The sequence below is a fragment of the Cupriavidus mimosae genome (assembly GCF_023952485.1).
Taxonomy (GTDB): Bacteria; Pseudomonadota; Gammaproteobacteria; order Burkholderiales; family Burkholderiaceae; genus Cupriavidus; species Cupriavidus taiwanensis_C.
Genome location: NZ_JALHRY010000002.1, coordinates 393,158 through 449,390, shown reverse-complemented (window position 1 = coordinate 449,390; position 56,233 = coordinate 393,158). Strand labels below are relative to the sequence as shown.

Below are 56,233 nucleotides of genomic sequence, written 5' to 3'. Positions count from 1 at the left end.
CGCCGCCGGCGGTAGCCGGTCCAGCAGGCCGGGCGGATCGCCGGCGCGCGCCGACTGGACCTCGGCCAGCCATGCCGGCGGTTGCACCGACGCGCCGGCCCAGCCGCCGGAGAGCGTTGCGGGCGCGCCGTAGGGGCGTGCCGCCGGGCCGGTGGCCTCGCGCACCATGCCCAGGTAGGCCTGGCGCGGCTGGGCGATGCCCAGCTCGGTCTGCCGGGCCGCGGAATAGTTGATCCACTGGCCCGGACCGCCGGCGCCAGGCCGCGCTGCGGCCGCCGGCGTCGCGGCGCCCGGCGGCAGCGTGATTTCGCCGTCGGCATCGGTATGCAGGCTGTCGCCGTTGGCGCCGGCCTGGCGAGCCAGGCAGCGCTGCACCGCGTGGTAGACAAACTGGTGCACGGCGCGCGATTCGCGGAAGCGCACCTCGATCTTGGACGGATGCACGTTGACGTCGACCATCTCCGGCGGCAGGTCCAGGCACAGCACGTACGACGGGAAGCGGTCGCCGTGCAGCACGTCCTGGTAGGCGCTGCGCACCGCATGGTTGAGCAGCTTGTCGCGCACGAAGCGGCCGTTGACAAAGAAGTACTGCTGGTCCGGCCGCCCGCGCGAAGCGGTGGGCAGTCCGGCAAAGCCGTACAGGCTCAGGGAGTCGGCGTGCTCGTCCAGCGCCAGCCGGGCGCGGGCGAAGTCGGTGCCCAGCACCTGCGCCGTGCGCGCGGCAACGTCGCCGGCATTCCAGTGCTCCAGCGGCTTGCCGTTGTGGTGGACCGAGATGGTCACGTCCGGCCGCGCCAGCGCCACGCGCCGGACCATCTCCAGGCAGTGGCCCAGCTCGGTTTGTTCGGTCTTGAGGAACTTTCTGCGCGCCGGCGTGTTGAAGTAGAGGTGCTGCACGTCGACGGTGGTGCCTATACCGCCGGACGCGGGTTGCAGCGCGCCGGAGTCGGCGCTGACCTGGGTAGCGTGGGCATCGGCCGCGGTGCGGCTGGTCAGCGACATCTGCGACACCGACGCGATCGAGGCCAGCGCCTCGCCGCGGAAGCCGAGGGTCAGCACCGATTCGAGTTCGTCGAGCGAGGCGATCTTGCTGGTGGCGTGCCGCATCAGTGCCACCGGCAGCTCGGCGGCAGGAATGCCGCAGCCGTTGTCGGTGATGACGATGCGCCGCACGCCGCCTTCCTCCAGGCGGATGCCGAGCTGCGTGGCGCCGGCATCGAGCGCGTTTTCCAGCAGTTCCTTGACCACGGACGCCGGCCGTTCGACCACTTCGCCGGCGGCGATCTGGCTGATGAGCTGGTCCGGCAGCGGCCGGATCGGGCGCGGCTGCTGGGTGGTGCGCAAGGCAGTGCTGGAAGGGGAGGCTGGCATCCGGCGATTATACGTGGACGTTCCCCCACGCAGACGGGTTGCCGAGGTGGGGGAAAGGCGCCGCCGCTCTTGTATGATTCAGGCGATGGCGGCGCGGATCCGAGATCGGCGCCGCATGGGAATAAACCGTCAAACCACCACACGGGGAACGACTTGGATCTCGCTTTGCAGCTCATCGACATGCTGGTGCATGTCGACAAATACCTCGGCACGGTCATCGACCAGTACGGCCACTGGGTCTATGCCATCCTGTTCCTGATCGTTTTTGCCGAGACCGGGCTGGTGGTGGTGCCGTTCCTGCCGGGCGACTCGCTGCTGTTTATCGCCGGCGCCTTCTGCGCGACCGGCGCCATGAACGAATGGGTGCTGATAGGCCTGCTGCTGGTGGCGGCAATTTCCGGCAATACCGTCAACTACATGGTGGGCAACTGGATCGGGCCCAAGGTATTCGACCACCAGTGGCGCTTCCTGGACCAGGATGCCTTGCGCCGCACTCATGACTTCTATGAGCGGCACGGCGGCAAGACCCTGGTGATGGCGCGCTTCGTGCCGATCGTGCGCACCTTCGCGCCGTTCGTCGCCGGGGTGTCGCAAATGACCTTCGCACGCTTCCAGATGTTCAACGTGATCGGCGCCGTGGCATGGGTGGTCGGCCTGGTGTTTGCCGGCTACTTCTTCGGCAATCTGCCGTTCATCCGCCAGTACCTGAACCTGATCGTACTGGCCGGCATCGGCGCGGCCGTGGTGCCGCTGGTGCTGGGCGGGCTGTGGAAGCTGGTGCGCGGCAACCGCCGCCGGCCTACGCGCGTCGAGCGCTGAGCCGCCCCGGTTGAGCAGCCTCAGCTGAGGCTGCGGCTCATCATCCGCAGCGCGGGCATGCGCTCGCGGATCTGGCCGATATCGGCGGCGTCGGGGCGGGCCTGGACATAGGCTTCCAGGTCGGCCAGCGCGGGGCGGAAGCACTCCAGGTTGGCATAGGCCAGGCCCCGGTCGCGCACTTCTTCGATGGATCCCGGCAGCAGGATCACCAGCCGGTTCTGCACCGCCAGCAGCCGCTGCCAGCGCGATTCCTGCAGATAGATCGCCTTCAGGTTACGCAGCATGCGCGCGATGATCTCGCGGTGGCTGGCCGCGCGCAGGAACAGGCCCAGCGGCACCTGGCTGGCATCGCTGATGCCCTCGCGCTCCAGGTAGGGGTCCAGCATTTCCTGCAACTGTTCCTTCGACAGGGTTTCGCCGGTGAGGGGGTCAAGTATCACCTCACCGGCGGGGATCGTCATGCGCAGCAGGAAATGGTTGGGAAACGACACCCCCTTGAGCGGCAGGCCGATCTGCTGGCCCAGTTCCATATGCAGCACCGCGAGCGAGATCGGGATGCCGCGGCGCTGGCGCAGCACCACGTTCAGGTAGGAGTTGTCGGGGTCGTAGTAGTCGTTCGCGTTGGCGCCGAAGCCGAGATCGCGGTAGAAGAAATGGTTCAGCAGCCGCAGCCGCTGGATCGCGGGGGTGCCTTCGGCAATCCGGCGCTTCAGCCGCAGGGCCAGCACGTCAAGCGCCGCCAGCTCGCCTTGCAGGTCCAGGTCGGGATAGGCGTCCTGCGCGATGGAGAGCGCGGTTTCGGTCAGCGGGATGCCGTTTTCGTCGGCCACGAGGCTGGCGAAATAATCCAGGACTTTGGTGGATGTCATGTCGGTTTCCCGGTGCAGCCGCCGGCACCGCGCGCAGCGTGGGTCACCAATGCCAGGCGCTCAGCCGGCAATGGCAGTTGCCGCTGACCCATCAGCCGGCCCGGCGCCTGAAGGCAGAGTAGCGCAGTCCCATGAGCCACAGTGTACCGAAGTAGACCACCGCTGCAAGTACCAGGCACGAAGCCAGCAGCGCGATGCGCAGCAGCGGCGTCGCGCCCAGGCCGATCCAGTCGAAGTTGCGCGCGAACCAGAGCAGCATGCCCGACAGCAGCAGCACCGAAGCGCTCAGCTGCGCCAGGAACAGCCACCAGCCCGGCGCCGGGCGGTACAGGCCGCGCCGGCGCAAGCCGTAGAACAGCAGCAGCGCGTTGAGCGTGGCCCCGGCGCTGATCGACAGCGCCAGCCCGGCATGGCCGATCCACGGCACGAACGCCACGTTGCAGGCCTGCGTGATCACCAGCACCAGCAGCGCGATCTTGACCGGCGTGCGGATATCCTGCCGCGCATAGAAGCCCGGCGCGAGGATCTTGATCGAAATCAGCCCCATCAGGCCCACGCCGTACGAGACCAGCGCCTGGCGCGTCATCTCGACTGCATGGGCGTCGAACTTGCCATAGTTGAACAGCACCGCGGTCAGCGGCGCGCCGAACACGAACAGCCCGACCGCGCACGGCACGGCCAGCAGGAAGGTCAGGCGCAGGCCCCAGTCGAGCAGGCTCGAGTACTCGGCATGGTCGCCCGAGGCGTTGGCCCTTGACAGGCTTGGCAGCAGGATCGTCCCCAGCGCGACACCCAGCAGCGCGGTCGGGAATTCCATCAGCCGGTCGGCATAGGTCAGGTACGAAACACTGCCCGCCGCCAGCCGCGAGGCGATATTGGTATTGATGATCTGGCTGACCTGCGCCACCGACACCGCCAGCAGCGCCGGACCCATCTGGCGCAGGATGCGGCGCACGCCCGGATCCGACCACGCCGCGCGCAGGTTGAAGCGGATGCGCGGCATCACCCCCAGGCGCCGCAGCGCCGGCACCTGGATCGCCAGCTGCAGCACGCCGCCGACCAGCACGCCCCAGGCCTGCGCGTAGATCGGCTGCTCCATGTGCGGGCCGACGAACAGCGCCGCCACGATCAGGCACAGGTTGAGCAGCACCGGCGTAAAGGCCGGCACCGCGAACTTGCGCCAGGTATTGAGGATGCCCGACGCCAGCGCCACCAGCGAGATCAGCCCGATATACGGGAACATCACCCGCGTCATGAACACGGCCGCGGTATAGGTATCAGCCTGCCCGCGAAAACCCGTGGCGACCACCGTCATCACCAGCGGCGCGCCGATCACGCCCAGCAGCGACACGGCCATCAGCACCCAGGTCATCACGGTGGCGACGGCGTCGATCAAAGCCTTGGTCGGAGCGTCGCCGCGCTTGGTATGGTATTCGCCCAGGATCGGCACGAAGGCCTGCGAGAACGCGCCTTCGCCGAAGATGCGGCGCAACAGGTTGGGGATGCGGAAGGCCACGTTGAACGCGTCGGTCATGTCCGACGCGCCGAAGGCGCGGGCGATCAGGATCTCGCGCACCAGGCCGGTGATGCGCGAGAGCATCGTCAGGCTGCTGATGGTGGCGAGCGCTTTGAGCAGGTTCAAGATGCGGACGGGTGCGGGAACGGTGGGACGGTGCTGTCGGCACCGCGACTTGTTGAGACGCGGGTTCGGGCAGTAAAGTTGCCGGCGCGCCACGTGGCCCGGCACAATGTGGCGCTTATTATACGGATCACGCCCCAAGGCCCCGGCCTGCGCCGGCAAAGTCCCGGCGGTCTTGTCACATGCACCGGCATCTGTGTATAATCGCCGATTCACAAGGACAGTTGCGTTCCGGATTCGTGTGTCAGTGCATCCCGGGTCGCTCGATATGACTTAATTGTTGTGTCCCCCGCGGCACGCATCTGAATTCAGGATATTTTTTACATGGCAAATTCCGCACAAGCCCGCAAGCGCGCCCGCCAGGCCGTTGCCCAGAACGCTCACAACTCCAGCCTGCGTTCGCGTCTGCGCACCGCCGTCAAGGCCGTCCGCAAGGCCATCGACGCCGGCGACAAGGCCGCTGCCGCCGAGGTCTTCAAGAACTCGCAAATCGTGATCGACAGCATCGCCGACAAGAAGATCGTGCACAAGAACAAGGCTGCACGCCACAAGTCGCGCCTGTCGGCCGCCATCAAGGCCATGGCTGCCTGATAGCTGCCCGGGCCGCTTGTGCGGCCCAGCAGAGGCGGGTGTCCCCGGGCACGCCGCCAATAAAAAAGCTCGTCATCCGACGAGCTTTTTTGCTTTCCGGCGCCGCGCCGGCGCGCTTATTCGAGCGAGCAGGCTTCCACCAGCTGCAGGTTGTTGTCGCGGGCGAAGTTCAGCACGAAGTCCAGCGCCTTGGGCTCAATGTCGCGCAGGCGCACGTCCACCACCACGCATTTGACATTGCCGGCAAAGATCGGCCGCACGTACGGCGAGTAGGTCAGGCGCGGGTCGCCGCTGTCGCCTTCGGGTCGGAACTGCGCCATCACGCCGCACAGTCGTTCAGCCCAGTCGCTCGGGCGGAAGGTCTTGCCTTCCTTGGTAATGCCTTGGATAAAGTATTCGCGAACGTTGGGGTTCATGAGGCTGGACACTGCGGGTGAGGCGGATGACTCGACAGTAAGCCCGCTGGACGGGGGCGCCCGTTTGACGCGGCCGGGGCGCGATTGGTTCGCGCTGGTTCCAGCCGGAAGGCGGGGCGTCGGTGTCCTGCAGGGGCACTTTTGATGCCGGCGGCGGGCACTGGCATGGGTATGCCGGGCCCCGCGTGAATCAGCCAGTATTATATCTTATATAAGAGTTGCGCATAAGGACGAAATCCTGTCAGGAAGCTGTCAGCGCAACCGTGCGGCAGGCCGCGGCCGGGTTGATCCGGGCTCGCCAAAGCAGAAATAATCCCTTATGATCCTTGCAGTTAAATTGCGTATGCGACGCGAAAGGCGGCTCCGCGACGCGCTTCGATCATGAACAGTTTGCAAGAACAGTTCGTGACGGCGTGTCCCCACCGAGCCGCCTTCTTTGTTTTATGAGCTCAACCCCGATCAAGCATTACCTCCAGTTCAGCGACTTCACTCCCGACGAGTACGAGTACCTGCTGGACCGCGCGCGGATCCTGAAGGCCAAGTTCAAGAACTACGAGACCTGGCACCCGCTGCACGACCGCACGCTGGCCATGATCTTCGAGAAGAATTCCACGCGTACGCGCCTGTCGTTCGAAGCCGGCATCCACCAGTTGGGCGGCCACGCGGTGTTCCTGAACACGCGCGACTCGCAGCTGGGCCGCGGCGAGCCGATCGAGGATGCGGCACAGGTGATCTCGCGCATGGTCGACATCATCATGATCCGCACCTTCGGCCAGGACATCATCGACCGCTTCGCCGCGCATTCGCGCGTGCCGGTGATCAACGGCCTGACCAACGAATACCACCCGTGCCAGGTGCTGGCCGACGTCTTCACCTATATCGAGCAGCGGGGCAGCATCCGCGGCAAGACGGTGGCGTGGATCGGCGACGCCAATAACATGGCGTACACCTGGATCCAGGCCGCCGAGCGCCTGGGCTTCACCTTCCACTTCTCGGCACCGCCGGGCTACCAGCTGGACCCGGCCATGGTTCCGGCGTCCGCGTCCGGGCTGGTCAAGGTCTTCGACGACCCGCTCGCGGCCTGCCAGGGTGCCAGCCTGGTTACCACCGACGTGTGGACCAGCATGGGCTTCGAGGCCGAGAACGACGCCCGCAAGCGCGCCTTCAAGGACTGGATGGTCACTACCGCGATGATGGACCGCGCCGAGCCCGATGCGCTCTTCATGCATTGCCTGCCGGCGCACCGCGGCGAGGAAGTCGAGGCCGCCGTGATCGACGGCCCCAAGAGCGTGGTCTGGGACGAGGCGGAAAACCGCCTGCATGTGCAGAAGGCGCTGATGGAATACCTGCTCTGCGGCCGCTACTGAGCGCGCCCGGGGTGAACAGGAGAGGGGCCGTTGCGGCCCCTCTTTTTACGTCTTTCGCAAGACACCCAAGGAGATGGAAGTGAGCCAGTTCGACAACGTATCGGTCGTCAAGAAAGCCAACCTGTATTTCGACGGCAAGTGCGTGAGCCACACCGTGCTGTTCCCGGACGGCACCCGCAAGACGCTGGGCGTGATTTTCCCGGCATCGCTGACCTTCAACACCGGGGCGCCGGAAATCATGGAAATCAACGCCGGCAGCTGCCGCGTGCGCCTGGCCGGTTCGGAAGACTGGCAGACCTACGGCGCCGGCCAGCAGTTCAACGTGCCGGGCAACAGCAGCTTCGACATCGAAGTGCAGGAGACGCTGGACTACGTCTGTCACTTCGAGTAACAGGCGGCGGTCCAGCCGGACTGGCCCGCGGTGTTACAGCACCACCGGCTCGGGCTCGATGCGCACGCCGTAGCGCGCCTGCACGGTATCGGCGATGCGGTTGGCCAACTCCAGCAGCATCGCGCCGGTGCCGCCGCCGTGGTGCACCAGCACCAGTGCCTGCTTGCCATAGACACCCACCGGGCCGTCGCTCAGGCCCTTGAAGCCGCAGCGGTCGATCAGCCAGCCGGCCGCCAGCTTGTATGTGCCGTCTGGCTGCGCATAGCTGACCAGGTCAGGATGCGCCTGCAGCAAGGCGTCGCGCTGCGTGGCGCTGACCAGCGGATTCTTGAAGAAGCTGCCGGCATTGCCCAGCTGCGCGGGGTCGGGCAGCTTGCGCGAGCGGATCGCGACCACGGCGTCGCGGATGGTGGCCGCGTCCGGCGTGGCCCGGCCATTCAGTTCACGCGCCAGTTCGCCGTACGACAGCACCGGCTGCCATCCCTTCGGCAGGCGCAGCGTTACCGCGGTAATGATGTAGCGCCCGGCGCCGGCACGCTTGAACAGGCTGTCGCGGTAGCCGAACTCGCACGCTTGCAGGTCCAGCCAGACGAAGGTGCCGGTGTGCCGGTCATAGGCACGCACGCCGGCAAAGCGCTCGCGCAACTCCACCCCGTAGGCGCCGATGTTCTGGATCGGCGCCGCGCCGGCGGTGCCGGGGATCAGCGCCAGGTTTTCCAGCCCCGGCATGCCGTCGGCGATGGTGCGGTTGACCAGCGCGTGCCAGTTTTCGCCCGCGCCGGCGGTCACCAGCCACGCTTCGCCGCCCGCGCTGGTGGCTTCGACCTGGTAGCCCGGGATTTCCATCAACAGCACCAGTGCGTCGAGATCGCCGGTCAGCACGACATTGCTGCCGCCACCCAGTACCACCAGCGGCAAGCCCGCGGCGCGCGGGTCGGCCAGCGCCGTGATCAGGTCGGCCTCGCTGCGCACGGGCACGGCAAAGCGCGCGCGCGCATCGAATCCGAATGTATTGTGGCGACGCAGGGGATAGAATTCGTGGAAATCTGCCATGCAAGGGAAAGGTGACGCGGCCGCCGCTGGTGTGCGCGACCCGGAACTGCGAGGTAGGCTGGATTATACGGAAGGCGCCGTGCGCGGCTGGCTTCCGGGCATACGGATCACAAGGAGAATGCAATGCCGTCGTTTGACGTAGTGTGCGAAGCGAATATGGTCGAGGTGAAGAACGCCGTCGAGCAGGCCAACAAGGAAATCTCGACGCGCTTCGATTTCAAGGGCTCCGATGCCCGGGTAGAGCACAAGGAAAACGAGCTGACCGCCTTTGCCGACGATGATTTCAAGCTGGACCAGGTCAAGGACGTGCTGATCAGCAAGATGGCCAAGCGCAATGTCGACGTGCGCTTCCTGGATTACGGCAAGACCGAGAAAATCAGCGGCGACAAGGTAAAGCAGGTGATCACCATCAAGAAGGGCGTGACCGGCGACCTTTCCAAGAAGATCGTGCGCATGATCAAGGACAGCAAGATCAAGGTCCAGGCCAGCATCCAGGGCGACACGGTGCGGGTGTCGGGCACCAAGCGCGACGACCTGCAGAACGTGATCGCCATGCTGCGCAAGGATGTGTCCGAGGCACCGCTGGACTTCAACAACTTCCGCGACTGAGCAGCACCCGCGCCGGCTTCCGTGCCGGCGCCGCGCGCGGCCGCCCCTCAGCGCGGCTGCGGCAACCCCCCGATCTTCGCGCCGGCCTTGATGCCCTTCTGCGTGAACCAGCCCTGGTTCATTTCCAGCGCATAGCGGACCGCCGCCTTCGGGCAATGGTTGTTTTCGGTGCGCGGCGCCATGTCTTCGATATTGACGATGGTGCCGTCGTCGGCGAGGAACGCAATCGACAGCGGCAGCTCGGTATTGCGCATCCAGAAGCAGTGGCCCGCCTTCTGCTCGAACACGAACAGCATGCCGGCATTGGGCGCCATCGATTTCCGGTACATCAGACCTTGCTCGCGCGCGGCGGGCGTTGCGGCGACTTCAGCCTGGATCGCATACATGCCCGCGGTCAGCGGCGCCATCGGCAGCGCGCCTTGGGCGTTGGCAATGCCGCCCGCCAGTGTAGCGATCGCGAAGCAGCAGCTTGAGGTCAGGGTCTTCGACAACAGGGGCATGATGGTCAGTCCGGGAAGGCTCGGCGTCGGGCAGCCGCAAGCATAACGCAGGTTGCACGCGTGGCACGCCGCGCGCGGTGCAACCGCCACCAAACAAAAAAGGCAGGCGCCCTGGGGGCGGCCTGCCTTTCTTTCTGATGCCGGCGCACGGCCTGGCAGTGGCGTCAGCCCTGGTTACGCGGCCGGGGCTGCGGCAGCAGCGGTTTCCTTCTTCTTGCTGTGCTTCTTGTGGGTGGCCTTCTTCTTGGCGGTTTTCTTCGGGGCTTCCTTGGTGGCCGCGGCCGCGGGCGTGGCCGGCTCGGCAGGCGTAGTGGCCTGGGCGAAGGCGCCGGTGGCAAACAGGCCGACAACCAGTGCAGCGATCAGTTTTTTCATGGCGTATTACCTCGAAGGATAAGAACAGTCGGGAAAGTGGTGACGCGTGGTTGGACGTGTCCCCGACAAGAACGAGGCCGCTGTTGCCAGCGTTGACGGGCGATTTGTTAGCTTTTGTAACGCAAGCGCCGCTTGACGTCGTTCGCCTGTCTGGTCTTTGAGACATGAGTGCGCGGGGCTGGCGCCGCGCGTCCCGTGGTTGTCGACAGCGCAATGCCCGACTCCGCGAGTGGCACTTCGCGGCTTTGGCCGGGCGCAAGGCCGAGCGCGCGCAGGTCGAGCGCGCCGATTGCCACCCGGATCAGCCGCAGCGTCGGAAAGCCAACCGCCGCCGTCATGCGCCGGACCTGCCGGTTCTTGCCTTCCCGGATCTTCAGCTCCAGCCACGCGGTCGGGATGGCGGCGCGAAAGCGCACCGGCGGATGGCGCGGCCATAGCCAGTCGGGGGCTTCGATGGCGCGTACCGTCGCTGGTTGGGTCACGAAGTCGCCAAGATCGACCCCGGCGCGCAGGCGGGCGAGGGCGTCCGCGTCGGGAATGCCTTCGACCTGCGCCAGATAGGTTTTTTCGAGCTTGTGGCGCGGGTCGGCGATGCGCGCCTGCAGCGCGCCATCGTCAGTCAGCAGCAGCAAGCCCTCGCTGTCGGCATCGAGCCGGCCCGCCGGATAGACGCCAGGCACCGACACGCACGACGCCAGCGTTGGCCGCGTCGGGTGTTCCGAGAACTGGCTCATGGTGCCAAACGGCTTATTCAGGGCGATCAGGGTCATGGGGCGCAAGTATGCCGCAGCGGCGCGTGGGCGGGTCGGTCAGGTCGCCGGATCGGGGTCCTGCCCGATTGGCGGATGATGAAAAATTGCTGCATAATATAAAATTAGTCTTGTGTCTTATATAAGACTGAAGCCGATCAGGCATGGCGCCGGCATGATGCACGGCAGTATGGGCCGGGCCTCCAGGCCCGCTACAATGCACAGCGCCATCTCCCCGAATCTCGCCGTCCGGCCACGAACCGGCGGCAGTCACAACCGTTCCGTAACTGGAGACGTCATGTACCAACACATCAAGGTTCCGGCAGGCGAAAAGATCACGGTCAACCAGGACTTTTCGCTCAATGTCCCGGACAACCCGATCATTCCTTATATCGAAGGCGACGGTACGGGCCTCGATATCACCCCGGTGATGATCAAGGTGGTCGACGCGGCCGTGGCCAAGGCGTACGGCGGCAAGCGCAAGATCGCCTGGATGGAGATCTACGCCGGCGAGAAGTCGACCAAGGTCTACGGCCCGGACGTGTGGCTGCCGGATGAAACCCTGGACGTGCTGAAGGAATACGTGGTGTCGATCAAGGGTCCGCTGACCACGCCGGTCGGCGGCGGCATCCGCTCGCTCAACGTGGCGCTGCGCCAGCAGCTGGACCTTTATGTCTGCCTGCGCCCGGTACGCTACTTCAAGGGCGTGCCCTCACCCGTGCGCGAGCCGGAAAAGACCGATATGGTGATCTTCCGCGAGAACTCGGAAGACATTTACGCCGGCATCGAGTGGGCGGCCGAGAGCGACCAGGCCAAGAAGCTGATCGCGTTCCTGCAGAACGAGATGGGCGTGAAGAAGATCCGCTTCCCGGCGACCTCGGGCATCGGCGTCAAGCCGGTGTCGCGCGAGGGCACCGAGCGCCTGGTGCGCAAGGCGATCCAGTACGCGATCGACAACGACAAGCCGTCGGTGACGCTGGTGCACAAGGGCAACATCATGAAGTTCACCGAAGGTGGCTTCCGCGACTGGGGCTATGAGCTGGCACAGAAAGAATTCGGTGCCGAGCTGGTCGATGGCGGTCCGTGGTGCAAGTTCAAGAACCCGAAGACCGGCAAGGACATCGTGGTCAAGGATGCCATCGCAGACGCCTTCCTGCAGCAGATCCTGCTGCGCCCGGCCGAATACTCGGTGATCGCCACGCTGAACCTCAACGGCGACTACGTCTCCGACGCGCTGGCGGCACAGGTTGGCGGCATCGGCATCGCGCCGGGCGCCAACATGTCGGACTCGGTGGCGATGTTCGAAGCCACCCACGGCACCGCGCCGAAGTACGCCGGCAAGGATTACGTCAATCCGGGCTCGGAAATCCTGTCGGCCGAAATGATGCTGCGCCACATGGGCTGGACCGAGGCCGCCGACCTGATCATTGCGTCGATGGAGAAGTCGATCCTGTCCAAAAAGGTCACCTACGATTTCGCCCGCCTGCTGGAAGGCGCGACGCAGGTGTCGTGCTCGGGCTTCGGGCAGGTGATGATCGACAATATGTAAGCACAGACTCCCGCCAAGGCGGGCGTACTGTCGGCAAAACCCCGGTGCTGGTACCCAGTACCGGGGTTTTTTCTTGCCGGGCGCCGCGGCGTTGGCTAGAACTTCTGGACTGACGGGCATCCGGCCCGGGGAGACTGGCATGGACGATCCCTTCCGCCGCACCGCGTTCGGCGCGGCCCTGTTCTACAAGGATCCGCTGGCGGCGCTGGACTGGCTGGAGCGCGCGTTCGGGTTCGAGCGGGTCATGGTGATCCGCGACCAGCAGGGACAGCCGGTGCATTCCGAAATGCGTTTCGGCGACAGCTACCTGATGGTGGGCAGCGAGTGGGCCGACTTTACCGCCAGCCCGGCGTCGACCGGGGGCAAGAACACCCAGACCGTGCATGTGCATCTGCCCGACGGGCTCGACCAGCATTGCGAGCGGGCCCGGGCTGCCGGCGCCGCGATCCTGCGCGAGCCGCAGGACGAGTTCTATGGCGACCGGACCTACACCGCCCGCGATGCCGAGGGTCATGTCTGGACCTTCGGCCACACTGTGCGCAAGGTCACCAAGGAGGAGGCCGAACAGGCCAGCGGCCTGAAGATCGACGGCTGGACCTGAACCGGCGCGAGCAGGCGCTGCAAGGCTGGCCGCAAGGCCGGCCCAAAAACCAGAAAGCCCGGCGCCAGGCCGGGCTTTCGATCGGGTGTGCGTGCCGCTGATGCGAGCCGGTGCCCGCCGCGCCGCCCCTGGCGGCCAGCGGGGCGCTGGCATCGGTCCCGTCCCGGGGGAATCCCCCCACACCCTGGTGACCGCTCCGGTGGCTCTGCGGCCGGGGATGCGGTCGCGGCGCGCTTTAGCTGGCGTCCTGGATATTGGTGGCCTGCTTGCCCTTCGGGCCCTGGACCACCTCGAACGAGACGCGCTGGCCTTCCTTCAGCGTCTTGAAGCCCGCCATCTGGATTGCCGAAAAGTGCGCAAACAGTTCTTCTTCGCCCTCGTCCGGCTTGATGAACCCGAATCCCTTGGCGTCATTGAACCATTTGACGATACCGCTTGCCATATACTCCCCCAACGAAATAGCAGATTTTCAAGCGGGGAAGCTTGCCAGCCAGACGGCACGGACTGCGGCGCCATGGCTGGCCGCGTGCTGAGATGCGGCCGGCGATGACGCGCGGCGAGTGCTATCACGAGGCGGCCAGTCTGATTGCTGACTCGTCGCCGCGGGCCGTGGGCCTCCCTGCTCACGGATCACCCGCCTTGGCTGTTGCTTTGGCTCGCTGCCTTCGGTGGGTGTGCGGCCGATTTTTCTGGCAAAGCCGGAGACTGTCAAGCTGGCGGATTCCCCACTGCCAGAAGGGTGTGGCAGGAACAGGACGGCGCCTGGTGTTACCGTTGCCATCAATTGGCGGCCGCCGGCCCGGATTTTCAGACGGCGCGGCGACGTGCCTTGCAAGGCCTTCCGCGGAACCAGCCGCTCCCATTCACCACGGAAAACCGGTGGCCGGACTCTTGAATCCACCGCCTTTTCCCCAAATTGCAGAGTTGCGAGTAAGGGTTAGAATAAAGCCATGGCTACACGGCTTGCGAATGTCCCACAACGCGAAGCGGGCACCATCCTGGAGCGCAAAGAGCAGGCGCTGAAACCGCCTGCCATGTTCAAGGTGGTGCTGCTGAACGACGACTACACTCCGATGGAGTTTGTCGTGATGATCCTGCAGCAGTATTTCAGCAGGGACCGGGAAACGGCGACGCAGATCATGCTGACCGTGCACCGGGAAGGAAAGGGCGTCTGTGGTATCTACACCAGGGATATCGCGGCGACTAAGGTCGAGCTGGTGTCAACGCACGCGCGGCAGGCGGGGCACCCCCTGCAGTGCGTGATGGAGGAAGCATGATTGCGCAAGAATTGGAAGTGAGCCTGCATATGGCTTTTGTCGAAGCCAGGCAGGCACGCCACGAGTTCATTACCGTGGAGCACCTGCTGCTGGCATTGCTCGACAATCCCACGGCAGCTGAAGTCTTGCGCGCCTGCGCGGCCAATATCGAGGACCTGCGCACCAGCCTTAAGAACTTCATCGCGGATAACACGCCGGTGGTGCCGGGGACCGACGAGGTCGATACCCAGCCCACGCTTGGCTTCCAGCGCGTGATCCAGCGCGCGATCATGCACGTCCAATCCACTTCCAACGGCAAGAAGGAAGTGACCGGTGCCAACGTGCTGGTCGCCATTTTCGGCGAGAAGGATTCGCACGCGGTCTACTACCTGCAGCAGCAGGGCGTGACGCGCCTGGATGTGGTCAATTTCATCAGCCACGGCATCCGCAAGGACCAGTCCGAGCCCGCCAAGCATGGCGACAATGCTGGCGAAGGCGAGGGCGGCGATGGCAAGGAAAGCCCGCTCGAGCAATACACCCAGAACCTGAACGCGCTGGCCAAGGCCGGCAAGATCGACCCGCTGATCGGCCGCGAAAGCGAGGTCGAGCGCGTGGTGCAGGTGCTGTGCCGCCGGCGCAAGAACAACCCGCTGCTGGTGGGCGAGGCAGGCGTCGGCAAGACCGCGATCGCGGAAGGCCTGGCGTGGCGCATCACCAAGAACGAAGTCCCGGACATCCTGGAAAAGGCCACCGTGTACTCGCTCGACATGGGCGCGCTGCTGGCCGGCACCAAGTACCGCGGTGACTTCGAGCAGCGCCTGAAGGGCGTGCTGAAGTCGCTCAGGGACAATCCGAACGCGATCCTGTTCATCGACGAGATCCACACGCTGATCGGCGCGGGCGCCGCCTCGGGCGGGACGCTGGACGCCAGCAACCTGCTCAAGCCGGCGCTGTCGTCGGGCCAGCTCAAGTGCATCGGCGCGACCACCTTCACCGAATACCGCGGCATCTTCGAGAAGGACGCGGCGCTGTCGCGGCGCTTCCAGAAGATCGACGTGGTCGAGCCGTCGGTCGACCAGACCGTGCAGATCCTGCGCGGGCTGAAGTCGCGCTTCGAGGAGCACCATGGCGTCAAGTACGCGGCTTCGGCGCTGACCGCCGCGGCCGAGCTGTCGGCCCGCTTCATCACCGACCGCCATCTGCCGGACAAGGCCATCGACGTGATCGACGAGGCCGGGGCGGCGCAGCGCATCCTGCCGAAGTCCAAGCAGAAGAAGACCATCGGCAAGGGCGAGATCGAGGACATCGTCTCGCGCATCGCGCGCATCCCGCCGCAGAGCGTGAACCAGGACGACCGCAGCAAGCTGCAGACGCTGGAACGCGACCTGAAGTCGGTGGTGTTCGGCCAGGATCCGGCGATCGAGGCGCTGGCCTCGGCGATCAAGATGTCGCGCGCGGGCCTGGGCAAGACCGACAAGCCGATCGGCTCGTTCCTGTTCTCGGGTCCCACCGGCGTGGGCAAGACCGAGGTCGCCAAGCAGCTGGCCTTCATCATGGGCATCGAGCTGCTGCGCTTCGACATGTCCGAATACATGGAACGCCATGCGGTGAGCCGCCTGATCGGCGCGCCGCCGGGATACGTCGGCTTCGACCAGGGCGGTCTGCTGACCGAGGCCGTCACCAAGAAGCCGCACTGCGTGCTGCTGCTGGACGAAATCGAGAAAGCGCATCCGGATATCTTCAATATCCTGCTGCAGGTGATGGACCATGGTTCGCTGACCGACAATAACGGCCGGCGCGCCGACTTCCGCAACGTGATCATCATCATGACCACCAACGCGGGAGCGGAGACCATGAACCGCGCCACCATCGGCTTCACCAGCTCGCGCGAGCAGGGCGACGAGATGGCCGACATCAAGCGCATGTTTACGCCGGAGTTCCGCAACCGGCTGGATGCCACCATCAGCTTCCGCTCCCTCGATGAGGAAATCATCCTGCGCGTGGTCGACAAGTTCCTGATGCAGCTGGAAGAGCAGCTGCACGAGAAGAAGGTGGAAGCCAGCTTCAGCGAGAAGCTGCGCAAGTTCCTGGCGCACAAGGGCTTCGACCCGCTGATGGGCGCGCGTCCGATGCAGCGCCTGATCCAGGACATGATCCGCAAGGCGCTGGCCGACGAGCTGCTGTTCGGCCGCCTGGTCTCCGGCGGCAAGGTGGTAGTGGATCTGGACGAGCAGGACCAGATCAAGCTCGATTTCTCCGAGATCGAGCCAGAACCGCCCGAGGCGCCCGAAGAACAGCGTGCAGAAGCGTGAGCGATGATCGGCCGCGTTGCGGGCAACGGGGTCGATCATCGGGCAAAATAGCGGGGCGGCCACAGTGGCCGCCCTGTTTCTTTTGTACCGGCGTTGGCCGCCCGTATCCGGCCCGACGCCCCAGCGCCCCCGGCGTCCAAACCCAGCCTGAAACCCCTGATGTCCTCTGCCGAACGCACGCGGCGACGCCGCCTGCTGCTCAAGATCCTGCCGCTGGGCGCCTTGCCGGGCCCGATGCTCCATGCCACCATCGCCAGCGCCGCCGATGGCGCCGCCAGCCACCGTCCGATCGCCCTGGTGCTGCCGTTCCCGCCGGGCGGCAGCGTCGACATCGTCGCACGCCAGCTGCAGCCCGGGCTGAAGGCGGCGCTGGGGCAGACCGTGGTGGTGGACAACAAGCCGGGGGCAGGCGGGCTGATCGCGTCGAGCACCGTGGCGCGCGCCAGGCCGGACGGCAATACGCTGCTGATGGCATTCGACACGCATGCGATCAACCCGTTTGCCTACAAGCAGCTGCCCTACGACACCTTCCGCGATTTCTCGCCGATCTCGCAGCTGGTGCGTTTCCCGCTGGTGATCGCGGCCAACCCGGCGCTGCCGGCGTCGAACGTGCGCGAACTGGTGGCGCTGGCCAAGGCCAGGCATGACGGCGTGCGCTATGCGTCGTCGGGCATCGGCAGCCTGAACCAGCTCGCGGCCGAGGCGCTGGCGACCGAGGCCGGCGTGCATATGCTGCACGTGCCCTACAAGGGCGGCGGCCCGGCGGTGCAGGCGGTGCTGTCCAATGAAGTCGACATCTTCTTCAGCAGCTACGCCGCGGTGCAGGCGCACGTGGCCGCGCGCACGATCAAGGTGCTGGGCGTGACCGGCACCAGCCGGCTGCGCCAGTTGCCGCAGGTGCCCACGGTGGCCGAGCAGGGCCTCAAGGGCTTCGAGGCCTATTCGTGGATCGGCGTGTTTGGTCCGGCCGACCTGCCGGCGGCGACGGTGACGCGCCTGCACGGCGCGCTGGTCGAGTCGCTGCGCCAGCCACGCGTGGTCGATGCGCTCGGCGCGCAAGGCTTCGAAATCGTCGGCGGCAGCCCGGCCGAGCTCGGCCAGCTGGTGCGCCGCGAGCATGACAAATGGCAGGCGGTGGCGCGCAAGGCCAATATCCAGTTCGAATAAACCAGTCCGGCGCCGCCGTGCGCCATGCGTCCGGGGGGATGCCGATGGCAACGCAAGCAGAAATGTTCGATCACGCCGTGGTGGTGTGTCCCGACCTCGATGCCGGGGCGCAGTCCTGGCAGCGGCTCGGCTTCACGCTGACGCCGCGCGGCTACCACACGCTGGGCTCGCAGAACCACTGCATCATGCTGCAGCGCGACTACCTCGAGTTGCTGCACGTGACCGCGCCCAGCCCCAGCCGGCAGTATTACTGGGACGCCCAGCAGCGCGGCGGCGGCTGTGCGGCGATGTCGTGCAAGAGCGCCGATGCCTTTGCCACCGCGGCGCGGCTGCGCGCGGACGGCTGGCATACCTCGGAGCCGATTGAATTCTCGCGTCCGGTGCGGCTGGACGATGGCAGCGAACATCCGGCCACGTTTCGCGTGACCGCGCTCGACGACGCGCCGGGTGCGCGCTATTTCGTCTGCGAGCACCGTACCCCCGAGCTGCTGTGGCGGCCCGAATGGATGCGCCATGCCAACGGCGCGCACAGCATCGCGACCATGTTCCTGGTGGTGGCGCCGGCGCTGGTGGATGCCGCCGCGCGCGCCTATGCCGAGCTGACCGGCGGCGAGCTGACGCAGCTGAGCGAACATGTCAGCAGCCTGGCGGTCGACAATGCCACGCTGGTGCTGAGCACGCCGCAGGCGCTGGCGTCAGCCACCGGCAGCGCGCATATCCGACGCGAAGGGCCGGGGTATGCGGCGATCCGCTTGCGCACCGACGACCTTGCGGCGGCCCGCGCCGGCTGGCGCGAGCAGGGCGTTCCGACCCACGACCTGGGCCCGCGCGAGACCCTGGTTCCGGCCGCTGCCGCCAGCGGCGTGGCCTTGCTGTTCGAGCAGCAGGGCTGAAATGCAAACTGGCGCCCCGCGGGGCGCCAGTACTTCATGCCGAGGCCGGCACCTCGTCAGGCGCTGGCCTTGGCGTGATGCACGCCGGTCGAGCCAAAGCCGCCCGCACCGCGTTCGCTGTCCTCGCTGAACTCTTCGACCGTCGTGAACACCGGCCGCAGCACCGGCACGAACATCATCTGCGCAATGCGCTCGCCCGGCTGGATCAGGATCGGCTCCGTGCCAGGCGCGTTGCGGTTCCACACGCTGACCATGATCTGGCCCTGGTAGTCGGCATCGATCACGCCGATCGAATTGCCCAGCACCAGCCCCTTCTTGTGGCCCAGTCCCGAGCGCGGCACGATGGTCGCCGCCATGTACGGATTGCCCATGTGCACGGCGATGCCGGCCGGCACCAGCTGCGCGGGCGTGCCCGGCGCGATCGCCACGGGCGCGTCGACGCAGGCGTGCAGGTCGATGGCGGCGGCCATCTCGCTCTGGTAGGCGGGCAGGCCCCATTCGTTCAGGCGCGCATCGAGCACCTTGATTTCGACGGTCGGGTTCAAAGGCTGGGTCATAAGCAATCTCGGGAATGCGTTGCAAAAGTCAGGGCCGCGCGCGACCGGGCAGGCGCTGGCCGATGGCCGCGACCAGCTGCCGCGCCAGCGACAGCTTGTCGGCGCGCGGCAGCCGCGTCATGCCGGCGGCGTCGAACAGCACGATCTCGTTGTCGTCCAGGCCGAAGGTGTGGTGGCCGATATTGCCCACCAGCAGCGGCACGCCCTTGCGCTGGCGCTTCTGCTCGCCGTACTGCTCCAGGTTCTCGCTTTCGGCGGCAAAGCCGACGCAGTACGGCGCATCGGCGCGGGCCGCGACCGCGGCCAGGATGTCGGGGTTCTGCACGAACTGCAGCGTCGGCGTATCGGTAGCGCTGGCCTTCTTCAGCTTCTGCTGCGCGACCTCGGCCGGGCGCCAGTCCGCAACCGCGGCCACCGCGACAAAGACATCCACGCCTGGCAACTGCGCCATCACCGCGTCATGCATCTGCTGCGCGCTGCGCACGTCGGTGCGCATCACGCCGCGCGGGGTTGGCAGGCCGGTGGGGCCGGCCACCAGCAGCACTTCGGCGCCGGCCTCGCGCGCCGCGCGCGCGATCGAGAAGCCCATCTTGCCGGACGACAGATTGGTGATGCCGCGCACCGGGTCGATCGCCTCGAAGGTCGGGCCGGCGGTGATCAGCATGCGCTTGCCTTGCAGCGGCTTGGGCTGGAAGAAGGCGATGATGTCGTCGAGCAACTCCTCGGGCTCCAGCATGCGGCCGTCGCCGACTTCGCCGCAGGCCTGGTCGCCGCTGCCCGGGCCCAGGATCACCACGCCGTCGGCGCGCAGCTGCGCGGCGTTGCGCTGCGTGGCGGGGGCGGCCCACATCTGTCGGTTCATCGCCGGCGCCACCAGCAGCGGGCAGTCGCGCGCGATGCACAGCGTGCTCAGCAGGTCGTCGCACAGGCCGTTGGCCAGCCGCGCCATGAAGTCGGTCGAGGCGGGCGCGATGACAATGGCGTCGGCCTCGCGCGAGAGGTCGATATGTGCCATGTTGTTGTCGATGCGCGCATCCCATTGCGACAGGAAGACTGGCCGGCCCGATAGCGCCTGCATCGTCACCGGCGTGATGAAATGCGTCGCCGCCTCGGTCATGGCCACCTGCACGGTGGCGCCGGCCTTGGTCAGCAGCCGGACCAGTTCGGCCGACTTGTAGCAGGCGATGCCGCCGGTCAGGCCGAGAACGATGTGCTTGCCGCGCAAATCCATGGTGGGGAACCTGGCTGGGGAGGGAAGGGGAATGTTAGCGGCGCCGCTCAGTGCTTGCGCACCCGCCGCAGCTCGTCGACGATCAGCAGCACCGCGCCCACCGTGATCGCGCAATCCGCGACATTGAAAGCCGGCCAGTGATACCTGCCTACGTAGAAGTCCAGGAAATCGATCACGTGGCCGTAGACCACGCGGTCGATCACGTTGCCAACCGCGCCGCCCAGGATCAGCGACACCGCGAAGCAGAACAGCCGCTGGCCGGTATGGCGGTACAGCAGCCAGACGATGAACGCGCCGACCACCACGCCCAGGCCGGTGAAGAACCAGCGCTGCCAGCCGCCGGCGTCGGCCAGGAAGCTGAACGCCGCGCCCTTGTTGTAGACCAGCACCAGGTTGAAGAAGCCGGTCACCGGGCGCGACTCGCCGTAGCTGAAGCTGCGCACGATCACGATCTTGAAGAACTGGTCGAGCAGCACCACCAGCAGCGCAAAGGCCATCCACAGCAACGGGGTGGTGCTGCCGGCGGCCTTGTTGTTGCGGCGCGCGGGGCGCGCCGAACGGGACGTGGTCGATGCCATCAGGCATGGCTCCTGTGTTCGCCGGCGCCGAACAGGTTGCTGTCGCAGCGGCCGCAGAGGGTGGGGTGGTCGGGGTTGTGGCCGACATCGGCGCGGTAGTGCCAGCAGCGCTCGCACTTGGCATGCGCCGACGGCGTCACCGTCACCAGCAGGTCGCCGGCCTCGGGCGCGGGTGCGACCTTGGCCGACGAGGTCAGCAGCACGAAGCGCAGGTCGTCGCCCAGGCTTTGCAGCGCCGCCAGCACCGGGCCGCCGGCCTGGATGGTCAGCTCGGCCTGCAGCGACGAACCGATCTCGCCTTCCACGCGCACCGCCTCCAGCTGCCGCGTGACCTCGGCGCGCACTTCGCGCAGCGTATGCCATTTCTGCAGCAGGTCGTCGGCATCGTCGACTTCCGGCACGGCGTAATAGGTGCTGGTGAAAATGGTGTCGGTATGCGCGGTGCCATGGGCGAACACCTGCCATGCTTCCTCGGCGGTGAACGACAGGAACGGCGCCATCCAATGCAGCATCGCCTGGGTAATGTGATACAGCGCGTTCTGCGCGGCGCGGCGCGCCTTCGAATCCGGCGCGGTGGTGTACAGGCGGTCCTTCAGCACGTCGAGGTAGAAGCCGCCCAGGTCCTCGGAGCAGAAGGTCTGCAGCTTGGCCACCACCGGGTGGAATTCATAGGCCTCGTAGTGCGACAGCACTTCCTGCTGCAGCTGCGCGGTCAGCGCCACGGCGTAGCGGTCGATCTCCAGCCATTCGGCCGCGGGCAGCGCGTGCTTGCCGTGGTCGTAGTCGGACAGGTTCGACAGCAGGAAGCGCAGCGTATTGCGGATGCGGCGATAGCCTTCCACCACGCGCTTGAGGATCTCGTCCGAGATCGACAACTCGCCGGAGTAATCGGTCGAGGCCACCCACAGGCGGATGATCTCGGCGCCCATCTTGTTCGCGATGTCCTGCGGCGACACGGTATTGCCGATCGACTTGGACATCTTGCGGCCTTCGCCGTCGACGGTGAAGCCGTGCGTCAGCAGCGCCTTGTAGGGCGGCTTGCCATACAGCATCGAGGCGGTCAGCAGCGACGAGTGGAACCAGCCGCGGTGCTGGTCCGAGCCTTCCAGGTACAGGTCGGCCAGGCGCCCGTCGGCCTCGTCGGCGGACGGATCGTACAGGTCGTCGCGGTGCGAGCCGCGGATCACGGTCCAGTGCGTGGTGCCGGAATCGAACCAGACGTCGAGCGTGTCGCGGTTCTTCTCGTACTGGCTGGCTTCGTCGCCCAGCAGTTCGACCGGATCCAGCGTCTGCCAGGCTTCGATGCCGTGCTGCTCGACGCGCTTGGCGATCTGTTCCAGCAGTTCAGGCGTACGCGGATGCAGCGCGCCGGTTTCCTTGTGCACGAAGAACGCCATCGGCACGCCCCACTGGCGCTGGCGCGACAGGGTCCAGTCCGGCCGGTGGGCGATCATGTTGTGCAGGCGCTGCTTGCCCCACGCGGGGTAGAACTCGGTGGCGTCGATGCCGGCCAGCGCGGTCTCGCGCAGCGACGGCACGGGCTTGCCGTTCTCTTCCGCCGGGTCCACGTCCATGCCCGCGAACCACTGTGACGTGGCGCGGTAGATGATCGGGGTCTTGTGGCGCCAGCAGTGCATGTAGCTGTGGGTGTACTTGTGCGAGTTAAACAGGTTGCCCGATTCCTGCAGCGCATCGACGATCTTGGGGTTGGCATCCCAGATCGACAAGCCGCCGAACAGCGGCAGCGTGCCGGCGTAGACGCCGTTGCCCATCACGGGGCTGATGATGTCGCTGTCGGGCATGCCGTGCGCCTTGCACGACTGGAAGTCTTCCACGCCATAGGCAGGGGCCGAGTGCACGATGCCCGAGCCGGTGTCGGTGGTGACGTAGTCGCCCAGGTAGATCGGGGACAGGCGGTCATAACCGGCGTCCATCTTGGCCAGCGGGTGATGGAAGCGGATTTCCGACAGCGCGGCACCGGTGGCCGTGGCGACGACCTTGCCTTCCAGGGCATAGACTTTCAGTTGTTCCTCGACCCGCTCGGTGGCCAGGATCAGGTGGCCGCGCGGGGTGTCGACCAGCGCGTATTCCACCTCGGGGTGCACGTTCAGCGCCTGGTTGCTCGGGATGGTCCACGGCGTGGTGGTCCAGATTACGATCCAGCCCGGCCTGGCGTCGATCTGCTCGACCGGCACCTTGAACGCGTGCGCCAGCTTGTCGGTCTCGGCGAACGGAAAGCCCACGTCGATCGACAGGTCGACCTTGTCCTTGTATTCGACTTCGGCCTCGGCCAGCGCCGAGCCGCAGTCGAAGCACCAGTTCACCGGCTTCAGGCCGCGGAACACATAGCCCTTTTCCATGATCTTGCCGAGCGCGCGCAGTTCGTCCGCCTCGTTGCTGTGGTTCATGGTCAGGTAGGGGTGATCCCAGTCGCCGAGCACGCCCAGACGCTCGAAGTCCACCATCTGGCGCTTGATCTGCTCGGTGGCGTATGCGCGCGCCTTGGCCTGGACTTCCTGCACCGGCAGGCCCTTGCCGAACTTCTTCTCGATCTGGATCTCGATCGGCATGCCGTGGCAATCCCAGCCCGGCACGTAGACGGCATCGAGGCCGGTCAGCCCGCGCGCCTTGATGATCATGTCCTTGAGCACCTTGTTGACGGCGTGGCCGATATGGATATCGCCGTTGGCATAGGGGGGGCCGTCGTGCAGCACGAACTTCTTCGCGCCCTTGCGCGCCGCGCGGATCTTCTTGTAGAGCTGCTTCTCCTGCCACTGCTTGACCCATTGCGGCTCGCGCTTGGGCAGGTCGCCACGCATCGGGAAGGGCGTGTCGAGCAGGTTGACGGGATACTTGTTCTTCTCGGGCTTGGCGCGTTTGTCGTCAGACATTTCGATTCTCAGGGCAATTCGGTTGGCGCGCGGCCGGCGCTGGGCCGGCGGGGGCGCGTGAAGACTGGGGCAGGCGGCGTGCGAACCGGGCCCGCGCAGCGGTGTGCGGGGCGCCGGCCGCTACCTAATTCGGTCGGTGGCCGAGGTGGCGAAATCGCGGCCGCCGCTGCCGTCCGCCGCCACCGCGGCCGCGGCGCCTGGCGCCATCAGGCCGAAGAAGGCGCGCGCGTCGGCGCTGTCCTTGGCGATCGCGGCGGTGAGTTCATCCAGGGAGTCGAAGCGCGCCTCGTCGCGCAGTTTTTTCATGAATTCGACCCGCACCAGCTTGCCGTACAGGCTCTCATTGAAATCGAACAGGTGGACTTCGAGCAGCACCCGGCCGGCGTCCTCGATGGTGGGGCGCACACCGATGCTGGCCACGCCGGGCAGCGGATGGTCGGCGATGCCGTGCACCTGCACCACGAAAATGCCGCTGACCGCGGGCCGCTTGTGCGAGATGCGCAGGTTCAGCGTCGGGAAGCCGAGGTCGCGACCCAGCTTGCGGCCGTGGATAACGTGGCCGCTGATGGCGTAGCCATGGCCGAGCAGGCGCCGCGCATGCTCCAGGTCGCCATCGGCCAGCGCCTGGCGCACCGCCGAGCTGGAGATCCGGATGCCGCCCTCGGACACCGAGCCCATCTGCTCGACATCGAAGCCGTAGCGGCGCCCGGCCTCCTGCAGGTAGGCAAAGTCGCCGGCGCGTTTGGCGCCGAAGCGGAAATCGTCGCCGACCAGCAGCCAGCGGGTATGCAGGCCATGCCAGAGCACGTTCTCGACGAATTCCTGCGGCGACTGGCCGGCAAAGTGGGCGTTGAAGTGTTCCACCACCACGCGGTCGACGCCGTTGCGGCGCAGGCTTTCCAGCTTGTCGCGCAGCAGCGCGATCCGGGTGGGGGCCTTGTCCGGCGTAAAGAACTCGCGCGGATGCGGCTCGAAGGTCATCACGCACAGCGGCAGGCCGCGCGCATCCGCCGCCGCCCGCGCACGCGCGAGCAGTGACTGGTGGCCGCGATGCACACCGTCGAAATTGCCGATGGTGAGCGCGCAGGGCGCCCGGCTCTCGGCGTTGGGCAGGCCGCGGAAGACTTTCACGGGGACGGCGGGAAACGATTCGGGTAAAGCGAGCATTATAAGGCGAATGGGTCGGCTTGCCGCTGCCGCCGCCCCCGGCCGGTCGCCGCGCTGCGGCTTTTGTGCCGCAACCGGCCCTCCCGCCATGGCGCGATGCCGCAAAAGGCGGCATGATAGGCGCCACTTTGGCTCACTACGGGATCGCTGCGGGCATCCAGCGCGGTATGCCCGATCTTCGCCCATTCCCGATTCCCAGTTGAAAGCGCTGACCTATCGGTTCTTTTCCCGGCTCCTGCCCAGGGGCCTGCCTCAGTCGAGCGCCCAGCTCGACGTCGAAACGCGCGCCAAGCTGATGGCGATCGTGCACAAGAATGCGCCGACCGCCATCGTCGCCTCGGTGCTGCTGCCCGCGCTGACCACCCTCGGCTTCTGGAACGACGTCAGCCCCGCCGCACTGGTGGGCTGGTGCGCGGTGATGCTGCTGCTCACGGCCGGCGGGCTGTGGTTCTACATCGGCTACCAGCGCGACCACGCCCTGATGAGCCGTTCCGCGCACACGCACAAGTGGTGGAACAATATGCGCGCGGTCGCTTTCCTGACCGGCGTGACCTGGGGCAGCTCGGCGCTGCTGCATTTATATACAGCCTCGCCGGTGTTCTCCAGCGTGCTGTACCTGCTGACTCTCGGCGTCCTTGCCGGCGGTGCGGTGTCGCAGGCGCCGGTGCCGTCGAACCTGGTCTACGCCGGCGTGCCGATCCTGGTGCCGAACCTGCTGATGGCGGAATTCGCCTTCCCCGGCCACGGCGTCTATGTGCAGGGACTGCTGGCGATCTACGCCCTGATGCTGTCGCGCCACGCCTTCAACCTGCAGGTGACGCTGGTGCGCGCGATCCAGCTGGAGGGCGACAGCCGGCGCCTGGCCAGGCAGTTCCAGGACGAGAAGGAGCGGGCGCTGCATGCCAGCGAAGAAAAGTCGCGCTTCCTGGCGGCGGCCAGCCATGACCTGCGCCAGCCGGTACATGCGCTGGTGATGCTGGTCGAGGCACTGCGCGCGCGCAACCAGTCGAGCGCGCTGCATCCGCTGGTGGAGCAGGTGGCGGCGGGCACCCAGACCATCGACCTGTTGTTCCGCTCGCTGCTGGACCTGTCCAAGCTGGAAGGGCGCAAGGTCTTGCCGACGCTGGAGCCGTGCGAGCTGGGCGCGCTGATCCGCGACGTGATGAGCCAGTTTGCCGCCGACGCGCGCGAAAGCGGGCTGACCCTGACCCCGCGCGTGCCGGACGAACTGTACGCCATGGCCGAACCGGTGCTGTTGCGCCGGGCCTTGTTCAACCTGGTGCAGAACGCGCTGCGCTATACCCAGCGCGGCGGCGTGCTGGTGACCGCGCGCCAGCGCCGCAAGAACGTGCGGCTCGAGGTGTGGGACACCGGCGCCGGCGTCACCCCCGAGCATCTGCCGGACATCTTCTCGCCCTACTACCAGGTCCACAACCCGCAGCGCGACCCGTCGCAGGGCCTGGGGCTGGGGCTGGCGATCTTCAAGGAATGCGTGCGGCTGATGCGCGGCACCTATGGCGTGCGTTCGGTGCCGGGCAAGGGCTCGGTGTTCTGGTTCGCGCTGGCGCCGGTGCCGGCCGAGACCGTGGCCAGCGTGCGCGAGATGCGCGCCATGGCGCAGGCCGAGGAGGCCAAGCCCGATCGCCTGCAGGGCACGGTGCTGGTGGTCGACGACGACAGCCAGATCCGCAAGGCGTGGATCGCATTGATGGAGGCGTGGGGCATCCGCGTGGCCTGCGCCGCGCACGGCGCCGAGGCCGACAAGCTGTTTGCCCAGGGCCTGCGCCCGGACATCATTTTCTGCGACCTGCGCCTGCCCGGCAGCGAGAACGGGCTGGACCTGCTCGAGCGCTGGCAGAACACGCAGCCGCAGGCGCGCAGCGCATTGCTGACCGGAGACCTGAAGTCGGCCGCGCTGGCGGCGGCGGAAGAGGCGGGATATTTCGTGCTGCCCAAGCCGGTGGACCCGGCCTCGCTGCGTATGCTGCTGCGGCGCTGGCTGCGAGTAGCCTAGGGCGAAGCTGACGCGGGCGGGCAGCCAGGGCGGTGGCGCGCCTTACTGGCGCAGCCGGAACCGTTCCATGCGCGACATCACCTGCATGCGGGTGCGCACGCCCAGGCGCTGCAGGATGGCGGAAACGTGTTCCTTGACGGTGTTCTCGGTCAGCCCGAGCCGCCGCGCGATCACCTTGTTGGGCAGGCCTTCCAGCACCAGCGCCAGCACCGAACCTTGCCGCGGCGTCAGGCCCAGTTCCGCGGGCGTGACCGGAATGCCGTGGGCCGGGCCGAACGATTGCGCGCGCCCGTTGAGGGCTTCGTCGGTGGGGAAGGCGGTGTCGCCGGCCAGCACCTTGCGCACCGCGGCGGTGAAGGCATTGGCATCCAGGTGCTTGCCGACGAAGCCGCACGCCGACAGCGCACGGGCGCGGCCGACGATTTCCGGCGTGGCCTCGGCCGACATGAAGATAAAGCGCGCGCCCGGGATGACGGTCTTGAAGGTCTGCATGGCATCGAAGCCGGTACCGTCATTCAGCCAGATATCGAGCAGCACGATATCGGGGCGCAAGCCTTGCTGCAGGCTGGCCAGGGCCTCGCGGGCACTGCCGGCGGCATGGACTGCCACATCCGGCATGACTTCGGCCAGGAAGGCGGTGGTCCCTGACAAGGCCATAGGATGATCATCGACCACCAACAACGTCGGTGCAGCGTTCGACATGCGAATTCCCGTTCAAATATCCCGTTTCGTCCTTGTTGTCACCTCTCCGGAGAACCTGTGTCGTGCACAGGAATGGCGCGTGGACGTAGGGCCCACTCTAGCAGAGGGGGCGAAGCGTCACAATCCATCAATCGGGTTATACGGCTTCGCTACCACAGGCCAGTTAATCGGCGCCTGTCCGGATCTCGTGAATTAAGCACGTACTGGTTTGGCTTTACCGGAGTTTAGCGCCTTGCCTTGGTAGAATTGCGCGATGAAAAAAATTGTCATCTTGATTTCCGGGCGAGGCTCCAATATGGAAGCCATCGTCCGTGCCTGCGCGGACGGCGGCTGGCCCGCCCGCGTGGCGGCGGTGCTGTCGAACCGGCCGGACGCCGCGGGCCTGCAGTTTGCGCGCCAGCAAGGCATTGAAACCGGCGTGGTCGACCATCGCCAGTACCCAGACCGCGCCGCCTTCGACGCGGCGCTGGCCGAGGCCATCGACGCCCATGCCTCCGATCTGGTGGTGCTGGCGGGCTTCATGCGTATACTCACGCCCGGCTTTGTCGACCGCTACGCGGGCCGGCTGCTGAATATCCATCCGTCGCTGCTGCCGTGCTTCCCCGGCCTGAATACCCACCAGCAGGCGCTGGATGCCGGTGTCAAGCTGCATGGCGCCACCGTGCATTTCGTGACCCCGGAGCTCGACCATGGCCCGATCGTGATCCAGGCCGCGCTCGACGTGCTGCCGGCGGACACGCCCGCGACCCTGGCCGAGCGCCTGCTCGCCTGCGAGCACATGATTTATCCCCGCGCCGTGCAGTGGTTCGTCGAGGACCGCCTGCAGCTCCAGAATGGCGTGGTCAATGTTATCAACCCGGCCGAACCGCAATTGCTGATGGCCATCTCCGCCGCGACCCCGGCGGCAGGAGTCCAGGCATGAGCCGTACCCAGGCAGGAAACCGTTCCCCGCGCGGCGAGGGCCGCGCCCCCGCGCGCAGCAAGGGCAAGAGCAGCCCGATCCGCAAGTCGCCCAATGCCAGCGGCGCCAACGGCGCCCCGTCGCGCACGCATGGCGGCCTGCATGCCACCCACATCCAGCATATCGATCGCCTGCTGGGCAAGGTCATGCTGTTCGCACGACCCGCCGACGCGGTGGTCAGCTACTACTTCCGCGAAAACGCCAAGCTCGGCCACCGCGAGCGCGGCATCATTGCCGAAGCGATCTACGCGGTGCTGCGCCGGCGTGTCGAGTTTGCCCAGTTTGCCGAGAGCGGCACCGGCGCGGCCTCGCGTCGGCTGGCGCTGCTCGGCCTGGCGGCGACGCTGGGCCGCGACGCGCTGTCGCCGTTCCTGTATCCCGATGAAGCCGAGTGGCTGGACCGCCTGACCACCATCGAGCGCTCCAGCCTGGCGCCGCGCGTGCGCGCCAACCTGCCCGAGTGGCTGTACGACGAACTGGTGCGCCAGCATGGCGAGTCCTTTGCCGCGGCCCTGGGCGACGCCTGGCTGCGCCCGGCGCCGCTGGACCTGCGCGTCAACCTGGGCAAGACCAGCCGCGAGGCCGCGCTGGCCGAGCTGCAGGCCGCGGGCCTGGGCGCCGAGCCCACGCCGATGGCGCCGGCCGGCATCCGCATGGCCGGCAAGCCGGCGCTGAACCAGCTCCCGATCTTCGTCAACGGCCTGGTCGAGGTGCAGGACGAGGGCAGCCAGCTGCTGTGCAGCCTGGTGGCGCCGCGGCGCGGCGAGATGGTGGTCGACTTCTGCGCCGGCGCGGGCGGCAAGACCCTGGCGCTGGGCGCGGCGATGCGCTCGACCGGCCGGCTCTACGCCTTCGACGTATCGGAAAAACGCCTGGCCAATTTGAAGCCGCGGCTGGCGCGCAGCGGGCTGTCGAACGTCCATCCGGTGCTGATCGACTCCGAGCGCGACGCCAAGATCAAACGCCTGGCCGGCAAGGCCGACCGCGTGCTGGTGGATGCGCCGTGCAGCGGCCTGGGCACGCTGCGCCGCAATCCTGACCTGAAGTGGCGGCAATCGCCGGAGTCGGTACTGGAACTGACCGCCAAGCAGAGCGCGATCCTGGACTCCGCGGCGCGGCTGGTGAAGGGCGGCGGCCGCGTGGTGTACGCGACCTGCAGCGTGCTGGAGGCCGAGAACGAGCAGATCGTGCGCGATTTCCTCGCCGCGCATCCCAACTTCCGCCTGGTGCCGGCCGCCGAAGTGCTGGCCGACCAGAAGATCGAAGTGCCGGGCCTGCCGGACAACGGCATGTTCGCCTTGTATCCGCACCTGCACCAGACCGATGGCTTCTTTGCCGCGGTGCTGGAGCGCACCAGCTGATCGCGGTTTCCGGCCGCGCCGCCCGCCGCGCGCGGGCGGCCAACTTTGAATCTGCACCATGAACGGTGAAACCCTGTCCGACCTCGGCGGCCTGAAGGACCTGAAGGCCTCGCATTCGATGTTCGGCAAGATGCTGGACGACCTGATCCGCGATGCCGGCGGCCCCGGCTTTTTCTGGCAGTTGCTGGTGCTCGCCGCCTGCCTGCTGGTGGCGTGGCCGCTGGCGCGCTTCGTGGTGCGGCGGCTGGAGGCGCGCTACGAGGACTCGAGCTTCTCGGTGCGCTTCGCCGCTGCCAGCCTCGAGCGCGCCATGTTCCCGCTGGCGGGCTGGGCGCTGGTGCTGGTGGCCCGTTTTGCGCTGGCGCCGCTGATCCCGGTCAGCGTGCTGCGGCTGGCGCTGGTGCCGCTGTTCGGCATCACCGCGCTGAATTTCACCTTCTACGTGCTGCGCCGCGTGATGTCCGGCAGCGGCCAGCTGCACGGCATGCTGCTGCTGGTGGAAAAGGTGCTGACCACGCTGGTCTGGGTGGGCATGGCGCTGTATGTGCTGGGCGTGCTCGGCGACGTGGTTGGCTGGATGGAGAGCGTGCGCTTCTCGATCGGCGGCAAGCAGAAGATCAGCGTGGCCGAGACCCTGATGGCGGTGGTCTGGATCCTGCTGACCGTGCTGGTGGCGCTGTGGTTTGGCTCGTGGCTGGAAGAGCGGCTGATGCGGTCGGCCAACCTCGACGGCAACCTGAAGGTGGTGCTGACGCGGATTTCCAAGGCCCTGCTGCTGCTGGTATCGCTGCTGCTGAGCCTGTCACTGGTGGGCATCGACCTGACCGTGCTGTCGGTCTTCGGCGGCGCGCTGGGCGTGGGCCTGGGGCTGGGTTTGCAGAAGATCGCCAGCAATTACATCTCGGGCTTCATCATCCTGCTGGACCGCTCGGTCAAGCTTGGCGACCAGATAACGGTGGACAAGTACACCGGCATCGTGTCGCAGATCCGCACCCGCTACACCGTGGTACGCAACGGCGACGGCGAGACCCTGGTGCCGAACGAGCAACTGGTGGCGCAGTCGGTGCAGAACCATTCGTTCTCGAATACCAACGTGCGCGTGGCGACACGCGTGCAGGCCGACTACAGCGCCGATCCCGAGACCGTGATCGCGCTGCTGTCCGAATGCGTGCGCACACTGCCGCGCGTGCTGCCCGACCCTGAGCCCGCGGCTTTCCTGGTGCTGTTCGCCGACAGTGGCATCGAATACGAAGTCGCGGTGTTCGTGGCCGATCCGCAGAACGGCAAGCTCGGGGTGCAATCGGCGATGAACCGCGCCATCTGGCGTACGCTGCGCGAGCACGGCATCTCCATTCCGTACCCGCAGCGCGAACTCCGCGTGATGCATGAGACGCTGCCTGGGGCGCCTTGCGGGCCGAAGGCGAGCACTTTGCCAGAGGCTGCAAACGCCTCCTGAGCTCCCCGGCAAGGGGGTACGCCGAGCGAGCGACGGATGCGCCACCCGTGGAACGAAAACCGTTGCGCCCCGTCCAAATCCGGGAAATAGCGTATGCTTGCGCCCTCGGCGATCCGGTAGAATGCCGGGTTGTCGCGGGTTGAGACATCCCGCTCCCACATCAGACAGCCGCCAGATTGCAGCGGCTCGTACCCGGCTCGCTTCATGAGCCGCTAGCCACGGCCGGCGCCCCGCGTGCCTGCCCTGGGGGAGCCCGGAGCGACTTCGGGTCCCGTGGCAAGCGCCAGACAGCTATCGCAATCAATAGATTCGCAGCTATTTTTTCTGCGCGTTGTGTGTACCGGCCCAGCCGGATTGCACGGGAAAGTCCCTGTTTAACCGACGGAGAACAGTTTGTTCGACACTATTCTTGACTGGGCCGCCAACGGCCTTGCCAACTGGACCTGGTGGGAGATCGTCATCTACACGCTCGTGATGACGCATATCACGATCGCCGGCGTCACCATTTTCCTGCACCGCTGCATGGCGCACCGGTCGCTGGATCTGCACCCCATCGCGCAGCACTTCTTCCGCTTCTGGCTGTGGCTGACCACGGGCATGGTCACCCGCGAGTGGACCGCCATCCACCGCAAGCACCACGCCAAGTGCGAAACCGAAGACGATCCGCACAGCCCGCAGACCCGCGGCATCCGCAAGGTGCTGCTGGAAGGCGCAGAGCTGTATCGTGCCGAGGCCAAGAACAAGGAAACCATCGCCAAGTTCAGCCATGGCTGCCCCAATGACTGGATCGAGCGCAACCTGTACTCGCGCTTCACCTGGCAAGGCGTGGGCCTGATGCTGATCATCGACCTGGCGCTGTTCGGCGTGATCGGCATGTCGGTGTGGGCGGTGCAGATGCTGTGGATCCCGATCCACGCCGCCGGCATCATCAATGGCCTGGGCCACTGGTGGGGCTACCGCAACTACGATTGCGAAGACGCGTCGACCAATGTGTCGCCGTGGGGCCTGATCATTGGCGGCGAAGAACTGCACAACAACCATCACACCTACCCGACCTCGGCCAAGTTCTCGATCAAGTGGTATGAGTTTGACGTGGGCTGGGGCTATATCCGCGCGATGCAGGCGGTGGGGCTGGCCAAGGTCAAGAAGATCCCGCCCAAGGCGCGCCTGGTGGAAGCCCGTCCGGTCGACCACAACACGCTGGAAGCCATCATCGCCAACCGCTATGACGTGATGGCGCGCTACGCCAAGGCCGTCAAGGGTGCGTTCCGCCAGGAACTGGACAAGCTCAAGGAAGGCGGCGTGGCCGAGTACCGCAGCTTCAAGCCCGCCAGCAAGTGGTTCCACCGCGAGGAAACCAAGCTGGCCGCGCAGCAGCGCGAGCAACTGGCGAGCATCGTCGAGCAGAACAAGGCGCTGCAGACCTTCGTCGAAATGCGCCGTGAACTGGCCGCCATCTGGGGCCGTTCCAACCTGACGCGCGAGCAGCTGCTGCAGCAGCTGCAGGCCTGGTGCCACCGTGCCGAGGCCAGCGGTATCCAGGCGCTGCACGATTTCTCGCTGCGCCTGCGCCGCTACGCCTGATACAATTCGGCCGCGCCGTATGGTTTGACAAAGCCCCGCCCATGGCGGGGCTTTTGTTTTAGATAAACTCCCCCATGTTCTGGCCGGCCGCACCCTGTTGGCGGAGGTCTAGAGGAGTACCCGGAGATGACCCCACAATCGATCAAGACCGTCGAGTTCGAGAAGCCGAACCTGACGGGTGCCCAAAACGCCGCTGGCGGCAGTTGCGTGGCCCATGCCTGGGCCAAGGTGCCGCCGGTGCTGTCGCCCAATGAACGGCAGGCACTGAAGGCGCGTATCCGCCGCTTGCTGAAGGAACGCAACGCGGTGCTGGTAGCGCACTACTACGTCGACGCCGACCTGCAGGACCTCGCCGAAGAAACCGGGGGCTGCGTCTCCGACTCCCTCGAAATGGCCCGTTTCGGCCGCGACCACGAAGCCAGGACGCTGGTGGTGGCCGGCGTGCGCTTTATGGGCGAGACCGCCAAGATCCTCAGCCCCGAGAAGACCGTGCTGATGCCGGACCTGGACGCGACCTGTTCGCTCGACCTGGGCTGCCCGGCCGACGAGTTCGCTGCCTTCTGCGATGCGCACCCGGACCGCACCGTGGTGGTCTACGCCAACACCAGCGCCGCGGTGAAGGCGCGCGCGGACTGGATGGTGACCTCCAGCATCGGGCTGAAGATCGTCGAGCACCTGCACGCGCAGGGCAAGAAAATCCTGTGGGCACCGGACAAGCACCTGGGCAGCTATATCCAGAAGCGGACCGGCGCCGACATGCTGCTGTGGCAGGGCTCGTGCCTGGTGCACGACGAGTTCAAGGGCATCGAACTGGACCTGCTGCGCCGTGAGTTCCCCAACGCCAAGATCCTGGTGCATCCGGAATCGCCGGAGAACGTGGTGGCGCAGGCCGACGTGGTCGGCTCCACGTCGCAGCTGATCGAGGCTGCGCAGAAGCTGGACGCGACCGAGTTCATCGTCGCCACCGACAACGGCATCCTGCACAAGATGCGCATGGCCGCGCCCGGCAAGCACTTCATCGAAGCGCCGACCGCCGGCAACAGCGCGACCTGCAAGAGCTGCGCGCACTGCCCCTGGATGGCGATGAACGCGCTGACCAACCTGGCCGAGGTGCTGGAGACTGGCCGCAACGAGATCCATGTCGATCCCGTGATCGGCCGCCAGGCCGTAACCTGCATCAACCGCATGCTGGATTTCGCTGCCGCGCAGAAGCGCAATGTACGTCCGTCGGCCGACCTCGCCAAAGAGCAGGCCTTGTTCCAGGGGATCGGCCCGGCATGAGCGTGAATCCGGTTTTCGATAGCTACGGCGCGGCGCTGGAGGCAGCGCTGCAGGCCAATGTCCAGGCAGCCATCGCCGAGGATGTCGGTAGCGGCGACCTGACCGGCCTGCTGGTGCCGGCGGACAAGGCCGCGCACGCGCGCGTGATCGTGCGCGAGTCCGCGGTGCTGTGCGGCCAGCCTTGGTTCGATGCGTGCATGCGTGCGGTCGACCCGGCGCTGGAAGTGCGCTGGCTGCAGCAAGAGGGCGCGCGCATGGCGCCGGATTCCGTGGTGTGCGAGATCGCCGGCCCGGCGCGCTCGCTGCTGACCGCCGAACGTCCGTCGCTGAACTTCCTGCAGTTGCTGTCCGGCGTGGCCACCGCCACGCGCCGCTACGCCGACCTGATTGCCGGCACCCGTGCGCGCGTGCTCGATACCCGCAAGACGCTGCCCGGGCTGCGCCTGGCGCAGAAGTACGCGGTGCGTATCGGCGGGGGCGAGAACCAGCGGCTGGCGCTGTATGACGGCATCCTGATCAAGGAAAACCATATCGCCGCGGCCGGCAGCATCGGCGCGGCGATGCGGGCGGCGCTGGCGCTCGATACGCAGGCGTCGGTGCAGATCGAGGTAGAGAGCCTGGCCGAACTGGTGGAAGCGCTGGCGGCCGGTGCCACGTCGGTGCTGATCGACAACTTCACCGTGCCGATGATGCAGGAGGCGGTGAAGATCAACCAGGGCAGGGCGCTGCTGGAAGTGTCGGGCGGCGTCAATGCCGACACCATTCGCACCTTCGCCGAGACCGGGGTGGACCGGATCTCGGTGGGCGCGCTGACCAAGGACGTGCGCGCGACGGATTACTCGCTGCGGATCATCGGCTGAGGGTGATTCCGGCCAAATGAATAACGGGGTGGGCCATGCGGCGCCACCCCGTTTTGCTTGGCAAATGCGTCGTCAACGCTTGCGGCCGGCGGGCGGCTGCATTACCGTCGGCAGCGCCTTCGGCAACGAATCCGGATAGTCCCGACTGAAATGCAGGCCGCGGCTTTCATGCCGCGAATAGGCGCTGTCCACGATCAGCGCAGCCACTTCCACCAGGTTGCGCAGTTCCAGCAAGTCAGTGGTGACGCGGAAGTTGGCGTAATACTCGGCAATTTCCTCGCGCAGCAGCACGATGCGGTGCTGCGCGCGTTCCAGGCGCTTGCTGGTGCGAACGATGCCGACGTAGTTCCACATCATGCGGCGCAACTCGTCCCAGTTGTGCGACACCACGACTTCTTCGTCGGCATCCGATACGCGGCTCTCGTCCCACGCCGGCAGCGTGATATTGGGCGCGCCGGCCTTGTCCTGCGAGGCGATGTCGTCGGCGGCGGCGCGGCCGATCACCATGCATTCGAGCAGCGAGTTCGACGCCAGCCGGTTGGCACCATGCAGGCCGGTGCAGGCGGTCTCGCCCACGGCGTAGAGGCCGCCGATATCGGTGCGGCCCATGGTATCGGTGACCACGCCGCCGCAGGTGTAGTGCGCGGCGGGCACCACCGGAATCGGCTCGCGCGTGATATCGATACCCAGTTCCAGGCAGCGCGCATGGATGGTCGGGAAGTGTTCCTTCAGGAAGGCCTCGGGCTGGTGCGTGATATCGAGATAGACGCAGTCCAGCCCCCGCTTCTTCATTTCGAAGTCGATCGCGCGCGCCACCACGTCGCGCGGCGCCAGTTCGGCGCGCTCGTCGTGTTCGGGCATGAAGCGCGTGCCGTCGGGCAGCTTGAGCAGGCCGCCTTCGCCGCGCACCGCTTCGGAAATCAGGAAGGACTTGGCATAAGGGTGGTACAGGCAGGTCGGGTGGAACTGGATGAATTCCATGTTCGACACCCGGCAGCCCGCGCGCCACGCCATCGCGATGCCGTCGCCGGTGGCCGTATCCGGGTTGGTGGTGTAGAGGTAGACCTTGCCGGCGCCACCGGCAGCGAGCACGGTGTGCGTGGCGGTGATGGTGTGCACCGAGCCGGTGCGGTCATCCAGTACGTAGAGGCCGTAGCAGCGGTCCCCCGGCAGCCCCATCTTGCGCGAAGTGATCAGGTCGATCGCGAAGTGGTCTTCGAGGATGGTGATGTTCGGGTGCTGCGTGGCCTGCTGCAGCAGCGTGCTGACCACGGCATGGCCGGTGGCGTCGGCGGCGTGGATGATGCGCCGGCGGCTATGGCCGCCTTCGCGCGTCAGGTGGAAACCCAGCTCTGCCTGCGCGTCGCGGGTGAAGGGCACGCCCCGGTCGATCAGCCACTGGATCGCCTCGCGCCCGTGCTCGACGATAAAGCGCGTGGCCTCTTCATCGCACAGCCCCGCACCGGCAACGAGCGTGTCCTGGGTGTGCTCGTCGTGGCTGTCGCCGGAATCCAGCACCGCGGCGATGCCGCCCTGCGCCCAATCGCTGGCGCCCTGCGTCATGGCGCGCTTGCTGAGGATGGCCACCCGGTGGGTGTCGGCCAGTTGCAATGCGACCGTAAGGCCGGCCAGGCCGCTGCCGACGATGGCGACGTCGAAATTCATGGTGCAAGGAGAGCGCCGGCAGGGCGCTTGGCAGATTGGGGGAAACGGCAAAGTCTACACCCGGCGCGCCATCCCGTGCATCAGTACGCAGCGCCGATATGCCATCGACGGGCAACAAAAAGCCCCGCGGCAGGGCGGGGCTTTCTGGCGGGAGACCGGATCAGTTACTTGATCTTGGTTTCCTTGTAAGCGACGTGCTTGCGGGCGACGGGATCGAACTTCATGATCTCCATCTTTTCCGGCATGGTGCGCTTGTTCTTGGTGGTGGTGTAGAAGTGACCGGTACCTGCGGTCGATTCCAGCTTGATCTTGTCGCGGCCGCCCTTGCTTGCCATGATGTACTCCTAATTAGACTTCGCCGCGTGCGCGCAGGTCGGCGAGCACGGAGTCGATGCCTTTCTTGTCGATCAGGCGCAGGCCGGCGTTCGAGACGCGCAGGCTCACCCAGCGGTTTTCGGATTCAACGAAGAAACGACGATTCTGCAGGTTGGGCAGAAAACGGCGCTTGGTCTTGTTGTTTGCGTGGGAAACGTTGTTGCCGACCATCGGCGCTTTCCCGGTCACTTGACAGACGCGTGCCATGAAGCACTCCTAAATCTTCTATTCGTGGACAATGTTCGCAACAGATCAACAAAAGGCGCGCGGGCCCGGACTGCAGCGGTTGAGACTTCAGCAAAACGGGCATTATAGACCGGATTCCCCCAGCGAATCAATGCTTTCTGTGCTCCGCCGCGGGGCAGTGTTGCGGCCCGGCTCCCGCCGTGCCGTAGGCGTCACAGCCCTGGCAGGCGGTCGCAGGATTCCGCCAGCGAGCGGATTTCATGTCCCGCCACGATGAAATGGTCCAGCAGCCGGACGTCGATCAGGTCGAGCGTGCGTGCCAGTTCGCGTGTCAGGTGGATGTCGCTCTGGCTGGGAGCGGTGGTGCCGCGCGGATGGTTGTGGGCGACGATAATGCCGGCGGCGTTATGCGCCAGGGCCTGGCGCGCCACCTCGCGTGGGTAGACCGAGGTTCGCGTCAGCGTGCCGCGGAACAGCTCTTCGCTGGCCACCATGCGGTTGCCGGGGTCCAGGAACAGGCACATGAAGACTTCGTGCTGCAGCGGTGCGAGCGTCAGGCGCAGGTAGCTGCGCACCGAATCCGGAGAGTCGAAGCCGTCAGGCAGCCGCAGCGACTCGGCCAGCGCCCGGCGGGCCAGTTCGGGGATGGCCTGCAGCTGGGCCAACTTGGCCGCGCCCATGCCGCGCACGCCAGTGAGCGCGTGTCCCTCGGCCGCGAACAGCGCGGTCAGCGAGCCAAAGCGGTGCAGCAGCTCGCGTGCCAGGTCCACGGCACTTTTGCCGGCCGCTCCCACGCGCAGCAGGACGGCCAGCAGTTCGGCATCAGACAGGGCGGCAGCGCCGCTTTCCAGCAGTTTCTCGCGTGGCCGCTCGCAGGCGGGCCATTTGGCAATGGTCATGGGCATCCAGAGTAGTCGCTTCGGGAACAGGGCCTGAGGCGCTGGGGCGGCGGGCCAGGGGCCAGTCGAATACAATACGGGTTGTTCGTGCGACACGCACACTCGTGTCCGTCCGCGTCGCGTTAGACGCATCGACCCTGGGAGAGTACTCCCACATGCTAGTGAAACGAAGCCCACCATAGCTTACGCCGCTAGCGCCTGCTCACTTTTCAGAGTTATCTGAGAAGCGTTGCTTGCAGTACTGGCTTACCAGCCAGTGCCCGCCCAAAGGCGCGAACCACGCCCTCGGGCGTGGCGTTGTCCTCTCTCTAAGAGGGGACAATGGCTTTACATGCCGAAGTTTGGCATCAAGTTTGAACGTGGCCACGTTGGCCACCAAACGCCAAGTGGGCGAATGTCATCTGCCCACAAGGCGGAGCATTTGCATTTCCGGTCCAGTCGGACCGGCAGGTAGGGTTCAGGCGGAGCGAAAGCTCTGCACGCTATGGTTCGGTCAGACACGTCCGCGAGGGCGCTTTGATAGCGAACCTGCTATGCGACTAGCAGTAGCCTAGGGAGACATGCGTCACTGGTAACGGTGGGGTATGAAGCTCTCCTGACAATGTAGCCCCCGTAAGGGTGCCAGAGGACCGTGAGGTCTTCTGGTAGAGACTCCGAGCAGCCATGGGGTCGAGGAGCTAGGCTGACTGGTATGGGTAACGGAAGTGAACTGCTGATAAACGTCGTGAGTATTGCGGTGCCAAAGCTGCTGACAGGCACTAACCAAAACGGTATTTGGTCGGTTGCTCCGCTGGACATTCGGAGCACGTCGTCACTAGACCATCGGCGAAGAGGCAGACCCTAACCCGGTCTTGTAGCGTGCAGGGAACGTGGTAAGCCCGTATGGCTGCCCGAGCGCAGTGCGGCTCAGGCAGGCGGACCGTAAGGAACGCTGTTGGCTGTGCGGGTATGGGAGGTTGGAGAAAGCGAACGCCGGGTTGTAATGATTCGGATAGGGGTTGAAACATCACCTCACGCGAAAGCGGGCAGACTTCCAACTGGTCTTTCGTCGCAGGACGACTGGCTAACCCGCTTGAAACCGAAATTTCTTCCCCTGAGGGGCAATATGCCCCTCAGGGGGCATGTTGTCTCTGCGTTTTCGGGGGAAGACCTCAAGATAGGAGAGCAGCATGGAAGCATTTATCCGTGAGGATAAATCTGCGCTCTCCGGCGCACCGCAACGCTGGGATGCCATCAATTGGCGCCAAGTGGAGCGGAACGTCCGGGCAATGCAGATTCGAATTGCGAAGGCAACACAGGAAGGGGACTGGCGCAGGGTGAAAGCCTTGCAACGGTCTCTGACCCGCTCGTTTTCCGCCAAGGCATCGGCGGTAAAGCGAGTGACGGAGAACCAAGGTAAGCGAACGGCAGGCGTCGATCGCGAACTGTGGGACTCGCCTGAAGTCCGGTGGGAAGCCATCGGACGGTTGAAGCGCCGAGGGTACAGGCCATTGCCATTGCGGCGGGTCTTTATCCCTAAGGCCAACGGGAAGGAGCGCCCACTAGGCATTCCGACCATGTTGGATCGAGCCATGCAGGCCTTGCACCTGCTGGCGCTGGAGCCGGTGTCCGAAGGGACGAGCGATCCGAATTCTTATGGGTTCCGGATCAATCGTTCCACGGCGGATGCCATGTCACAGCTGTTCGTCAACCTGTCCAGAGGGCACTCAGCCCAATGGATACTGGAGGCGGATATCAAAGGCTGCTTTGACCATATCAGTCACGACTGGCTGGAGCGCAACGTCCCCATGGACCGAGCCATCCTCCGCAAGTGGCTGAAGGCTGGCGTGATATTTCAGGGCCAGTTTCAGGCGACCGAAGCCGGAACACCGCAGGGAGGAATCATCTCCCCGACTCTGGCAAACGTGGCGTTGAATGGGTTGGAACGACAACTGGTTGCTTCCTTCGAGAAGAAACTGGGAGTCGCCAAAACGCGGAAGCTGAAGGTGAATGTTGTGCGCTATGCGGACGACTTCGTGATCACGGGCACCACGCCTGAGATCCTACAAAACGAGGTGAAGCCGTGGGTGGAGCAGTTCCTGGCGGTACGAGGGCTGGCGCTATCAACGGAGAAAACGCGGATCGTCAACATAGCCGACGGCTTTGACTTTCTGGGGTGGAACTTCCGGAAGTACTCCGGAACGCTGCTCATCAAGCCGAGCAGGAAGAACGTGCAGACGTTCTACCGCAAGGTGAAGGATGTCATCAGTGCCAACAAGACGGTGAAGCAGTCAGAGCTGATTCGACTGCTGAACCCGATGCTAAGAGGATGGGCGCAGTACCACCGCGCCGTAGTGGCGAAGGCGGCTTTCAACCGTTTGGGGCACGACATTTTTCGTGCCCTATGGCGGTGGGCCAAGCGGCGACATCCAGGCAAGAAGGCGGATTGGGTGCGGAAGAAGTACTTCGGCTCAGTCGGTCAGCGCAGTTGGGTGTTTGGCACCACAGTAGTGAAAGATGTCGATAGTGAGGTATGGGTTGAGTTGTACTCGCTCGCGAGCACGCCCATCCAAAGGCACAAGAAGGTCAGAGGGGATTACAACCCTTTTGATCCGGCGCAGGAGGTGTATGGTGAAACATTGCGACAGGAGCGGCTGCTTGACAGCATGGCGCACCGAAAGCAGTGGATCAAGCTGTACATATCCCAGCGGGGCTTGTGTGCTCTGTGTCAGTGCAAGATGACCAAGGACACTGGGTGGCATGACCACCACATCGAGTACCGCGTACGCGGTGGCTCTGATGGTCTGAGGAACCGCGTGCTGCTGCATCCGAACTGTCACGTCCAAGTGCATAACCACGGGCTTTCTGTTGTAAAGCCGGTGCCATCGATTTGATGGTATTTTTGTGAAGGCTTGAGCCGTATGCGGGGAAACCCGCACGTACGGTTCTTAGGGGGGAGTGGGCCAGCAATGGCCTGCTCCTACCCTCCCTTGGTTGATCACCCATGAATTTGCAAAATTTCGCGTCGGAAGCCGACGGCGGCACGGCTGGCCGCAAGACTGTCCAGGCCGACTCCTTCCTGACCCTGCACTACAGCATCGCGCTCGAGAACGGCACCGAGGTCGTCAGCACGTTCGAGGAAAAGCCCGCGACGCTGCTGCTGGGCCAGGGCCAGTTCGCGCCGACGCTCGAGCAGGCGCTGCTGGGCATGCCCGAAGGCGAGCGCATGACCTATCGCCTGGCGCCCGAGCAGGCCTTCGGCCCGCGCAACGCCGAACTGCTGCAGTGGGTGTCGCTGGCCACGCTGCGCGAGAACAGTTCGTTCGAAGAGGACTACAGCCCGGGTGACCTGGTCGAGTTCAACGCGCCGGGCGGCGGCAAGTACGCCGGCGTGCTCAAGGAGATCGGCGAGACTGCCGCGCTGTTCGACTTCAACCATCCGCTGGCTGGGCAGACCATCCTGTTCGACGTGCAGCTGATCGGCATTCTCTGAACGTCGCCACGCCGAACCTGTCCGGATACCGCAGCATGCCCGACCTGATCCCCGCCCCCGACGCAGAAATCCTGATGGCCCAGCCGCGCGGCTTCTGCGCCGGCGTGGACCGCGCCATCGAGATCGTCGAGCGCGCGCTCGAGCGCTTCGGCGCCCCCATCTACGTTCGCCATGAAATCGTCCACAACGCGTATGTGGTGGCCGACCTGCGCCGCAAGGGCGCGGTGTTCGTGGGCGAGCTCGACGAGGTGCCCGCTGGCGCCACCGTCATCTTCAGCGCCCATGGCGTGTCGCGCGAAGTGCGCGATGACGCGGCCCGGCGCGGCCTGCACGTCTTCGATGCAACCTGTCCGCTGGTGACCAAGGTGCATGTCGAAGTCAGCAAGCTGCGCGCGCAGGGCTGCGAGATCGTGATGATCGGCCATCGCGGCCACCCCGAGGTCGAAGGCACCATGGGCCAGGCCAACGGCGGCATGGTGCTGGTCGAATCGGTTGGCGATGTCGCGGCGCTGCAGATCGCCGATCCGTCGCGGCTGGCCTATGTCACCCAGACCACGCTGTCGGTGGACGAGACCCGCGAGATCGTGGCCGCGCTCAAGGGGCGCTTCCCGGAGATTCGCGAGCCTAAGAAGCAGGACATCTGCTATGCCACGCAGAACCGCCAGGACGCGGTGAAGTTCATGGCGCCGCAGGTGGAGGTGGTGATCGTGGTCGGCAGTCCCAACAGCTCCAACTCCAACCGCCTGCGCGAGCTGGCCGAGCGCCTGGGGGTGCCGGCCTATATGGTGGACGCGCCCGAGCAGGTGCGGCCCGAGTGGGTCGCCGGCAAGCGCCGCATCGGCCTGACCGCCGGGGCCTCGGCGCCGGAAGCGCTGGCCCAGTCCATCGTCGAGCGCCTGCGCGAACTGGGTGCGCGCCAGGTACGTCCGCTCAAGGGTATCGAGGAAAACATGGCGTTCCCGCTTCCCCGCGGGCTGCTGCCCACCAGCGCAGCCGCCTGAGCGCGGCGCGGGGGTACCCCGATGCCTGAATGCTGGCCCGATAAAGGGGCGCCGCGGTTGCGGCGCCCCTTTTTGTTTCTGGCCGCTGCCGGCTTGGGGATAATGCCCGCGGTCGGTGCGGGGTGCCCGCCATTCGTGCCGGACGCAAATCAGGGTAATCCCCGAAGCTGGGGTTTTCCCTATTATGGTGCGGCGCTACATTCTGCACATTAGAGAGAAGCACCACGCTAGTTAAATGAAACGCCTAATTAATAATGGTGCATTATAGGTGGTGCCGGCGCTGCTTCCTCGCCGCCTGGGGCGCCGCAGGCACGGTTCTTGTAAGAAGGAGGGGCGGCCGCGTCATGTGAGCGGGAATTGCCGCAATCTGTGCATTGGGGAAATTCCCTAGCTCAAATGCGCGGTAAATGGTCAAGGATGTTGCGTCGCGTATTGCATCGACTAAGAAAGGGGATACAATGCGCGCGTTTCAAATTGAAACTAAACAACGGCGGTCCAGGGAAACGTCCGGGAGGCGTTGCAAATCCCTGTTTTTGTGAATCCTAGGAGATCACTCATGCAAATCACGTTTGCCAAGATTCTGCCGATCGCGGCCGCAGTGGCGCTGGTCGCAGCTTGCGGCAAGAAGGAAGAAAAGCCGGCGGAGCCGGCGTCTTCGGCGCCGGCAGCCGCGGCTCCCGCAGCGCCTGCGGCAGGTGGTGGCGAGGTCGTCGTCAAGATCGGCCACGCGGCCCCGCTGACCGGCGGCATCGCGCACCTTGGCAAGGACAACGAAAACGGCGCCCGCCTGGCCGTGGAAGAAGTCAACAAGTCCGGCCTGGAAGTCGGTGGCAAGAAGGTCAAGCTGGAACTGGTCGGCGAAGACGATGCCGGCGATCCCAAGACCGGCACCGCCGTGGCGCAGAAACTCGTCGACGCCAAGGTGGCTGCCGTGGTCGGCCATCTCAACTCGGGCGTGTCGATCCCTGCGTCCAAGATCTACAGCGACGCCGGCATCGTGCAGATCTCGCCGTCGTCGACCAACCCGGACTACACCAAGCAGGGCTTCAAGACCACCTACCGCGTGGTGGCTACCGACGCCCAGCAAGGGCCGGCCCTGGCCAACTACGCCGCCAAGACCCTGAACGCCAAGAGCGTGGCGATCGTCGACGATGCCACCGCCTACGGCAAGGGCCTCGCCGACGAGTTCGAGAAGACCGCCAAGGCCGCCGGTGTGAACGTGGTGGCGCGTGAAGCCACCAACGACAAGGCCACCGACTTCAAGGCCATCCTGACCAAGATCAAGGGCAAGAAGCCGGACGTGATCATGTACGGCGGCATGGACGCCACCGGCGGCCCGTTCGCCAAGCAGGCCCGCGAACTGGGCATCCCCGCCAAGATCGTCGGCGGCGACGGTGTCTGTACCGACAAGGTGGCCGAACTGGCCGGCGAGGCCGTGACCAACATCATCTGCTCCGAGGCAGGCCTGGCGCTGTCGCGCATGGAGAAGGGCGCGGATTTCGACAAGCGCTACCAGGCCCGCTTCAACGCGCCGGTGCAGATCTACGCGCCGTTCACGTATGACGCCGTGATGGTTATCGTCGATGCCATGAAACGCGCCAACTCGACCGAACCGGCTGCCATCCTGGCCGAAATGCCCAAGACCAACTACAAGGGCGTGATCGGCAACATCGCCTTCGACGAGAAGGGCGACATGAAGGAAGGCACCATCACGCTGTACGAGTACAAGGACAAGAAGAAGTCCGTCCTCGACGTCGTGAAGATGTAATCTGGGCTTACCGGCCCATCCGAACGGCACCGTGAGTATTTTGCGGTGCCGTTCTTTTTAGCCTCGCCTAATGTAGAAGCATCCTTACCATGGATGGAGCAGGGCAGGCCGCTCACCAGCAAAGCAACCACCGCAACGTTACCCATCACACACCAGGGTCCCCCCGGCATCCACACCATGCCGTCAGGTCAGGGACTGAAGCAGGAGTTTTCATGGATATCTTTATCCAGCAGATCGTGAACGGTCTGGTGCTTGGCAGCATTTATGCGCTGATCGCACTGGGCTACACCATGGTCTACGGCATTCTCGGCATCATCAACTTCGCCCATGGCGACGTGCTGATGATCGGCGCGCTGACCGCCCTGTCAGCCATTCTCGGATTGCAGAAGTTCGCCCCCGGCCTGCCGGAATGGCTGACGCTGGTGATCGCCACGCTGGTCGCCATGCCGGTCTGCGCGATCCTGTCCTATTCGATCGAACGGGTCGCCTACCGGCCCTTGCGCAATGCGCCACGGCTGGCGCCGCTGATCACCGCGATCGGGGTTTCCATCATCCTGCAGACGGCGGGCATGCTGATCTGGTCGCGCAACCCGCTGACCTTCCCGCAGCTGCTGCCCTCGGACCCCATCGACATCGGCGCGACCGGCGCCACCATCACCGGCAAGGAGATGGTCATCATCGGCATGGCCGTGATGGTGATGTCCGGCCTGCTGGCCCTGGTCAACCGCACCAAGCTTGGCCGCGCCATGCGCGCCACCGCCGAGAACCAGAAGGTCGCCGGCCTGATGGGCGTGAACCCCAATTTCGTCATCTCCGCCACCTTCATGATCGGCGCCACGCTGGCCGCGCTGGCCGGCGTGATGATGGCCACCAACTACGGCAATGCCCACTTCTACATGGGCTTCATTCCCGGCCTGAAGGCGTTTACCGCCGCGGTGCTGGGCGGCATCGGCAACCTCGCGGGCGCCATGGTCGGCGGCATGCTGCTGGGCCTGATCGAGGCGCTCGGCGCCGGCTATATCGGCGACCTGACCAATGGCGTGTTCGGCTCGAACTACCAGGACGTCTTCGCCTTCATCGTACTGATCACCGTGCTCGTCTTCCGTCCGTCCGGCATCATGGGCGAACGCGTGGCGGATCGCGCCTGAGGAGAGCGAATCCATGAATACCCCGATTCCATCCACGGCCGCCGTTGCGGCGCCGACCAAGGTGCCGGCCAAGACCCTGGCCGCACTGATTGGCTTCCTGGTGGTCGCGCTGTGCGCACCCTTCATCGTCCAGACCCTGGGCGGCAACTACTGGGTCCGCGTGCTGGACTTTGCGCTGCTGTACATCATGCTGGCGCTGGGCCTGAACATCGTGGTCGGCTTTGCCGGCCTGCTTGACCTGGGCTATATCGCGTTCTATGCGGTGGGCGCCTACATGATGGCGCTGCTCGGCTCGCCGCACCTGGCGAACCAGTTCGAGTGGATCCAGCAGCTGTTCCCGACCGGCATCCACCTGTCGATGTGGTTCGTGCTGCCGCTGGCGATCCTTGTGGCCGCCACCTTCGGCGTGCTGCTGGGCGCGCCGACACTCAAGCTGCGCGGCGACTACCTGGCTATCGTCACCCTGGGCTTCGGCGAGATCATCCGCATCTTCATGAACAACCTGGACCGCCCGGTGAACATCACCAACGGTCCCAAGGGCATCACCGCGGTCGATCCCGTGCATATCTTCGGCTTCGACTTCTCGAAGTCACATGAGATCTTCGGGCTCAAGTTCTCGCCGGTGTTCATGTACTACTACCTGCTGGTGTTCCTGGTCATCGTGATCGTGTTCGTGTGCCTGCGCCTGCAGACTTCGCGCATCGGCCGTGCCTGGGTTGCCATCCGCGAAGACGAGATCGCCGCCAAGGCGATGGGCATCAACACCCGAAACATCAAGCTGCTGGCGTTCGCCATGGGCGCGTCGTTCGGCGGCGCCTCGGGCGCGGTGTTCGGCGCGTTCCAGGGCTTCGTCTCGCCCGAATCGTTCACGCTATGGGAATCGATCTACGTGCTGGCGATCGTGGTGCTGGGCGGCATGGGCCATATCCCGGGCGTGATCCTGGGCGGCGTGCTGCTGGTGGGCTTCCAGGAACTGCTGCGCGTGGTCGCCGAGCCGATCCAGACCGGCGTGTTCGGCCACGTGATCGTCGATGCCGAGGTGCTGCGCCAGCTGCTGTTCGGCCTGGCCCTGGTTGGCGTGATGCTGTACCGCCCGGCCGGCATCTGGCCATCGCCGCGCAAGGAAGACCGCCCGGTGGTGCGCCGCGCGGGCAATATCGGCCGTCTGTAAACCGGAGGAAGACATGAGCAACAACGATTTCCTCCTGTCGGTGCAGGGGGTCAACAAGCGTTTCGGCGGCCTGCAGGCCCTGTCCGAGGTCGGCCTGCAGATCAAGCCGGGCGAGATCTACGGGCTGATCGGTCCCAACGGCGCCGGCAAGACCACGTTCTTCAACGTGATCACCGGCCTGTACACGCCGGATTCGGGCGAGTTCGTGCTGGGCGGCAAGCCCTACCGGCCGACCGCCGTGCACGAGGTGGCCAAGGCCGGCATTGCGCGGACGTTCCAGAACATCCGCCTGTTCGGCGACATGACCGCGCTCGAGAACGTGATGGTCGGACGCCACGTGCGCTCCAAGGCCGGCGTGTTCGGCGCGATCTTCCGCCCGCCATCGGTGCGGCGCGAGGAAGAGGGCATCGAAGACATGGCGCATGACCTGCTCGACTACGTCGGCATCGGCAAGTACGCCAACTTCACCGCGCGCAACCTGTCGTACGGCCACCAGCGCCGGCTCGAGATCGCCCGCGCGCTGGCGACCGAGCCCAAGCTGCTGGCGCTGGACGAGCCGGCCGCGGGCATGAACGCGACCGAGAAGGTCGAGCTGCGCGGCCTGCTCGACAAGATCAAGAACGATGGCAGGACCATCCTGCTGATCGAGCATGACGTGAAGCTGGTGATGGGTCTGTGCAACCGCCTGACGGTGCTGGACTACGGCAAGGTGATTGCCCAGGGCCTGCCGCACGAGGTGCAGAACAACCCCGCGGTGATCGAGGCCTACCTCGGCACCTCGGCGCACTGATGGCGGGAGTGGACGTAATGAATCAGCCTGCAATGAAACAGACAGTACTGAAAATCTCCGGCCTGAAGGTTGCCTACGGCGGCATCCAGGCCGTCAAGGGCATCGACCTCGAAATCCGCGACGGCGAGCTGGTCACGCTGATCGGCGCCAACGGCGCCGGCAAGACCACCACCATGAAGGCCATCACCGGCCTGCAGGGCTGGGCCGGCGGCGACGTGGAATACATGGGCAAGTCGATCAAGGGTGTGCCCAGTTACGCGCTGCTCAAGCAGGGCCTGGCGATGGTGCCGGAAGGCCGCGGCGTGTTCGCGCGCATGACGATCACCGAGAACCTGCAGATGGGCGCTTACACGCGCAACGACGAGGCCGGCATCAAGGCCGACGTCGAGCGCATGTTCGGCATCTTCCCGCGGCTGAAGGAGCGCGCCAACCAGCTTGCGGGCACCATGTCGGGCGGCGAGCAGCAGATGCTGGCGATGGCGCGCGCGCTGATGAGCCAGCCCAGGGTGCTGCTGCTGGATGAACCCTCGATGGGCCTGTCGCCGATCATGGTAGAGAAGATCTTCGAGGTCGTGCGCGACATCTCGGCGCAGGGCGTGACCGTGCTGCTGGTCGAGCAGAACGCGCGCCTGGCGCTGCAGGCCGCGCACCGCGGCTACGTGATGGAGTCCGGCCTGATCACCATGAGCGGCGAGGCCAGCCAGATGCTGGACGATCCCAAGGTGCGGGCCGCCTACCTGGGCGAGTAAAGTCGTCGGCAAGGTCGAGTGGTTTTGGGTGCTCCCAAGCCGCTCGAACTGGCCTGGACAAGGTGTTCTCCCTCTCCCCTCATGGGGAGAGGGTTGGGGTGAGGGGTGGGCTAGCAAGGCACCACGCCAAGCGAAGCCAACGGTTCTAAACCCGCGAGCATCAGCTTTTGACGCTCCTGCCCTCACCCCCGGCCCCTCTCCCGCAAGCGGGCGAGGGGAGCAAACCTGCCAACGTGCAAGGTTTGCAGCAGCCCTCACGCCTCGCTTACGCGAGGCTTTTTTGTCAGGCGAGCTTCTTCAGCAGCGTGCGCAGCATGCCGATCATCTGGTCGATCTCTTCGCGCGTGACGTTCAGCGCCGGCATGAAGCGCAGCAGGTTGGCGCGCGGCGCGTTCAGCAGCAGGCCTTGCGGGGCCATGTCGCGCGCCTCTTCGACCAGTTGCGGGCCGATGTCCTTGCCCAGCAGCAGCGCGCGCAGCAGGCCTTCGCCACGCTCGCCACCCAGGCCGAACTCGGCCGACAGCGCCAGCAGCTGCTCCTTCAGGTATTCGCCCTTGGCCTTGACGTCGTCCAGGAAACCCGGCGCGGTCAGCTGCTCGATCACGGCGCTGCCCACCGCGGTCATCAGCGGGTTGCCGTTGTAGGTGCCGCCCTGGTCGCCGGCCTCGAAGCTGGCGACCTCGGCCTTGCACAGCAGCGCCGACAGCGGCACGCCGCCGCCGATGCCCTTGCCCAGCGTCATGATGTCCGGCTCGACGCCCGACAGTTCGTACGCGAACAGCGTGCCGCAGCGGCCGCAGCCGGACTGCACTTCATCGACGATGAACAGCAGCTTGTGCTTGTCGGCCAGTGCGCGCAGGCCCTGCATGAACTCGCGCGTGGCGGGGATCACGCCGCCTTCGCCCTGCACCGGTTCCAGCATGATGCCGACGGTCTTGTCGGTGATCAGCTTCTCGACCGAGGCCAGGTCGTTCAGCTCGGCCTTGGGGAAGCCCGGCACCTGCGGCGCGAAGATGGTGTCCCAGCCGGCCTTGCCCGACGCGCTCATGGTGGCGAGCGTGCGGCCATGGAAGCTGTGGTCCATGGTGATGATCTCGTAGGCGCCGTTCTTGTGCTTGCGGCCCCATTTGCGCGCCAGCTTGATCGCGCCTTCGTTGGCTTCGGCGCCGCTGTTGGCGAAGAAGACCTTGTCGAAGCAGCTGTTATCGGTCAGCTGCCTGGCCAGGCGCAGCATCGGCTCGTTGTAGAAGGCCGGGCTCGGGTTGATGATCTTCTTCGACTGCTCGACCAGCGCGTCGATCATGCCCTGGTTGGAATGGCCCAGGCAGTTGACCGCCCAGCCTTGCACGAAGTCCAGGTATCGCTTGCCGTTGTGGTCCGTCAGCCAGGAGCCCTTGCCCTCGGTGAATACGAGCTCGGGCCGGTTGGTGATGTACATCAGGGATTGGACGGGAAACTCAGCAAATGCCATGGCGGACTCCAGGGGTCGGCTTTAAACGATGGACGGACAAGCAGGTAAGACGCGGGAAAACAAAAAGCCACGGGGGTTGCCCGTGGCTCGTTGACCTGAACAGACGCAATCGACGGTCAGCGGCGCGGCACCCCGGTGGGGAGCGACGTACGGAAGCTGCGGCGTCGGTTGAAGGTCGTATGCATGCGGGCAAATATAAGGTGCACTGGCCCGGGTGTCAAAACCAATTTTGGCGGGCCCGGGCATTGTTGCGCTGGCGGAACGGCGTGCGGGCGGCGCTCAGGCCGCCGGCGGGGCCGCGTGCAGGTCGGCCTCGGAGGTGAACGAGTCGGCGAAGAACGCGTCTTCGTGCAGCTTGCACTGGCGCGTGAAGTCGCCGCGCGCGGCGTTGATCATCACCGGCGCGCCGCAGGCGTAGACCTCGTGGCCCGACAGGTCGGGGTGGTCGGCGATCACCGCCTGGTGGACGAAGCCGGTGCGGCCCTGCCAGTTGTCTTCCGGCAGCGCGTCGGAGACCACCGGCACGTACTGGAAGTTGGGCAGGTCGCGCGCCCACTGCTCGGCCAGCGCGTGCAGGTACAGGTCCTTGGGCCGGCGGCCGCCCCAGTACAGCGTCATCGGGCGCTGGATGCCGGTGTAGGCGGCATGCTCGACGATGGCCTTGATCGGGGCGAAACCGGTGCCGGAAGCCAGCAGGATGATCGGCGCTTCCGATTCCTCGCGCAGGAAGAAGCTGCCCAGCGGGCCCTCGAAGCGCAGGATGTCGCGCTCCTTCATCGCCGGCTGGCCTTCCTTCGCGCCGAACACGTAGTCGGTGAAGGCGCCGCCCGGCATATGGCGGATATGCAGTTCGATCGGGCCGTCCTCGTGCGGCGGCGTGGCGATCGAATAGCTGCGGCGCTTGCCGTCGCGCAGCAGGAATTCGACGTACTGCCCGGCCAGGTACTGCATGCGCTCGGTGGCGGGCAGCTGCAGCTTGATCGCAATCACGTCGTCGGCCAGGCGCTCGAGCGAGGTCACGCGGCACGGCACCTTCTTGATCGGGATGTCACCGGCGCCGTGGACTTCGCGGCATTCGATGGTGATGTCGGACGACGCATTGGCGCAGCAGAACAGCGCGCGACCCTCGGTTTTTTCCTGTGCGGTCAGCGCCGACGGGGCATGGTCGCCCTGTACGATGGTGCCTTCGAGCACGCGACCCTTGCACGAACCGCAGGCGCCGTTCTTGCAGCCGTAGGGCAAGCCGATGCTGTGGCGCAGGGCCGCGCCGAGGATGGTTTCGTCCGCGGCCACTTCAAACTTGTGGCCGCTGGGCATGACGGTTACTTGATAAGCCATAATCGGTCTATGAGCCAAATTCTGTCGAAGCTGCAGCCCGCGCGCCTTTCACAACCGCCGCAACTGCCGGCGCCATCGCGCCGGCTGGGCCGCCCGCGCCTGCTGATCGTCGGCTGCGGGGATGTGGGGACGCGCTGCCTGCGAATCCTGTCGTCGCGCATGCGGGTCTTCGCCGTGACCTCGCAGCCGGCACGCCGCGCCGAACTGCGTGCCGCCGGCGCGGTGCCGCTGGTGGCGGACCTGGACCGGCCGGCCACGCTGGCACGGCTGCGCGGGCTGGCCACGCGGGTGCTGGACCTGGCGCCGCCACCCGGGCAGGGCGAAGGCGATCCGCGCACGCGTGCGCTGCTCGGCGCATTGCGCCGGACGGCATGGCGCCGGACTGCAGGGCGCCGCGCCAGGACGGCTGCCGGCATGCTGCCCGGCGAGCCCGCCATTCTACCCGACCGTACCCGGCCCCGCGCTGCGTTTGTCTACGCCAGCACCACCGGCGTCTACGGCGACCGGCAGGGCGCGCGCGTGGCGGAATTCCATGCCGTGCGGCCGCAGACCGCGCGTGCGCGCCGCCGCGTCGCCGCCGAGCAGGCAGTGCGCGCCTTCGGCCGCGATGCGGGATGGCGCGCCAGCGTGGTGCGCATTCCCGGGATCTACGCCGAAGATCGCCTGCCGCTGGCGCGGCTCAAGCGCGGCACGCCGGCACTGGTGCCGCAGGATGATGTCTACACCAGCCACATCCATGCCGACGACCTCGCCCGCATCATGGTCGCCGCGCTGTTCCGCGGCAGCCCGCAGCGCGTGGTCCACGCCAGCGACGATACCGAGCTGCGCATGGCGGACTACTTCGACCTCGTCGCCGAGCGCCGCGGGCTGCCGCGCCCGCCGCGCATCACGCGCGGCGAGGCGCTCCAGGTGATCGACAAGACCTTGCTGAGCTTTATGAGCGAGTCGCGCCGGCTCGACAACCGCCGGCTCAAGCGCGAACTGCGCCTGCGCCTGCGCTATCCCACCGTCGCCGACTTCTTCGGCTGATTCCCCAGCAAGCCCCGTGCCCTGGCACAGGGCTTGCTGCCACACGGCGTCTTCTGATTCCTGTCTATACAGCAACACTTTTGGCGCGTCTGACTGGTGCTAGCGGTTCACGCCAGGGACCAGGACGGTGCATCGCCTAAAGTGGACTCCGCGCTGGAATGCGCTTTTTAAGGCGATCATCCGCCTGGTTGCTTGGTGGAAGCCCTACGTTGACTTGTATATACAGGCATTGTTTAATGCCCGAAAACGAGCATGGCCACACGCATGGCCGGCCGTCGACGGACACACCAAAGGAGCGTACAGATGAGGAATCCAAGCAGGTTTCGCGGTCGGATGGCAGGGCAGGTGGCGGTGCTGGCTGCGGCCCTGGCGGCCGGCGCGGCGCAGGCGCAGAACACCCCGGTAACGCTGGGCATGAGCGGCTGGACCGGCTTCGCACCGCTGACGCTGGCCGACAAGGCGGGCATCTTCAAGAAGAACGGCGTCGACGTCGAGATCAAGATGATTCCCCAGAAGGACCGCCACCTGGCGCTGGCCTCCGGTGCGATCCAGTGCGCGGCGACCACCGTGGAAACCCATGTGGCCTGGAACGCCAATGGCGTGCCAATCACCCAGATCGTGCAGCTCGACAAGTCCTACGGGGCCGACGGCCTGGCCGTGCGCGCCGACGTGAAGAGCTTTGCCGACCTCAAGGGCAAGACCATCGGCGTCGATGCGCCGGGCACCGCCCCTTACTTCGGGCTGGCCTGGATGCTGAAGAAGAACGGCATGTCGCTCAAGGACGTCAAGACCACCACGCTGTCGCCGCAGGCGGCGGCGCAGGCCTTCGTCGCCGGGCAGAACGACGGCGCCATGACCTACGAGCCGTACCTGTCGACGGTGCGCCAGAACCCGGACAAGGGCAAGATCCTGGCCACCACGCTCGACTACCCGATGGTGACCGACACGCTCGGCTGCGCGCCCAAGTGGCTCAAGGACAATCCCAAGGCCGCGCAGGCGCTGGTCGACAGCTACTTCGAGGCGCTCGAGATGATCCGCAAGGAGCCGGGCAAGGCCAACGACATCATGGGGGCGGCGGTCAAGCAGACCGGCGAGCAGTTCGCCAAGTCGTCGGCCTACCTGCGCTGGCAGGACCGCGAGGCCAACAAGAAATTCTTCGGGGGCGAGCTCGCCAGCTTCAGCAAGGAAGCCGCCGCGGTGCTGCTGGACATCGGCGTGATCCGCCAGGTGCCGGACGTGACCAAGCTGTACGACGCGCGTTTCCTCAAGTAACCCGGCAGCTCTCAGGAGGCGTGAAGTCATGACGCAAGCCCGTATAGGTTCACCCGCCCCCGCTGCCGCGGTGGCGGCCCCCACCGCGGAAGCGCCGCAGCGCCGGCGCCATCCGTGGCTGGCGCCGCTGGTGCCGGTGGCGCCCAACACCCGCTGGATGCTGGGCCTGTCCTTCTTCGTGCTGTTCTTCGGCGTGTGGGCCGTGGTGACGCTGGGCGGCCTGGTGCCGCGCACGTTCCTGGCCGACCCGATGACGATGGCCAGGGAGGGCATGACCCTGTTCACCGAGTACAACTTCATCGGCGACATCGGCATGACGGTGTGGCGCGTGGTCGGCGGCTTCGTGCTGGCGGCGGTGCTGGCGGTGCCGCTGGGCATCTTCATGGGCGCGTACAAGGCAGCCGAAGCGTTCTTCGAGCCGTTCGTGTCGTTCTGCCGCTACCTGCCCGCGTCGGCCTTCATCCCGCTGCTGATCCTCTGGGCCGGCATCGGCGAGACCCAGAAGCTGCTGGTGATCTTCATCGGCTCGTTCTTCCAGATCGTGCTGATGGTGGCGGTGGCGGTCGGCGGCGCGCGCAAGGACCTGGTCGAGGCCGCGTACACGCTCGGCGCCAACAGCGCCGGCATCGTGCGCCGCGTGCTGATCCCGGGCGCGGCGCCGGAAATCGCCGAGATCCTGCGGCTGGTGCTGGGCTGGGCCTGGACCTACGTGATCGTGGCGGAACTGATCGGCTCGTCGTCGGGCATCGGGCACATGATCACCGACAGCCAGGCGCTGCTCAATACCGGGCAGATTATCTTCGGCATCATCGTGATCGGCTGCATCGGCCTGGTCTCGGATCTTGTCTTCAAGCGCGCCAACCAGCGCCTGTTCCCGTGGAGTTCGATCCAATGAGCGCACTGTCCATCCAGCAGGTCTCGCGGACCTTCTCCAACCCGCGCGGCGGCCAGACGCTGGCGCTGCAGCCGGTCGACTTCGAAGTGCGCGACAACGACTTCGTCACCATCCTGGGCCCGTCGGGCTGCGGCAAGTCCACGCTGCTGCGCATCGTCGCGGGCCTGGATACGCCGACCAGCGGGCGCGTGCTGCTCGACGGCCAGCCGGTGTTCGCGCCCGGCGCGGACCGCGGCATGGTGTTCCAGTCGTATACGCTGTTCCCGTGGCTGACGATCGAGCAGAACGTGCGCTTCGGCCTGCGCGAGCGCGGCATGAGCGCGGCCGAGCAGAAGGAGCGCAGCGACTTCTTTATCCAGCGCGTGGGGCTGCGCGGCTTCGAGCATCACTTCCCCAAGCAGCTGTCGGGCGGCATGCAGCAGCGCACCGCGATCGCGCGCGCGCTCGCCAACGATCCCAAGATCCTGCTGCTCGACGAGCCCTTCGGCGCGCTCGACAACCAGACCCGCGTGCTGATGCAGGAGCTGCTGCTGGGCATCTGGGAGGCGTCGCGCAAGACGGTATTATTCGTGACCCACGATATCGACGAGGCCATCTTCATGGCCAACCGGGTGGCGGTGTTTTCCGCCAGGCCGGGTCGGATCAAGAGCGATATCGCGGTCGATTTCCCGCATCCGCGCCATTACACGATCAAGACTTCTCCGGAGTTTTCCGCACTCAAGGCGCGGCTGACCGAGGAGATCCGCGCCGAGGCCATTGCCGCGGCCGAGCACTAAGAGCTTATGAACCACGCCGCCGGCACCCCGACTTCCGCCTCTGCCTCTCCCACCGCGCTCTACCAGCAGGTGAAGGAGTACATCGCCCGCCAGATCCAGAGTGGCGCGTGGCAGCCGGGCGACCGGGTGCCGTCGGAGCAGGAACTGGTGAACCGCTTCGGCGTCTCGCGCATGACCGTCAACCGGGCGCTGCGCGAGTTGCAGGAGCAGGGCCGGGTGGTGCGCGTGGCTGGCGTCGGCACCTTCGTCGCCGAGCACAAGCCGCAGTCGACGCTGCTGTCGGTGGTCAACCTGCAGGACGAGATCCGCATGCGCGGGCATGACTACGCCTGCGACGTGATCCTGGTGGAGCGGGTCTCGGCGTCGATCGAAGTGGCCGCGGCGCTGGAGCTGCGCACCGGCGAGTCGGTGTTCCACTCCGTGTGCGTGCACCGCGAGGACGGCGTGCCGGTGCAGCTCGAGGACCGCTACGTCAACCCGCGCGTGGCGCCCGATTTCATCACCCAGGATTTCAGCGCGACCCAGCCCGGCGAATACCTGCTGCGCCACGTGCCCTACGACCAGGTCGAGCATGTGGTCGACGCCATCGCCGCCACGCCGGAGCAGGCCGCGCAGCTGGAAATGCCGCCGACGCAGGCGTGCCTGATGCTGACCCGCCGCACCTGGACCAACGGCGTGCCGGTGACCTTCGTGCGTTGCCTGCATCCGGGCAACCGCTATCGCCTCGGCAGCCGCTTCCGCGCCGACGGCAACCCCGCTTTCGGCTGATTCCACAAGAATCCGCCTGACGATCCCAATTTTTACCTAAGCTGTATAGACAGGAACATACAAATGACTGCCAGCCCACATGACCAAGCCTCCCGTCCGCTGCTGACCCTGCAGCCGGGCCAAGTCACCCTGGCCGACCTGCGCCGCATCTACCGCGGCGAGGTGCGTCTGGCCATGGCCGATTCCGCCTGGGCCGGCGTGCGCGCCGCGCAGGCCACGGTGCAGGACATCATCGACGCCGACGCTGTGGTCTACGGCATCAACACCGGCTTCGGCAAGCTGGCGCAGAC

Annotated in this window: 53 protein-coding genes (2 of these 53 cut by a window edge); 32 read left to right on the top strand and 21 right to left on the bottom strand. The window is 65.9% G+C overall.

The window, feature by feature from the left end; all coding sequences use genetic code 11:
* A protein-coding gene (mutL, locus tag MKD50_RS06065; protein WP_252666654.1) for a DNA mismatch repair endonuclease MutL crosses the window boundary here: on the bottom strand, nt 1-1,371 show its 5' portion. It extends 612 nt beyond the left edge of the window; only the first 1,371 of its 1,983 coding nucleotides appear in the window; its start codon is at nt 1,369-1,371; its stop codon lies beyond the left edge, outside the window.
* A 165-nt stretch (nt 1,372-1,536) separates the two neighbouring features.
* Between mutL and MKD50_RS06060 the strand changes: the two genes are divergently transcribed.
* Entirely contained in the window at nt 1,537-2,190 is a 654-nt protein-coding gene (locus tag MKD50_RS06060; RefSeq protein ID WP_240072573.1) for a VTT domain-containing protein, read from the top strand.
* A gap of 20 nt (nt 2,191-2,210) precedes the next feature.
* On the opposite strand, the gene MKD50_RS06055 is transcribed toward MKD50_RS06060, so the two are convergent.
* Together MKD50_RS06055 and murJ are read right to left on the bottom strand one after the other, a co-directional pair.
* Nucleotides 2,211-3,059: a SirB1 family protein gene (locus tag MKD50_RS06055; RefSeq protein WP_062801644.1), complete on the bottom strand. Its 849-nt coding sequence runs from the start codon at nt 3,057-3,059 to the stop codon at nt 2,211-2,213.
* A gap of 91 nt (nt 3,060-3,150) precedes the next feature.
* Nucleotides 3,151-4,701 (bottom strand): murein biosynthesis integral membrane protein MurJ, encoded by a 1,551-nt coding sequence (gene murJ, locus MKD50_RS06050; protein WP_240072572.1) that lies wholly within the window; start codon nt 4,699-4,701, stop codon nt 3,151-3,153.
* Nucleotides 4,702-5,022: 321 nt separating this feature from the next.
* On the opposite strand from murJ, the gene rpsT reads away from it, so the two are divergent.
* Nucleotides 5,023-5,289, top strand: a complete 267-nt coding sequence (gene rpsT / locus MKD50_RS06045; RefSeq protein WP_115704584.1) for a 30S ribosomal protein S20 — start codon at nt 5,023-5,025, stop codon at nt 5,287-5,289.
* Nucleotides 5,290-5,405: 116 nt separating this feature from the next.
* On the opposite strand, the gene MKD50_RS06040 is transcribed toward rpsT, so the two are convergent.
* Nucleotides 5,406-5,705, bottom strand: coding sequence for a DUF3579 domain-containing protein (locus MKD50_RS06040; RefSeq protein WP_012353767.1), 300 nt, complete (start codon nt 5,703-5,705; stop codon nt 5,406-5,408).
* A 443-nt stretch (nt 5,706-6,148) separates the two neighbouring features.
* Here MKD50_RS06040 and argF point away from each other — a divergent pair, with 443 nt between their 5' ends.
* On the top strand, nt 6,149-7,072 hold the full coding sequence (gene argF, locus MKD50_RS06035; RefSeq protein WP_111519233.1) for an ornithine carbamoyltransferase: 924 nt from the start codon (nt 6,149-6,151) through the stop codon (nt 7,070-7,072).
* Nucleotides 7,073-7,151: 79 nt separating this feature from the next.
* Nucleotides 7,152-7,463 carry a pyrimidine/purine nucleoside phosphorylase gene (ppnP, locus tag MKD50_RS06030; protein ID WP_115704583.1) on the top strand — a complete coding sequence of 104 codons (312 nt, stop codon included), beginning with the start codon at nt 7,152-7,154 and terminating at the stop codon, nt 7,461-7,463.
* Nucleotides 7,464-7,496: 33 nt separating this feature from the next.
* Here the strand turns inward: ppnP and murB are convergent, their stop codons facing one another.
* Complete coding sequence (murB, locus tag MKD50_RS06025; protein ID WP_252666653.1) at nt 7,497-8,516, bottom strand: UDP-N-acetylmuramate dehydrogenase; 1,020 nt, start codon at nt 8,514-8,516, stop codon at nt 7,497-7,499.
* A gap of 123 nt (nt 8,517-8,639) precedes the next feature.
* Here murB and MKD50_RS06020 point away from each other — a divergent pair, with 123 nt between their 5' ends.
* On the top strand, nt 8,640-9,125 hold the full coding sequence (locus MKD50_RS06020; RefSeq protein ID WP_012353763.1) for a YajQ family cyclic di-GMP-binding protein: 486 nt from the start codon (nt 8,640-8,642) through the stop codon (nt 9,123-9,125).
* Nucleotides 9,126-9,172: 47 nt separating this feature from the next.
* On the opposite strand, the gene MKD50_RS06015 is transcribed toward MKD50_RS06020, so the two are convergent.
* The 3 genes from MKD50_RS06015 to MKD50_RS06005 form a co-directional block, all read right to left on the bottom strand.
* Nucleotides 9,173-9,625, bottom strand: coding sequence for a DUF192 domain-containing protein (locus tag MKD50_RS06015; protein ID WP_252666652.1), 453 nt, complete (start codon nt 9,623-9,625; stop codon nt 9,173-9,175).
* 174 nt (nt 9,626-9,799) lie between these two features.
* Nucleotides 9,800-10,000 carry a hypothetical protein gene (locus MKD50_RS06010; RefSeq protein WP_115704580.1) on the bottom strand — a complete coding sequence of 67 codons (201 nt, stop codon included), beginning with the start codon at nt 9,998-10,000 and terminating at the stop codon, nt 9,800-9,802.
* A gap of 107 nt (nt 10,001-10,107) precedes the next feature.
* Nucleotides 10,108-10,770, bottom strand: a complete 663-nt coding sequence (locus MKD50_RS06005) for a pseudouridine synthase (protein WP_252666651.1) — start codon at nt 10,768-10,770, stop codon at nt 10,108-10,110.
* A gap of 277 nt (nt 10,771-11,047) precedes the next feature.
* On the opposite strand from MKD50_RS06005, the gene icd reads away from it, so the two are divergent.
* Nucleotides 11,048-12,298: an NADP-dependent isocitrate dehydrogenase gene (gene icd, locus MKD50_RS06000; protein WP_112774326.1), complete on the top strand. Its 1,251-nt coding sequence runs from the start codon at nt 11,048-11,050 to the stop codon at nt 12,296-12,298.
* Between the two features lie 139 nt (nt 12,299-12,437).
* Entirely contained in the window at nt 12,438-12,899 is a 462-nt protein-coding gene (locus MKD50_RS05995) for a VOC family protein (protein WP_252666650.1), read from the top strand.
* A 235-nt stretch (nt 12,900-13,134) separates the two neighbouring features.
* Here the strand turns inward: MKD50_RS05995 and MKD50_RS05990 are convergent, their stop codons facing one another.
* Nucleotides 13,135-13,341, bottom strand: coding sequence for a cold-shock protein (locus MKD50_RS05990; protein ID WP_012353757.1), 207 nt, complete (start codon nt 13,339-13,341; stop codon nt 13,135-13,137).
* A gap of 508 nt (nt 13,342-13,849) precedes the next feature.
* Between MKD50_RS05990 and clpS the strand changes: the two genes are divergently transcribed.
* From clpS to MKD50_RS05970, 4 genes are all read left to right on the top strand, one after another.
* Nucleotides 13,850-14,176: an ATP-dependent Clp protease adapter ClpS gene (gene clpS, locus MKD50_RS05985; protein WP_010814998.1), complete on the top strand. Its 327-nt coding sequence runs from the start codon at nt 13,850-13,852 to the stop codon at nt 14,174-14,176.
* Nucleotides 14,173-16,467 (top strand): ATP-dependent Clp protease ATP-binding subunit ClpA, encoded by a 2,295-nt coding sequence (gene clpA, locus MKD50_RS05980; RefSeq protein ID WP_252666649.1) that lies wholly within the window; start codon nt 14,173-14,175, stop codon nt 16,465-16,467. Before clpS ends, clpA begins: the two co-directional genes overlap by 4 nt.
* Nucleotides 16,468-16,626: 159 nt before the next feature.
* Nucleotides 16,627-17,634, top strand: a complete 1,008-nt coding sequence (locus tag MKD50_RS05975) for a tripartite tricarboxylate transporter substrate binding protein (RefSeq protein WP_240072568.1) — start codon at nt 16,627-16,629, stop codon at nt 17,632-17,634.
* Between the two features lie 44 nt (nt 17,635-17,678).
* The gene (locus MKD50_RS05970; protein WP_115704712.1) at nt 17,679-18,527 is read left to right on the top strand and encodes a VOC family protein; all 849 of its coding nucleotides are present in this window, start codon (nt 17,679-17,681) and stop codon (nt 18,525-18,527) included.
* 56 nt (nt 18,528-18,583) lie between these two features.
* Here the strand turns inward: MKD50_RS05970 and dut are convergent, their stop codons facing one another.
* From dut to MKD50_RS05945, 5 genes are all read right to left on the bottom strand, one after another.
* Complete coding sequence (gene dut / locus MKD50_RS05965) at nt 18,584-19,084, bottom strand: dUTP diphosphatase (protein ID WP_115704575.1); 501 nt, start codon at nt 19,082-19,084, stop codon at nt 18,584-18,586.
* 28 nt (nt 19,085-19,112) lie between these two features.
* Nucleotides 19,113-20,315: a bifunctional phosphopantothenoylcysteine decarboxylase/phosphopantothenate--cysteine ligase CoaBC gene (gene coaBC, locus MKD50_RS05960; protein ID WP_115704573.1), complete on the bottom strand. Its 1,203-nt coding sequence runs from the start codon at nt 20,313-20,315 to the stop codon at nt 19,113-19,115.
* Nucleotides 20,316-20,362: 47 nt separating this feature from the next.
* Nucleotides 20,363-20,893, bottom strand: coding sequence for a signal peptidase II (lspA, locus tag MKD50_RS05955; protein WP_115704571.1), 531 nt, complete (start codon nt 20,891-20,893; stop codon nt 20,363-20,365).
* Nucleotides 20,893-23,784 (bottom strand): isoleucine--tRNA ligase, encoded by a 2,892-nt coding sequence (gene ileS / locus MKD50_RS05950; RefSeq protein WP_252666648.1) that lies wholly within the window; start codon nt 23,782-23,784, stop codon nt 20,893-20,895. The genes lspA and ileS overlap by 1 nt, the downstream gene beginning before the upstream one ends.
* Before the next feature lie 120 nt (nt 23,785-23,904).
* Nucleotides 23,905-24,915, bottom strand: a complete 1,011-nt coding sequence (locus MKD50_RS05945) for a bifunctional riboflavin kinase/FAD synthetase (RefSeq protein ID WP_115704567.1) — start codon at nt 24,913-24,915, stop codon at nt 23,905-23,907.
* A gap of 235 nt (nt 24,916-25,150) precedes the next feature.
* On the opposite strand from MKD50_RS05945, the gene MKD50_RS05940 reads away from it, so the two are divergent.
* Nucleotides 25,151-26,965 carry a hybrid sensor histidine kinase/response regulator gene (locus MKD50_RS05940; RefSeq protein ID WP_115704565.1) on the top strand — a complete coding sequence of 605 codons (1,815 nt, stop codon included), beginning with the start codon at nt 25,151-25,153 and terminating at the stop codon, nt 26,963-26,965.
* 42 nt (nt 26,966-27,007) lie between these two features.
* Here MKD50_RS05940 and MKD50_RS05935 read toward each other — a convergent pair whose 3' ends face one another.
* Nucleotides 27,008-27,667: a response regulator gene (locus tag MKD50_RS05935; RefSeq protein ID WP_012353747.1), complete on the bottom strand. Its 660-nt coding sequence runs from the start codon at nt 27,665-27,667 to the stop codon at nt 27,008-27,010.
* Nucleotides 27,668-27,920: 253 nt separating this feature from the next.
* Here MKD50_RS05935 and purN point away from each other — a divergent pair, with 253 nt between their 5' ends.
* The 6 genes from purN to nadC all read left to right on the top strand — a co-directional run bounded on the left by purN (nt 27,921) and on the right by nadC (nt 35,170).
* Nucleotides 27,921-28,589, top strand: a complete 669-nt coding sequence (gene purN, locus MKD50_RS05930) for a phosphoribosylglycinamide formyltransferase (RefSeq protein WP_252666647.1) — start codon at nt 27,921-27,923, stop codon at nt 28,587-28,589.
* Nucleotides 28,586-29,989 (top strand): RsmB/NOP family class I SAM-dependent RNA methyltransferase, encoded by a 1,404-nt coding sequence (locus MKD50_RS05925; protein WP_252666646.1) that lies wholly within the window; start codon nt 28,586-28,588, stop codon nt 29,987-29,989. Before purN ends, MKD50_RS05925 begins: the two co-directional genes overlap by 4 nt.
* A gap of 58 nt (nt 29,990-30,047) precedes the next feature.
* Nucleotides 30,048-31,445: a mechanosensitive ion channel family protein gene (locus tag MKD50_RS05920; RefSeq protein ID WP_252666645.1), complete on the top strand. Its 1,398-nt coding sequence runs from the start codon at nt 30,048-30,050 to the stop codon at nt 31,443-31,445.
* A 393-nt stretch (nt 31,446-31,838) separates the two neighbouring features.
* Nucleotides 31,839-33,029 (top strand): DesA family fatty acid desaturase, encoded by a 1,191-nt coding sequence (locus MKD50_RS05915; protein ID WP_252666644.1) that lies wholly within the window; start codon nt 31,839-31,841, stop codon nt 33,027-33,029.
* 126 nt (nt 33,030-33,155) lie between these two features.
* A complete protein-coding gene (nadA, locus tag MKD50_RS05910) occupies nt 33,156-34,310 on the top strand; it encodes a quinolinate synthase NadA (RefSeq protein ID WP_252666643.1) in 1,155 nt (384 codons plus the stop codon).
* Nucleotides 34,307-35,170, top strand: a complete 864-nt coding sequence (gene nadC / locus MKD50_RS05905; RefSeq protein WP_252666642.1) for a carboxylating nicotinate-nucleotide diphosphorylase — start codon at nt 34,307-34,309, stop codon at nt 35,168-35,170. Before nadA ends, nadC begins: the two co-directional genes overlap by 4 nt.
* A gap of 72 nt (nt 35,171-35,242) precedes the next feature.
* Here nadC and nadB read toward each other — a convergent pair whose 3' ends face one another.
* The 4 genes from nadB to radC all read right to left on the bottom strand — a co-directional run bounded on the left by nadB (nt 35,243) and on the right by radC (nt 38,295).
* Nucleotides 35,243-36,835 (bottom strand): L-aspartate oxidase, encoded by a 1,593-nt coding sequence (gene nadB / locus MKD50_RS05900; protein WP_240072563.1) that lies wholly within the window; start codon nt 36,833-36,835, stop codon nt 35,243-35,245.
* Between the two features lie 164 nt (nt 36,836-36,999).
* Nucleotides 37,000-37,170 carry a 50S ribosomal protein L33 gene (gene rpmG / locus MKD50_RS05895; RefSeq protein WP_010814980.1) on the bottom strand — a complete coding sequence of 57 codons (171 nt, stop codon included), beginning with the start codon at nt 37,168-37,170 and terminating at the stop codon, nt 37,000-37,002.
* A gap of 13 nt (nt 37,171-37,183) precedes the next feature.
* The gene (gene rpmB / locus MKD50_RS05890; RefSeq protein ID WP_006575661.1) at nt 37,184-37,417 is read right to left on the bottom strand and encodes a 50S ribosomal protein L28; all 234 of its coding nucleotides are present in this window, start codon (nt 37,415-37,417) and stop codon (nt 37,184-37,186) included.
* Between the two features lie 191 nt (nt 37,418-37,608).
* Complete coding sequence (gene radC / locus MKD50_RS05885; RefSeq protein ID WP_115704552.1) at nt 37,609-38,295, bottom strand: RadC family protein; 687 nt, start codon at nt 38,293-38,295, stop codon at nt 37,609-37,611.
* Between the two features lie 1,169 nt (nt 38,296-39,464).
* Between radC and ltrA the strand changes: the two genes are divergently transcribed.
* The 8 genes from ltrA (at nt 39,465) to MKD50_RS05845 (ending at nt 48,394) form a co-directional block, all read left to right on the top strand.
* Nucleotides 39,465-41,168 (top strand): group II intron reverse transcriptase/maturase, encoded by a 1,704-nt coding sequence (gene ltrA / locus MKD50_RS05880; RefSeq protein WP_252666641.1) that lies wholly within the window; start codon nt 39,465-39,467, stop codon nt 41,166-41,168.
* Between the two features lie 110 nt (nt 41,169-41,278).
* A complete protein-coding gene (locus MKD50_RS05875; RefSeq protein WP_252666640.1) occupies nt 41,279-41,767 on the top strand; it encodes an FKBP-type peptidyl-prolyl cis-trans isomerase in 489 nt (162 codons plus the stop codon).
* 35 nt (nt 41,768-41,802) lie between these two features.
* Entirely contained in the window at nt 41,803-42,768 is a 966-nt protein-coding gene (ispH, locus tag MKD50_RS05870; protein ID WP_252666639.1) for a 4-hydroxy-3-methylbut-2-enyl diphosphate reductase, read from the top strand.
* A 556-nt stretch (nt 42,769-43,324) separates the two neighbouring features.
* The gene (locus MKD50_RS05865) at nt 43,325-44,536 is read left to right on the top strand and encodes a branched-chain amino acid ABC transporter substrate-binding protein (RefSeq protein ID WP_115704546.1); all 1,212 of its coding nucleotides are present in this window, start codon (nt 43,325-43,327) and stop codon (nt 44,534-44,536) included.
* A 212-nt stretch (nt 44,537-44,748) separates the two neighbouring features.
* Nucleotides 44,749-45,684, top strand: a complete 936-nt coding sequence (locus MKD50_RS05860; RefSeq protein WP_012353735.1) for a branched-chain amino acid ABC transporter permease — start codon at nt 44,749-44,751, stop codon at nt 45,682-45,684.
* A gap of 13 nt (nt 45,685-45,697) precedes the next feature.
* The gene (locus MKD50_RS05855) at nt 45,698-46,855 is read left to right on the top strand and encodes an ABC transporter permease subunit (protein ID WP_115704544.1); all 1,158 of its coding nucleotides are present in this window, start codon (nt 45,698-45,700) and stop codon (nt 46,853-46,855) included.
* A 13-nt stretch (nt 46,856-46,868) separates the two neighbouring features.
* The gene (locus MKD50_RS05850) at nt 46,869-47,645 is read left to right on the top strand and encodes an ABC transporter ATP-binding protein (protein ID WP_115704542.1); all 777 of its coding nucleotides are present in this window, start codon (nt 46,869-46,871) and stop codon (nt 47,643-47,645) included.
* Nucleotides 47,646-47,677: 32 nt separating this feature from the next.
* On the top strand, nt 47,678-48,394 hold the full coding sequence (locus MKD50_RS05845; RefSeq protein ID WP_115704540.1) for an ABC transporter ATP-binding protein: 717 nt from the start codon (nt 47,678-47,680) through the stop codon (nt 48,392-48,394).
* A 283-nt stretch (nt 48,395-48,677) separates the two neighbouring features.
* On the opposite strand, the gene MKD50_RS05840 is transcribed toward MKD50_RS05845, so the two are convergent.
* Complete coding sequence (locus tag MKD50_RS05840) at nt 48,678-49,865, bottom strand: acetylornithine transaminase (protein ID WP_240072560.1); 1,188 nt, start codon at nt 49,863-49,865, stop codon at nt 48,678-48,680.
* A gap of 279 nt (nt 49,866-50,144) precedes the next feature.
* Nucleotides 50,145-51,203, bottom strand: a complete 1,059-nt coding sequence (locus tag MKD50_RS05835) for a CDP-6-deoxy-delta-3,4-glucoseen reductase (RefSeq protein ID WP_115704537.1) — start codon at nt 51,201-51,203, stop codon at nt 50,145-50,147.
* A 9-nt stretch (nt 51,204-51,212) separates the two neighbouring features.
* On the opposite strand from MKD50_RS05835, the gene MKD50_RS05830 reads away from it, so the two are divergent.
* From MKD50_RS05830 to hutH, 6 genes are all read left to right on the top strand, one after another.
* A complete protein-coding gene (locus MKD50_RS05830) occupies nt 51,213-52,232 on the top strand; it encodes an NAD-dependent epimerase/dehydratase family protein (RefSeq protein ID WP_252666638.1) in 1,020 nt (339 codons plus the stop codon).
* Nucleotides 52,233-52,535: 303 nt separating this feature from the next.
* On the top strand, nt 52,536-53,504 hold the full coding sequence (locus MKD50_RS05825; RefSeq protein ID WP_115704533.1) for an ABC transporter substrate-binding protein: 969 nt from the start codon (nt 52,536-52,538) through the stop codon (nt 53,502-53,504).
* Nucleotides 53,505-53,532: 28 nt separating this feature from the next.
* Entirely contained in the window at nt 53,533-54,399 is an 867-nt protein-coding gene (locus tag MKD50_RS05820; RefSeq protein WP_115704531.1) for an ABC transporter permease, read from the top strand.
* Nucleotides 54,396-55,175, top strand: a complete 780-nt coding sequence (locus tag MKD50_RS05815; RefSeq protein WP_115704529.1) for an ABC transporter ATP-binding protein — start codon at nt 54,396-54,398, stop codon at nt 55,173-55,175. The genes MKD50_RS05820 and MKD50_RS05815 overlap by 4 nt, the downstream gene beginning before the upstream one ends.
* A 6-nt stretch (nt 55,176-55,181) precedes the next feature.
* Complete coding sequence (gene hutC, locus MKD50_RS05810) at nt 55,182-55,943, top strand: histidine utilization transcriptional repressor HutC (RefSeq protein WP_018008004.1); 762 nt, start codon at nt 55,182-55,184, stop codon at nt 55,941-55,943.
* Between the two features lie 63 nt (nt 55,944-56,006).
* Nucleotides 56,007-56,233, top strand: the start of a protein-coding gene (gene hutH / locus MKD50_RS05805; protein ID WP_252666637.1) for a histidine ammonia-lyase. It continues 1,348 nt past the right edge of the window; only the first 227 of its 1,575 coding nucleotides appear in the window; its start codon is at nt 56,007-56,009; the stop codon falls past the right edge of the window.

Bases quoted from the DNA above. Each gene is read 5' to 3' on its own strand.
- MKD50_RS06055 (WP_062801644.1), bottom strand. From the start codon at position 3,059: ATGACATCCACCAAAGTCCTGGATTATTTCGCCAGCCTCGTGGCCGAC.
- rpsT (WP_115704584.1), top strand. From the start codon at position 5,023: ATGGCAAATTCCGCACAAGCCCGCAAGCGCGCCCGCCAGGCCGTTGCC.
- MKD50_RS06040 (WP_012353767.1), bottom strand. From the start codon at position 5,705: ATGAACCCCAACGTTCGCGAATACTTTATCCAAGGCATTACCAAGGAA.
- argF (WP_111519233.1), top strand. From the start codon at position 6,149: ATGAGCTCAACCCCGATCAAGCATTACCTCCAGTTCAGCGACTTCACT.
- murB (WP_252666653.1), bottom strand. From the start codon at position 8,516: ATGGCAGATTTCCACGAATTCTATCCCCTGCGTCGCCACAATACATTC.
- MKD50_RS06020 (WP_012353763.1), top strand. From the start codon at position 8,640: ATGCCGTCGTTTGACGTAGTGTGCGAAGCGAATATGGTCGAGGTGAAG.
- MKD50_RS06015 (WP_252666652.1), bottom strand. From the start codon at position 9,625: ATGCCCCTGTTGTCGAAGACCCTGACCTCAAGCTGCTGCTTCGCGATC.
- MKD50_RS06010 (WP_115704580.1), bottom strand. From the start codon at position 10,000: ATGAAAAAACTGATCGCTGCACTGGTTGTCGGCCTGTTTGCCACCGGC.
- MKD50_RS06005 (WP_252666651.1), bottom strand. From the start codon at position 10,770: ATGACCCTGATCGCCCTGAATAAGCCGTTTGGCACCATGAGCCAGTTC.
- icd (WP_112774326.1), top strand. From the start codon at position 11,048: ATGTACCAACACATCAAGGTTCCGGCAGGCGAAAAGATCACGGTCAAC.
- MKD50_RS05995 (WP_252666650.1), top strand. From the start codon at position 12,438: ATGGACGATCCCTTCCGCCGCACCGCGTTCGGCGCGGCCCTGTTCTAC.
- MKD50_RS05990 (WP_012353757.1), bottom strand. From the start codon at position 13,341: ATGGCAAGCGGTATCGTCAAATGGTTCAATGACGCCAAGGGATTCGGG.
- clpS (WP_010814998.1), top strand. From the start codon at position 13,850: ATGGCTACACGGCTTGCGAATGTCCCACAACGCGAAGCGGGCACCATC.
- clpA (WP_252666649.1), top strand. From the start codon at position 14,173: ATGATTGCGCAAGAATTGGAAGTGAGCCTGCATATGGCTTTTGTCGAA.
- MKD50_RS05975 (WP_240072568.1), top strand. From the start codon at position 16,627: ATGTCCTCTGCCGAACGCACGCGGCGACGCCGCCTGCTGCTCAAGATC.
- MKD50_RS05970 (WP_115704712.1), top strand. From the start codon at position 17,679: ATGGCAACGCAAGCAGAAATGTTCGATCACGCCGTGGTGGTGTGTCCC.
- dut (WP_115704575.1), bottom strand. From the start codon at position 19,084: ATGACCCAGCCTTTGAACCCGACCGTCGAAATCAAGGTGCTCGATGCG.
- coaBC (WP_115704573.1), bottom strand. From the start codon at position 20,315: ATGGATTTGCGCGGCAAGCACATCGTTCTCGGCCTGACCGGCGGCATC.
- lspA (WP_115704571.1), bottom strand. From the start codon at position 20,893: ATGGCATCGACCACGTCCCGTTCGGCGCGCCCCGCGCGCCGCAACAAC.
- ileS (WP_252666648.1), bottom strand. From the start codon at position 23,784: ATGTCTGACGACAAACGCGCCAAGCCCGAGAAGAACAAGTATCCCGTC.
- MKD50_RS05935 (WP_012353747.1), bottom strand. From the start codon at position 27,667: ATGTCGAACGCTGCACCGACGTTGTTGGTGGTCGATGATCATCCTATG.
- purN (WP_252666647.1), top strand. From the start codon at position 27,921: ATGAAAAAAATTGTCATCTTGATTTCCGGGCGAGGCTCCAATATGGAA.
- MKD50_RS05925 (WP_252666646.1), top strand. From the start codon at position 28,586: ATGAGCCGTACCCAGGCAGGAAACCGTTCCCCGCGCGGCGAGGGCCGC.
- MKD50_RS05920 (WP_252666645.1), top strand. From the start codon at position 30,048: ATGAACGGTGAAACCCTGTCCGACCTCGGCGGCCTGAAGGACCTGAAG.
- nadA (WP_252666643.1), top strand. From the start codon at position 33,156: ATGACCCCACAATCGATCAAGACCGTCGAGTTCGAGAAGCCGAACCTG.
- nadC (WP_252666642.1), top strand. From the start codon at position 34,307: ATGAGCGTGAATCCGGTTTTCGATAGCTACGGCGCGGCGCTGGAGGCA.
- nadB (WP_240072563.1), bottom strand. From the start codon at position 36,835: ATGAATTTCGACGTCGCCATCGTCGGCAGCGGCCTGGCCGGCCTTACG.
- rpmG (WP_010814980.1), bottom strand. From the start codon at position 37,170: ATGGCAAGCAAGGGCGGCCGCGACAAGATCAAGCTGGAATCGACCGCA.
- rpmB (WP_006575661.1), bottom strand. From the start codon at position 37,417: ATGGCACGCGTCTGTCAAGTGACCGGGAAAGCGCCGATGGTCGGCAAC.
- radC (WP_115704552.1), bottom strand. From the start codon at position 38,295: ATGACCATTGCCAAATGGCCCGCCTGCGAGCGGCCACGCGAGAAACTG.
- ltrA (WP_252666641.1), top strand. From the start codon at position 39,465: ATGGAAGCATTTATCCGTGAGGATAAATCTGCGCTCTCCGGCGCACCG.
- MKD50_RS05875 (WP_252666640.1), top strand. From the start codon at position 41,279: ATGAATTTGCAAAATTTCGCGTCGGAAGCCGACGGCGGCACGGCTGGC.
- ispH (WP_252666639.1), top strand. From the start codon at position 41,803: ATGCCCGACCTGATCCCCGCCCCCGACGCAGAAATCCTGATGGCCCAG.
- MKD50_RS05865 (WP_115704546.1), top strand. From the start codon at position 43,325: ATGCAAATCACGTTTGCCAAGATTCTGCCGATCGCGGCCGCAGTGGCG.
- MKD50_RS05860 (WP_012353735.1), top strand. From the start codon at position 44,749: ATGGATATCTTTATCCAGCAGATCGTGAACGGTCTGGTGCTTGGCAGC.
- MKD50_RS05855 (WP_115704544.1), top strand. From the start codon at position 45,698: ATGAATACCCCGATTCCATCCACGGCCGCCGTTGCGGCGCCGACCAAG.
- MKD50_RS05850 (WP_115704542.1), top strand. From the start codon at position 46,869: ATGAGCAACAACGATTTCCTCCTGTCGGTGCAGGGGGTCAACAAGCGT.
- MKD50_RS05845 (WP_115704540.1), top strand. From the start codon at position 47,678: ATGAAACAGACAGTACTGAAAATCTCCGGCCTGAAGGTTGCCTACGGC.
- MKD50_RS05840 (WP_240072560.1), bottom strand. From the start codon at position 49,865: ATGGCATTTGCTGAGTTTCCCGTCCAATCCCTGATGTACATCACCAAC.
- MKD50_RS05835 (WP_115704537.1), bottom strand. From the start codon at position 51,203: ATGGCTTATCAAGTAACCGTCATGCCCAGCGGCCACAAGTTTGAAGTG.
- MKD50_RS05830 (WP_252666638.1), top strand. From the start codon at position 51,213: ATGAGCCAAATTCTGTCGAAGCTGCAGCCCGCGCGCCTTTCACAACCG.
- MKD50_RS05825 (WP_115704533.1), top strand. From the start codon at position 52,536: ATGAGGAATCCAAGCAGGTTTCGCGGTCGGATGGCAGGGCAGGTGGCG.
- MKD50_RS05820 (WP_115704531.1), top strand. From the start codon at position 53,533: ATGACGCAAGCCCGTATAGGTTCACCCGCCCCCGCTGCCGCGGTGGCG.
- MKD50_RS05815 (WP_115704529.1), top strand. From the start codon at position 54,396: ATGAGCGCACTGTCCATCCAGCAGGTCTCGCGGACCTTCTCCAACCCG.
- hutC (WP_018008004.1), top strand. From the start codon at position 55,182: ATGAACCACGCCGCCGGCACCCCGACTTCCGCCTCTGCCTCTCCCACC.